A 56,955-nucleotide genomic window follows, 5' to 3' on the forward strand; every position below is an offset into this window, starting at 1 on the left:
GGGGCTTTACGCCATCCCGCGCCACAGCGAAGGCAGCTCGCGCATCAATGTCGGCGTGCTGCAGGCCGGCACCGGCCGTAACGTGATCGCCGATCGGGCGTTTATGAAGGTGGAGACGCGCGGCGCCACCAATGAGATCAACGCGTTTGTCTATCAACAGGCGCTGAACGCCATCGAAGGCGCCGCCAAAATGCACGGCGTCGCCTGCGATATCGCGCTGATGGGCGCGGCGCAGAGCAGCAAACCGACCCAACCGTGGGTGGATTACATCCGCCGCCAGGCGCAGCAGATAACCGAGCTGACCTCGGTGGTCGATCGCCGCGAACAGGCCGCCGGCTCAGAAGACGCCACCTACATGATGGAACGGGTGAAATCGCACGGCGGCCAGGCCTCATACGTCATTTTCGGCACCGAGCTGAGCGCCGGGCACCATAACGAGAAATTCGACTTCAACGAGCAGGTGATGGCGGTGGCGGTGAAAACGCTGGCGTCGCTGGCGCTGAACCTGCCGACATTCGGGAGCGGAGCATGAGCAACTCAGAACCGCAGGCCTTTATCGACGACTACATTGACCAACGCCAGTCCCGCTTCAGCGCGCTGAGCGACGCGATTTGGGACCACCCGGAAACGCGCTTTAACGAGACCTATTCCGCCACGTTGCTGGCCGATGCGCTGGAACAGGAAGACTTCTCGGTCGAACGCGGCGTGGGCGACATTGAGACGGCGTTTATCGCCAGCTACGGCAGCGGCCACCCGGTTATCGCGCTGCTGGGTGAGTACGACGCGCTGGCCGGGCTGAGCCAGCAGGCCGGTTGCGCCACGCCGCAGCCGCTGGTGGAAAACGGCAACGGCCATGGCTGCGGCCACAACCTGCTGGGCACCGCCGCGCTGGCGGGCGCCTTCGCCGCCAAGGCGTGGATGCAGCAGAACCGGCTGAGCGGCACCCTGCGCTTCTACGGCTGCCCCGGCGAAGAAGGCGGTTCCGGCAAGACCTTTATGGTGCGCGAAGGCCTGTTCGATGACGTCGACGCCGCACTCACCTGGCACCCCGAAGGCTTCAGCGGCATGTTCAATACCAGCACGCTGGCCAACATCCAGGCGGCGTTTCACTTCAAGGGCGTCGCCGCCCATGCCGCCAACTCGCCGCACCTGGGGCGCAGCGCGCTGGACGCGGTGACGCTGATGAATACCGGCGCCAACTTCCTGCGCGAACATATCGTGCAGGAAGCGCGGCTGCACTACGCGGTCACCAACACCGGCGGCAGCTCCCCCAACGTGGTGCAGGCCGATGCCGAGGTGTTGTACCTGATCCGCGCGCCGCAGCTCGATCAGGCGCAGGACATTTACCAGCGGGTGATCAACATCGCCAAGGGCGCAGCGCTGATGACTGACACCCAGATGGAGGTGCGCTTCGACAAGGCCTGCTCCAACTATGTGCCGAACCGCAGCCTGGAACGCGCGATGTATCAAAACCTGTGCGATTTCGGTCTGCCCGAGTACAGCGATGCCGAGCGCCGCTTCGCCGAGGAGATCCGTCAGACCCTGAGCCGAGACGACCTGCGCAACGCCAAACTCAATATTGCCCGCACCGGCGGCGCGGCCGGGCGCGAGTGGGTGCAGCAGTTGGGAGATAAGGTGCTGATGGACGAGGTCGCGCCTTATGTGGAATCCGACGACCTGCTGTACGGCTCTACCGACGTTGGCGACGTGAGCTGGGTGGCGCCGACCGCCCAATGCTTCAGTCCTTGTTTCGCACTCGGCACTCCGCTGCACACCTGGCAACTGGTGGCGCAGGGCCGTACCGCTATCGCCCATAAGGGCATGTGCCTGGCCGGCAAGGTGATGGCGGCGACCGCCATCGATCTGCTGAGCGACAGCGCCCTGCTGGCGCGCTGCCGCAGCGAGTTCGAGCGCCAGCGCGCCGAACAGCCGTACCGCTGCCCAATCCCGCAGGGGGTGCAACCATCGCCATTGGAATAGCATGAACAGACAGGGCCCGGACAACCGGGCCACTAAGTATAATTATAAATAAATCAAATAATAACAATCACACAACAGAGCAAACACAGAGGGTAAAATCATGAGTGAGGCCACAACGCCAATCAATAAAAGCCCCGGACGCGTTTTTTACTGGGTGGAACGCATCGGCAATAAGATCCCCAATCCGTTTTTACTGTTCGTCTATTTGATCCTGGTGCTTATGCTGGCCACCGCGCTGTTTTCCTGGCTCGATGTGGCGGTGAAAAATCCGGCCACCGGCGAGCTCATCAAGGTGAATAACCTGATGAGCGTGGCGGGCATGCAGTGGATATTTCCCAATATCATCCATAACTTCAGCAGCTTTGCGCCGCTGGGGGCTATTTTGGCGCTGGTGATAGGCGCCGGCCTGGCGGAAAAGGTCGGCCTGCTGCAGGCGCTGATGTACAAAATGGCCTCGCGCGTCAGCGCCCGCTACGCCAGCTATATGGTGCTGTTTATCGCCTTCTTCAGCCATATATCGTCGGACGCTGCGCTGGTGGTGATGCCGCCGCTCGGCGCGCTGATGTTTATCGCAGTGGGCCGCCACCCGATAGCCGGGCTGCTGGCGGCGATCGCCGGCGTCGCCTCCGGCTTTACCGCCAACCTGTTGATCGTCACCACCGACGTATTGCTTTCCGGCATCAGCACCGAAGCCACCAAAGCGGTGGACGGCGCGGTTCACGTCAGCGTGATCGACAACTGGTACTTTATGGCCACCTCCGTGATCGTGCTGACCATCGCCGGCGCGCTGCTCACCGACAAGTTTATCGAGCCCCGTCTGCCGAAGTGGCAAGGCGGCGCCGAAGACAAAATCGCAGCGCTGACCCCGCTGCAGAACCGGGGGCTGATGATGAGCGGCATCGCCGCGCTGGTGTTTATCGCCATCATCGCCGCTCTGGTGGTGCCGGAGGCCGCGCCGCTGCGTGACCCGAACACCGGTTCGGTGATCCCTTCCCCGTTCATCAAGGGTATTGTGCCGATCATCATCCTGTTCTTCTTCACCGTCGCCATTACCTATGGCGTCGTCACCAAACAGATCCGGCGGCCGGACGATATTCCCCACCACTTGCTCGATCCGATGAAAAGCATGGCGGGTTTCATCGTGATGGTGTTTCCACTGTCGCAGTTCGTGGCGTTCTTTAACTGGAGCAACATGGGCAAGTTTATGGCCGTCGGCCTGACCGATATGCTGGAAGCCGCCGGCATGAGCGGCGCACCGGCATTTCTCGGCCTGATGTTCCTCTCCGCCTTCCTGTGCATGTTCATTGCCAGCGGCTCGGCGATCTGGTCAATTTTGGCGCCGATCTTCGTGCCGATGTTTATGCTGCTCGGTTTCCACCCGGCGTTCGCCCAGATGATCTTCCGCATCGCCGACTCTGCGGTGCTGCCGCTGGCGCCGATGTCGCCGTTCCTGCCGCTGTTCCTCGGCTTCCTGCAGCGCTACCGCAAAGACGCGCAGCTCGGCACCTATTACGTGCTGATCCTGCCCTATCCTTTGGTGTTCTTCAGCGTGTGGATTTTGCTGCTGCTGGTCTGGTATGCGCTAGGCTTGCCAATCGGTCCCGGCGTCTATCCGAAGCTGGGCTAAACGCCCCGCTATCTCGCCCCGCGCCGGTTCGCGGGGCAGATCCCCTTCTCCCCAAGCCCAGCAGAAAGATTGATCTTCCTCACTGACCAAGCGGCTCTGAGGATTATTTCATTGCCTTGCTAAACCGGTTCTTCTATTTTAGCTCACCATCTGACAACGACAAAAACAGGGATTAAGCATGATGAATCGCGTATGGGTACTGGGCGACGCCGTGATCGACCTGGTGCCGGAAAATGCCAACGGTTATCTCAAATGCCCCGGCGGCGCGCCGGCGAACGTGGCGGTGGGTATCGCCCGCTTGGGCGGCGACAGCGCCTTTATCGGCCGGGTGGGGCAAGACAGCTTCGGCGCCTTTCTGCAGCAGGTGCTGAGCGATGAAGGGGTGGATATCGGCCATATGCGGCCGGATCCCGAACACCACACCTCCACGGTGGTGGTGGATCTCGATCTTCAGGGTGAGCGCTCATTCACGTTTATGGTGCAGCCCAGCGCCGATCTGTTTTTACAGCCCGACGATCTGCCGGCTTTCCAGCGGGGCGAATGGCTGCACCTCTGCTCCATCGCGCTGTCGCAGGAGCCCAGCCGCAGCGCGGCCTTTACGGCGATGGAACGCATGCGGGCAGTCGGCGGCCGGGTCAGTTTCGATCCCAACATCCGCGAAGAGGTCTGGCGCCAACCGGAAGCGCTGCGCCCCTGCCTGCAAAAGGCGCTGCTGCTGGCGGACGTGGTGAAACTGTCGCGCGAAGAGCTGGCTTTCATCAGCCATCTTGACGATCTGGAGAACGCCATGCGCTGGATGATGCAAACCTATCCGCTGCGCCTGCTGCTGGTGACGCTGGGCGGCGACGGCGTCTGCGTACACGACGGGCATCGTCTGCGCCATTTCCGCGCGCCGCCTGTCGTGCCGGTCGATACCACCGGCGCCGGCGACGCCTTCGTCGCCGGGCTGTTAGCGGCGCTGGCGCGCCTTCACGCATTGCCGCAGGAAGCGCAATGGCCGGCGGTTATCGCTCAGGCTCAGGCCTGCGGCGCGCTGGCCACCACCGCCAAGGGCGCCATGACCGCCCTGCCCCGCGCCGACGAGTTGGCTGCTTTCCTGCGTTGATCCCCTGCATCCACGGCGCCCCCCTGAGCGCCGTGGTCTTTTAACCCGCGATTTGCGTACTCGATCACAATAGCTGAATCGGGTTAGCAAACTTGATTGCCAGTCCGCTTCTCGATCGCTATCTTTCGCCATGAAAAACCGGTTTAGCAATTTAGCAAAAAATAATAACAACCCTTCCCGGATGATAGACGATGATGAAAAAACTCAGCTATTTGGCGATAACAACAGGGCTTTTCCTCTCCACGTCTGCCGCAGCGACCTCGGGCGGCGACAGTATCGAGGCGCGTCTCAACGCGCTGGAACAACGCCTGGCGCAGGCGGAACGGCGCGCCGCTCAGGCTGAAACCCGCGCCACGGCGGCGGAACGCCGGGCGCAACAGCTGGAACAGCGCACCGCCAGCACCGAAAGGCAAACCGCGCAGGTCGCGCAGCGCGCCGCCACGCTGGAAACGCAATCCTCTCCGACCAGCGCGCTGAAACTGAACGGTTTCAACGATCTGAAACTGTATGGCGACGTGGAGTTCAACCTGGACGGCGCCAGCCGCAGCGGCCAGCTGACGTCGTTGAAAGGCAGCGACCACAAGGACTGGAAACCCGGCAACAAAGAGCGCTGGGACATCAACGGCCGCATTCTGGTCGGGCTGGACGGCTACCGCCGCAATCCGGACGGTAACTTCTCCGGCTTCAGCGTCCAGCCGCTGGCGGACATGAGCGGCAAAATGAACCTGGACGACGCCGCTTTCTTCTTCGGCAATGAAAAGAACTGGCAAACCAAAATCGGCCGCTTCGAAGCCTACGACATGTTCCCGCTGAATCAGGACACCTTCATTCAATACTCCGGCAATACCGCCAACGACCTGTACGCCGACGGCTTCGGCTATATCTACATGATGAAAGAAGGCCGCGGCCGTAGCAGCAGCGGCGGCAACCTGATGCTGAGCAAATACGCCGGGGATGTCTATTTCGAACTGAACACGCTGGTGGAAGACGGCACCTCGCTGTTCCAGGACAACAGCTACCACGGCAATGCGCTGGAAAATAAGAAAAACGTCGCCTATTTGCGCCCGGTGATCGCCTGGAAGAAAGACGCCTTCAGCATCGCGGCGGCGATGGAAAGCAACGTGGTGAATAACGCCTACGGCTATCAGGACAGCCAGGGACGCTTCGTCGATCAATCCAAGCGCAACGGCTACGGCATGACCATGAGCTGGAACACCAACGCGGCCGATCCGGATAACGGCGTGGTGGCCAACCTGAGCGCCGCCTACCTGGATGCCACCGGCGAGCAAGACTTGACCGCCGGCGTCAACGTGCTGTGGCGACGCTTCGAACTGGGTTATATCTATGCGCACAACAATATCAAAGAGTTCAATACCGCCGGGATCGCCGCCGATATCCACAACCCGCTCAGCGAACCGGGCAACTACGACATCCACACCGTTCATGCGTCGTATCAGATACCTAACATTATGAATATGAAGAATTTCAACCTGTATTTAGGCGCCTATGTCTCGCTGCTGGAAGCCAACGCCGACAGCAAGATAGCCAACGGCGACAACGACCAGCGTTACGGCATGCGCGCCAGATTCAAGTATTTCTTCTGACATCGATTCACGGCGCTGCGCCGCAAACTGCGCAGCGGCATTTTTATTTAGCAAGGGGACAACATGGACATTACCGCAACCGCCAACGCGCTGTTGCCGCTGCTCGGCGGTAAAGAGAACATCGCCAGCGCCGCCCACTGCGCCACGCGCCTGCGCCTGGTGCTGGTGGACGACAGCAAGGTGGACAAAGAGGCCATCGGCAAACTGGACGGCGTTAAAGGCTGCTTCAGCAACGCCGGCCAGATCCAGGTGATCTTCGGCACCGGGCTGGTCAACAAGGTGCATGCGGAATTCATCAAGGCGGCGGGCGTCAGCGAATCCAGCAAGGCCGAAGCCGCCGATATCGCGGCGAAAAAGCTCAACCCGCTGCAGCGCATCGCCCGCCTGCTGTCGAACATCTTCGTGCCTATCATCCCGGCGATCGTCGCTTCCGGCCTGTTGATGGGGCTGCTCGGCATGGTGAAAACCTACGGCTGGGCCGATGCCAACAGCGCGTTGTTCATCATGTTGGATATGTTCAGCTCGGCGGCGTTCATTATTCTGCCGATTCTGATCGGCTTCACCGCCGCACGCGAATTCGGCGGCAATCCCTATCTGGGCGCCACGCTCGGCGGCATTTTGACGCATCCGGCGCTGACCAATGCCTGGGGCGTCGCCGGAGGGTTCCACACCATGAACTTCTTCGGTCTGGACATCGCCATGATCGGCTACCAGGGCACGGTATTCCCGGTGCTGCTGACGGTGTGGTTCATGAGCCTGTTGGAAAAACGGCTGCGCAAGGTGATCCCCAACGCGCTCGATCTGATCCTGACGCCGTTCCTGACGGTGGTGATCTCAGGCTTTGTCGCCCTGCTGTTTATCGGCCCCGCCGGCCGCGCGCTGGGCGATGGCATCTCCTTCGTGCTCAGCACGCTGATTGCTCATGCGGGGTGGCTAGCCGGGCTGCTGTTCGGCGGCCTCTATTCCGCTATCGTCATCACCGGCATCCACCACAGTTTCCACGCGGTAGAAGCCGGGCTGCTCGGCAACCCCAATATCGGCGTCAACTTCCTGCTGCCGATCTGGTCGATGGCCAACATCGCTCAAGGCGGCGCCTGCCTGGCGGTCTATTTCAAAACCCGCGACGCCAAAATCAAAGCCATTGCGGTGCCTTCGGCCTTTTCCGCCATGCTCGGCATCACCGAGGCGGCGCTGTTTGGCATCAACCTGCGCTTCGTGAAACCGTTTCTGGCGGCGCTGGCGGGCGGCGCGCTCGGCGGCGCCTGGGTGGTGGCCAACCATGTCGGCATGAACGCGGTCGGGCTGACGGCGATCCCCGGCATGGCGATCGTGCAGGCCAGTTCGCTGGTCAGCTATATCATCGGCCTGGCAATCGCGTTTGGCAGCGCCTTTGTCCTCTCCCTACTGCTGAAATACAACACGGACGCGCAATGATGGAAGAACTCAGCTTAATCAAACAGGCACTGCGGGCGGTCATGAACGGCCAGCCGCTCGCGCTGCGCGATCCGCACCGACCGGACTGGCATCTGGCGCCCAGCGTTGGCCTGCTGAACGATCCCAACGGCTTTATCCAGCACAACGGCGTTTATCATCTGTTTTATCAGTGGAATCCGCTGGGTTGCGATCATCGCAACAAATGCTGGGGACACTGGCAGTCGGCTGATTTGCTGCGTTGGGAGCACCAGCCAATCGCCCTGGCGCCCGGCGCCTGTTACGACAGCCACGGCTGTTACTCCGGCTCGGCGGTGGTGGCGGAAGGCAAAATCACGCTGATCTACACCGGCAACGTAAAATTCCCAGACGGCTCACGCACCGCTTACCAATGCCTGGCTCAGGAAAGCGAACGGGGCGAATATCGCAAACTCGGGCCGGTGCTGCCGCTGCCGGAGGGCTACAGCGGTCACGTACGCGATCCGAAAGTGTGGCGTCATCAAAATGGCTGGTACATGGTGCTCGGCGTGCGTGACCTGCAGGATCGCGGCAAGGTGCTGCTGTTTCGTTCCAGCGATCTGCGCGACTGGCAAGCGCTGGGAGAGATCGCCGGTTCCGGCCTGAACGGCTTAGAGGAATTCGGCTACATGTGGGAGTGCCCGGACCTGTTCTCGTTGGACGGCGACGAGGTGTTGATCTGCTGTCCGCAGGGGCTGACGCCGCAGCCGGAACGCTATCTCAACCGTTATCAGGCCGGTTATCTGCTCGGCAAGCTGGATTACCGGCAGGCGGCCTTCAGCCACGGCGAATTCCGCGAGCTGGACGCCGGCTTCGAGTTCTACGCGCCGCAGACGACGTTGGCGGAAGATGGCCGCCGCCTGCTGTTCGGCTGGATGGGCGTGCCCGAGCAAGATGAAGAAGCCCATCCGACGCGCCGTTACGGCTGGATCCACACCATGACCTGCCCGCGCGAACTGTCGCTGCGGCATGGCCGCCTCCACCAGCGCCCGGCGCGCGAGCTGCAACAGCTGCGCGGTGAGCGAGCAGGCTGGCAAGGCCGCGCCGATAACGCCCCCGCCTATGCGCTGGGGGCCGCGGAGCTGCAATTGACGCCGCAGGGCCCGTTCAACGCAACCTTTGGCGACGCGATGACGCTGAACTGGGACGGCGAAAGGCTGCGGCTGACGCGCGCTTCCCTGACCGACGGCCGGCCGGAGCACCGTTACTGGCGCGGCCCGGTCACGCATCTGCAACTGCTGTTCGATCGTTCCAGCGTGGAGATTTTCATCAACCACGGCGAGGCGGTGATGAGCGCACGCTACTTCCCGGCGGGTGAGCCGCAACTGCGGCTGTGCGGGAGCGCGCCGCTGGCGTTGGAATACTGGCCGCTGGCGCCATGCATGCTAGAATGACGCATCCTCCGATGACTTCAGATGGCGTCAGTGAAAAAAAATAAACGCATTACCATCAGTGACATCGCCACGCTGGCCGGGGTGTCGAAATCGACCGCCAGCCTGGTGCTGAACGGCCGCAGCAAGGAATACCGGGTGTCCGACGACACCCGCGATCGCATTCTGGCGCTGGCGCACGAACACCATTATCAGCCCAGCATCCACGCCCGCTCTTTGCGCTCCAACCGCAGCCACACGCTGGGGTTGGTAGTGCCGGAGATGACCAACTACGGTTTTGCGGTGATTTCGCGCGAGCTGGAAACGCTGTGCCGCGAAGCCGGCCTGCAGCTGTTGATCGCCTGCACCGATGAAAACCCGGCGCAGGAGATGATGGCGGTGAACAGTCTGGTGCAGCGGCAGGTGGACGGCTTGATTGTCGCCTCCAGCCAGCTAAACGACGCGGAATACCAGAAGATCAATGTCGGACTGCCGGTGGTGCAGATGGACCGTCTGATCGCCGGTTCCGAACTGCCGCTGGTGATCACCGATTCGGTCAACTCGACCGCCGACCTGGTGGAAACGGTCGCGCGCCAACATCCGGATGAGATCTATTTTCTCGGCGGGCAGCCGCGCATTTCGCCGACCCGCGATCGCCTGGCCGGCTTCCAGCTTGGCCTGGAGCGGGCCGGCGTAACGTGCAAACCGGAATGGATCATCAACGGCAACTATCACCCCAGCTCAGGTTACGAGATGTTCGCTCAGCTTTGCGCACAGCTGGGGCGGCCGCCCAAAGCGCTGTTTACCGCCGCCTGCGGCCTGTTGGAAGGGGTGTTGCGTTATCTGACTCAGCATCAGCTGATGGAGAGCGACATCCACCTGTGCAGCTTCGACGATCACTACCTGTTCGACTGCATGACGCTGAAGATCGATACGGTCGCACAGGACTGCCGGGCGCTGGCGCAACATAGCTTCGACCAAGTCACCGCACTGATCGACGAGCGGCCGCTGGAACAGAACGCGCTTTATCTGCCGGGCCGTATCCGCTGGCGCCATGCCGGTTCCCGGGCTTTGTTGGCCGAAGAGTGATCTCTCTGAATCAGTAAAAAAGGGCGCCGAAGCGCCCTTTTCTGTTTCATCAGCCCGCTATTTGGCGGCGCCTTCCATGCCCACCAGCCCCACTTTCAGGTAGCCGGCTTTACGCAGGGTGTCCATCACGCTCATCAGCGTTTCATAGTCCACGCTCTTGTCCGCCTGGAAGAAGATGGTGGTTTCTTTGTTCGCCTGGGTGCGTTGATCCAGCACCGAAGTCAGCTGATCGGCATTCACCGGCTGATCGCCGACGTAGAGCTGCTTGTCGGCCTTCACCGACAGGAACACCGGTTTTTCCGGCCGCGGCTGCGGCTTGGCGGAGGAGGCCGGCAGATCGACGCGGATATCTACCGTTGCCAGCGGCGCGGCCACCATAAAGATGATCAACAGCACCAACATGACGTCGATAAACGGCGTCACGTTGATTTCATGCAGTTCGCCGCTGTCGTCCAGATCTTCATTTAAGCGCATCGCCATGACTCACCCCGCCCGCAGTTGATGTGCGTGCTGTGAGCGCTTGGCTTCCGCCGTCGCGGCCAGATCCAAATCACGGCCCTGCAGCAGCAAGACCTGCGCCGCCACGTCGCCCACCTGCGCGCGGTGGCCGCTGATGACGCGGGCGAAGATGTTGTAGATAACGACGGCAGGGATCGCTGCGACCAGGCCCAGCGCGGTCGCCAGCAGCGCTTCCGCGATGCCCGGCGCCACAACCGCCAGGTTGGTGGTCTGCGAATGGGCGATGCCGATGAAGCTGTTCATGATGCCCCACACGGTGCCGAACAGACCGACGAACGGCGAGATGGCGCCGATGGTGGCCAAGAAACCGTTGCCGCGGCCCATGTTGCGGCTGTAGGCCGCCACGCGGCGCTCGAGACGGAAGCCGGTGCGCTCTTTGATGCCGTTGTTGTCGTTGGATTCCGCAGACAACTCCAGCTCATTTTGCGCGTCGTTCAGCAATACCGCGCTGACGCTCTCCGGACCGAAGTTTTGCGCCAGTTCGGAGGCTTCATCCAGCGAGCGCGCTTCGGCCAGCGCCAGCTGTTCGCGGCGCAGACGGCGCTTGGCGCGCAGCAGTTCACTGCCTTTGGAGAACAGAATGGTCCAGGTCACGATCGAGGCCAGCACCAGGCCGATCATTACCGCTTTCACCACCGCGTCGGCGTGCTGGTACATGCCCCAAACGGACAGGTCCATGCCGCGGGTTTCCGGTGGCTGGATCGTTGGCGCCGGGTTCACCGGCGTGATGCTCTCCGGCGCGGCGGCTGCAGCAGGTGCAGGCGCGGTGGTCGGCGCAACGCTTTCGGCAACGGCCGGATTGCTCGCTGGCGCGGCCTGCGCGCTGCCGGCCAGCCCTACGACCAGCACCATAGATGCCATCAGGCTGCGGCCGAAGGCCTTGCCCCACTGCGCCCGGCCCTGGCCGAACGATCCTTGATTTAAATTCTTGCCAGCCGTTTTCACGCTGTGCCTCCACCCATTACCGATCAAAATTAAGGAATAATTCAGCGTGCGATCATATCAAACCAACCGGGGATTGATAGTGGTTCTCATTATTATTTACCAAATAAACGAGAAAATTTTAGCCAGCATCGCCACAAAGCGCCAATCTGTGTCCGTTCACCGCCAAATGCCCCTTTTATAGGGTGATTTCGTTACTTTTCTTCCACAACGACGCAACAACGCCACGCTGCCGAACGGCGTCTTGACCGATGAATGGGCTTCTCTCTCGCACCACGGCAGAAGGATGAGGCGAGAAATGCACGCCCGACAGACAATTATAGCCGTTTCTATATCTGGAAGTTAAAACGTCTGGATGGCTATATTAACTCATGTTAACGTAAGGGCTATCGTAAACAGGCACGTGCAGAGCAACCAGAGGTGAGCCAGGTACCATGACGTCAAAACATATCGAAACCGCGCTGATCGGCGCCGGCCGCGGCAAACGCTACACCCAGGGCTCCGTCAATCCCGTCACGCAACGCGCCTCTTCTTTGGTCTTCGACTCCGTCGCTGCCAAAAAACACGCCACCGCGCAACGCGCCCACGGCGAGCTGTTTTACGGCCGACGCGGCACCCTGACCCACTTCGCCCTGCAGGATGCGATGGTGGAGCTGGAGGGCGGCGCCGGCTGCGTGCTGTACCCCTGCGGCGCGGCGGCGGTGGCCAATGCGATCCTGTCGTTCGTCGGCGCCGGCGATCACCTGCTGGTCACCGGCTCTGCGTACGAACCGACCCAGGATTTCTGCACCCATATCCTCGGCCGCATGAACGTCAGCACCACCTATTTCGATCCGCTGATCGGCGCAGACATCGCCAAACTGATCCAGCCCAATACCCGCGTGGTGTTCCTGGAGTCCCCCGGTTCCATCACCCTGGAAGTGCAGGACATTCCGGCGATGGTGCAGGCCATTCGCGCCGTGGCGCCGGACGTGGTGATCATGATCGACAACACCTGGGCGGCGGGCGTGCTGTTCAAGGCGCTGGATTTCGACATCGACATTTCTATTCAGGCCGGCACCAAATACCTGATCGGCCATTCTGATTACATGCTTGGTACCGCCGTCGCCAACGCGCGCTGTTGGGATCAACTGCGCGAGTACTCCTATCTGATGGGGCAGATGGTGGATGCCGACACCGCCTACATGGCGAGCCGCGGCCTGCGAACCCTGAGCGTGCGGCTGAAGCAGCACGAACGTAGCAGCATCGAGGTCGCCAACTGGCTGGCGGCGCGGCCGGAGGTGGCGACGGTCAATCATCCGGCCCTACCGAGCTGCAAGGGCCACGAGTTCTACCGCCGCGACTTCAGCGGCTGCAACGGGCTGTTCTCTTTCGTGCTGAAGGAACGGCTGGACGATACGCAGTTGGCCGCTTACCTGGATAACTTCAGCCACTTCAGCATGGCCTACTCCTGGGGCGGCTTCGAGTCGCTGATCCTGGCCAACCAGCCGGAAGAACTGGAAGCGATCCGCCCGGCGGGCGGCGTCGATTTTTCCGGCACGCTGGTGCGGTTGCATATCGGCCTGGAGAACGTCGAAGACCTGATCGCCGATCTGGCGGCCGGCTTCGATCGCCTCAACGGCGTGCGCTAAGGCGGATTCCGGTAATTTTCTTCGTCTCGTTTAATGTCGGCTTAAGCTATTAGCGGTACACTAACCGGGTAACTGTCAGATACGGTACCCGCCGCATCCTGGAGAACGTGACCCCGGGCGCAACCGGCATGCAACAGGACATAAAATGGATGTATTACGAGAGATTATTCATGCGCTTTGGCAGCAGGACTTTATCGCCCTCGCCGATCCAAGCGTAATTTGGGTGGTTTACGCCGTACTTTTCACCACTCTGTTTTTGGAAAACGGACTGCTGCCCGCCTCCTTCCTTCCCGGTGACAGCCTGCTGCTGCTGTCGGGCGCGCTGATCGCCAAAGGCGTGATGGGCTTTGCCCCCACTCTGTTGATTCTGACCGCCGCCGCCGGCCTCGGCTGCTGGCTGAGCTATATCCAGGGCCGCTGGCTGGGCCACACCGGCCTGGTGAAGAGCTGGCTGCTGCAACTGCCGGCACAGTACCACCAGCGCGCGCACAACCTGTTCAACCGCCACGGGCTGACGGCGCTGCTGATCGGCCGCTTCCTCGGTTTCGTGCGCACCCTGCTGCCGACCATGGCCGGCATTTCCGGGCTCAACAGCTCGCGCTTCCAGGTGTTCAACTGGCTGAGCGCGGCGATCTGGGTCTGCGCGCTGGTCGGCCTCGGCTACGCGTTCAGCCAAATCCCTCTGGTGAAACGCTACGAAAGCCAGGTGATGACCGGCCTGATGCTGCTGCCGCTGCTGCTGCTGTTTGTCGGCCTGCTGGGCGCCATGCTGGTGATCTGGCGTAAAAAACGCGCCGCCTCTTCCTGAATCGGGCGCGCTACAGCGCCTTCTCGACCAACGCCAGACTGGCAGGCAGTTTGCTCACCAGCGTATCCACCGCCAGCCGCACCTTCAGCGGCAGGTGAGGCGTGTGCGGCCACACCGCATGCGCTTCAAAGGCGGCGCCCGGCCGATCGCGCAGCAAGCGCACCAGCGCCCCGCTCAACAACTGCTCACGCACCAGCCAGCACGGCAGCCAGGCGATGCCGAAACCCGCCGTCGCCGCATCCGCAATGGCCTGCAGGTCGTCCATTTGCAGCCGGTTGTTCGGCATCACGTCCTGCGGCTTGCCGTCGCTATCCAATACCAGCCAGCTGCGCCGCGCGCCGGCGCGCATATAGGTCACCGCCTCATGCTGCGCCAGTTGCTCGATGCTGTGCGGTTCGCCGCACCGCTGCAGATAGGCCGGCGAGGCGCACAGCGTCATACGGTGATCGCCGATTCGGCGCGCCACCAAGCCGCTGCTGTTAGCCAGCGTACCGTTGCGGATCGCCATATCGAAGCCGTCCTCAATCAGATCCACCACCCGATCGCTGAACGACAGCTCCAGCTCCAGGCCAGGATGCTCGCGCGTCAGTTCGGTCAGCAGCGGCGCAATGCACATGCGGCCAAACAGCACCGGCATCGACACCCGCAGCCGGCCGCTGACCTGCCGCTTGCCCGACTCCAGCAGCGTTTCCGCGCTGCGGATCTCCTCCAGCGCCCGCAGGCAGCGCTCGTAGAACAGCGCACCGTCGTCGGTCAGGCTCTGGCTGCGCGTGGTGCGATGAAACAGCCGCACCCCCAGCCGCTGCTCCAACCGGGCGATCGTTTTCCCCACCGCCGAACGCGAAAGATGCAGCCGACTGGCCGCCACTGCAAAACTGCCCGCCTCCACGGCGGTAACGAATACCGAAATACCGCTCAACCGATCGCTCATGATTTGTCGCTCTGAAAGAAACAATCTGCGGAAATCTTATCGCCACTGGCGAACCTTCATCAACGATATTATCGGCAGGTCTGTTAATCGCTGACTTTGGAGAACATCATGACCAATACAATGCAACGCTGGACGATGAGCGCCCTGGGACGTGAGCACCTGCAGCTGAGCGCAAGCGCCATCCCACAGCCGGGTCCGCACGAAATCAGAGTGAAAGTGAAGGCTATCTCACTCAATTACCGTGACAAACTGATGATAGAAAGCGGTATGGGGCTCACGCTGCCGCAGCCGTTCACGCCCGCCTCGGACATGGCCGGCGAGGTCGATGCCATCGGCCCCGGCGTCAGCCGCTTTCAGCCCGGCGCGCGCGTCATTTCCACCTTCAGCCCCGGTTGGCTCGACGGCGAGCAAAAACCCTACGGCGATGCACGCCGGGTGCCTTACCACACCCTCGGCGGTTTTTATCAGGGCGTGCTGGCGGAATACGTGATTTTGCATGAAGACTGGCTGGTAGCGGCGCCAGCGTCGCTGGACGACGTCCAGGCCAGCACCCTGCCGTGCGCCGGGCTGACCGCCTGGTACGCACTGGTGGAGCAAGGCAGACTGCGCGCCGGCGACTCGGTATTGGTGCAAGGCACCGGCGGCGTAGCGCTGTTCGCGCTGCAGATCGCCAAAGCCCACGGCGCGGAGGTCTATGTCACCTCCGGCAGCGATGAAAAGCTGGCGCGAGCCCTGGCATTGGGCGCCAATCATGGCATCAACCGGCTGGACGGCGATTGGGTGGAGGCGATTTATGCGCTGACGCAGGATCGCGGCATCGACCATGTGATCGACACCGTCGGCGGCACCAACCTCGGCAACTCGGTGCGCGCCGTGGCGGTGGGAGGACGCATCTCGGTAATCGGCATCCTGGAAGGCAACGAGATTTCCGCTCCCGCCGGCCCACTGCTATTAAAATCCGCAGTGATTCAGGGCATCGGCGTCGGCCACCGCCGCGCGCTGGAAGACCTGGTGCGCGCCGTGGACGCCGTCAACCTGCAGCCGGTGATCGACCAGGTATACCGCTTCGATCAGCTGTCGCAGGCGTTGGATCACCTCGATCGCGGGCCATTCGGCAAGATCGTCTTAACCCCATAAACGCGGCTCAGCCCTCCAGCAGCAGCGGGTTGGCCTCGCGCAGCCGGGCGACTTCATCGCTCGGCGTCATGCCGAACAGCCGTTTGAACTCACGGCTGAACTGCGACGCGCTTTCGTAGCCGACGCGGATCGCCGCCGTGCTGGCCTTCAGACCGTCATGCACCATCAACAGGCGCGCCTTATGCAGCCGGTACGACTTCACGTACTGCAGCGGCGAAGTGTTGGTTACCGCCTTGAAGTTGTGATGGAACGCCGAGACGCTCATGTTGACCTCGCTGGCCAACTGCTCGACGTTGATGCTGTCGGCATACTGATGTTCGATACGCCGCAGCGCCTTGGCGATCTGGCTGAAGTGGGTATGGCGATTCACCAGCTCCTGCAGCGACGCGCCGCAGGCGCCGCGCAGCACATAATAGAGAATCTCCCGTACGATCTGCGGCCCCAGCACCCGGGCGTCGAGCGGATTGGCCATCACGTCCAGCAGACGCTCGGTGGCGCACAGCAACTCTTCCGTCATTTCCGCCAGGTTCACCCCGTTGCTCTCCGCCCGCGGTTGCATCAGGTAGTCGTCATCGCCGATGTCGATCAGCAAGTCCTGCAGCATTTGGGTATCGATATTGACCGCCAATCCAACCAGCGGCAGTTCCGGGCTGGCGAAGGTTTCGCATTCAAACGGCAGCGGCACCGTCATCAGCAGGTAGTTGCGCGGATCGTATTGGAACTTCTTATTGCCGCAATAACCGACCTTGTGGCCCTGAAAAACGATGACGATCCCCGGTTCATACATCACCGGCTGACGCGGGCTGTGGCGATCGACATACAAAATCTTCACCCGCGGCACCGGCGACGGCGTGTAGCCGTTGCCGCTGGCGATAGCCATCGCCTGGCGCGCCATGCGGCTGCGCAGCGCATCGATTTCAATCACGGAAACACCCTCTTACAGTCAGAACGATTCGGCATAAATCATAACTTAAAACTCGCCATTTCTACACTGACTTATAGGAATAGGCAAGAACCAAACAGAAATGTGCATTGTGCGTTGCCGCCCGGTTCCTGACAATACGGGCCAGACACCTTTGCGCCGCTTTGGCGCCCGCCTGACTGAAAGAGAGAAATCAACCATGCACAACTTCATTTTGCATACCCCAACCAAAATCCTGTTCGGCAAGGAGCAAATTGCCGAAGTGGCCAGCCAAATCCCGGCGGACGCGCGCATCCTGATCACCTACGGTGGCGGCAGCGTGAAGAAAAACGGCGTGCTGGATCAGGTGCATAGCGCGCTGGCCGGCCGCGACGTGCGGGAGTTCTCCGGCATCGAGCCGAACCCGACCTACGAAACGCTGATGAAAGCGGTCGAGGTGGTGAAAGCGGAAAACATCGATTTCCTGCTGGCGGTCGGTGGCGGTTCGGTGGTTGACGGCACCAAGTTCATCGCCGCCGCCGCCCGTTATACCGCCAGCAGCGACGCCTGGCACATTCTGCAGACCGTCGGCAGCCACATCGCCGACGCGGTGCCGATGGGCTGCGTGCTGACGCTGCCGGCCACCGGCTCCGAGTCCAACAGCGGCGCGGTGATCACCCGCAAAAGCAGCGGCGACAAGCAGCACTTCTTCTCACCGCTGGTGCAGCCGCGCTTCGCCGTGCTGGATCCGGTGGTGACCTACTCGCTGCCGCCGCGCCAGATCGCCAACGGCGTGGTCGACGCCTTCGTGCATACCCTGGAGCAGTATCTGACCTATCCGGTCGACGCCAAAGTGCAGGATCGCTTCGCCGAAGGCCTGCTGTTGACCCTGCTGGAAGACGGCCCGCGCGCGCTGGCCGAGCCGGAGAACTATGCGGTGCGCGCCAACGTGATGTGGAGCGCCACCATGGCGCTGAACGGCCTGATCGGCGCAGGCGTGCCGCAGGACTGGGCGACCCACATGCTGGGCCATGAGCTGACCGCCATGCACGATCTCGACCACGCGCAAACGCTGGCCATCGTGCTGCCGGCGCTGCTGCACGAGAAGAAAGCGCAGAAGCGCGAAAAACTGCTGCAGTACGCTGACCGCGTCTGGGGCCTGCGCGAAGGCAGCGAAGACAGCCGTATCGACGGCGCCATCGCCGCCACCCGCGCCTTCTTCGAGCAGATGGGCGTGCCGACCCGCATGGCGGATTATCAGCTCGACGGCAGCAGCATTCCGGCGCTGCTCGACAAGCTCCATCAGCACGGCATGACCGCCCTGGGGGAGCATCAGGACATCACCCTGGACGTCAGCCGCCGCATTTATGAAGCGGCGCGTTAATCGCAAAACGGCGATTTTTTGCTAGGCTTTAGTCTCCGCCAGCCATTTTTCGCCGCATCCTGCGCCCGGCCGATCACCGGGCGCAGTCGGGCGCTTCAGCGCCGCCGATCGTTTCGCACCACTCGTCTTACCGCTCATTCGCAGGGAGAGCGGGGAGAAAATAGCCCTCCCGCCACCGCTGAAATTAGGCTGGCAAACCCGGCAACCGCCCATTTTGCCAACTAGAATTTATCTATAGCCGTTTCGGCGCCGCAGGCGCCGCAATCCGTACACAAGGAGATGCGCATGACAACGCAACAACCCATCATCAAACTCCACGATGGTAATCTGATGCCGCAGTTGGGTCTCGGCGTTTGGCAGGCGAGTATTGAAGAGACCACCCGCGCGGTGAGCAAAGCGCTGGAGATCGGTTACCGCTCCATCGACACCGCCGCGATCTACAAGAACGAGGAAGGCGTCGGCGCCGCGCTGCAGTCCAGCTCGCTGCCGCGCAGCGACCTGTTCATCACCACCAAGCTGTGGAACGACGATCAGGGCGATCCGCTGGCGGCGCTGGAAACTAGCCTGGAAAAACTCAAGCTGGACTATGTGGATCTGTATCTTATCCACTGGCCGCGTCCGCAGCAGGATCAATACGTCTCCGCCTGGCGCGAACTGATCAAACTGCGCGAGCAAGGCCTGGTGAAAAGCATCGGCGTTTGCAACTTCCATACGCCGCACCTGCAGCGCCTGCTGGATGAAACCAACGTGGCGCCGGTCGTCAACCAGATAGAGCTGCACCCGCTGCTGCAACAGCGCCAGCTGCGCGCCTGGAACGCCACGCACCATATCGCCACCGAATCCTGGAGCCCGCTGGCGCAAGGCGGTGAAGGCGTGTTCGACCAGCCGCTGATCAAGGCGCTGGCCGAGAAATACGAGAAAACCCCGGCGCAGATTGTGGTGCGCTGGCACCTGGACAGCGGGCTTATCGTCATCCCGAAATCGGTCACGCCGTCGCGTATCCGCGAAAACTTCGAGGTATTTGATTTCAAACTCGATAAGGACGAGCTGGGCGAGATCGCCAAGCTGGATGTCGGCAACCGCCTGGGGCCGGATCCGGATACCCTTTAACCCCCTCAAGCCCTCTCCGGCCGGAGGGGGCTTTTCCTTCCCGCACATTGCTCCTTTGCGCCGCCTGACGTTATGATGACGACGCCGGAGGCTCCGGCCGCCGGTTCACGCCGTTAAAAAAACAGACAAGCACGGAGCACCATGAAATTCTCTTTCTCACACGGGTCACGGCTGGGCATGCTTTGCATCATGCTGGTGCTGGCGGGTTGCGCCGGCAAGAAACAGCGCGTCAGCTACGATCGCCACGCCTTCGACAGCGCCATCAAAGACGCCGCCAGCGAATACGGCGTGGACGCCAAGCTGATCACCGCCATGATCCAGGTGGAGTCCGGCTTCAATCCTTCCGCAGTGAGCAGATCCAATGCGATCGGCCTGATGCAGCTGAAAGCCGATACCGCCGGCTGCGATGCCTATCGCTACAAAGGCAAACGCGGCTGCCCGGACGACGATGACCTGCGGGATCCCGACACCAATATCGATCTTGGCGCCGCCTATCTGGCCACCTTGCAAAAACAACAGCTTAAAGGGATCGCCAATCCCGTCACGCTGCGCTACGCCACCATCATCGCCTACGTCAACGGCACCGGCGCGCTGCTGCGCACCTTCTCCAGCAACCGTCAGCAGGCGATCGCGATGATCAACAACCTGTCGCCGGAGGCCTTTAACTGGCACGTACGCAAATACCATCCCGCGCCGCAGGCGCCGCGCCATTTGATGAAAGTGGAAGCCGCCTACGAGCAGCTGTGACGCTCAAAAGTAAAAAGGAGAACCCGAGGGTTCTCCTTTTTGTTTACGCACGCGGTGCGGCCGTTACGGCTTGGCTTTGCGAATCGGTTTGCGCGGCGGCCGGTTGGACGGCGTGCGCTGCCGATTGATATCGGTATGTTTGGTCAGCGCCGGCCGGGTATGGCGCTGCAGGCGTTTCGCTTCGCGCTGCTCGTCGATGCTCGGCGCCGGCACCAGACAATCGCGGCGGCTGCCGATCAGGTGCTTCAGGCCCATCTCTTCCAGCGCGGCGCGGATCAGCGCCCAGTTGGCCGGATCGTGGTAACGCAGCAGCGCCTTATGCAGGCGGCGCTGGCGATCGCCGCGCGGCACCACCACGTCTTCGCTCTTGTACCCCACCTTGCTCAGCGGGTTTTTGCCGCTGTAATACATGGTGGTGGAGTTGGCCATCGGCGAAGGATAGAAGTTCTGCACCTGATCGAGGCGGAAACGGTTCTTCTTCAGCCACAGCGCCAGGTTCACCATGTCTTCATCACGGGTGCCCGGGTGCGACGAGATAAAGTATGGGATCAGGTACTGCTCTTTGCCCGCCAGCTTCGAATAGTGATCAAACAGCTGCTTGAAGCGATCGTAACTGCCCATGCCCGGTTTCATCATCTTCGACAACGGGCCTTCTTCGGTGTGCTCCGGCGCGATCTTCAGATAGCCGCCGACGTGGTGAGTCGCCAGTTCCTTGATATAGCGCGGATCTTCCACCGCCAGATCGTAACGTACCCCGGAAGCGATCAGGATCTTCTTGATGCCCTCCAGAGAACGCGCGCGGCGGTAAAGCTTGATGGTCGGCTCGTGGTTGGTATCCATGTAGGTGCAGATCTCCGGATACACGCACGAGGCGCGGCGGCAGGTCTGCTCAGCGCGCGGGTTGGTGCAACGCAGCATATACATGTTGGCGGTCGGGCCGCCCAGATCGGAGATCACACCGGTAAAGCCCGGCACCTTGTCACGGATCTCTTCGATTTCGCGAACGATCGAATCTTCCGAACGGCTCTGGATGATGCGCCCTTCGTGCTCGGTGATCGAACAGAACGAACAGCCGCCGTAGCAACCGCGCATGATGTTCACCGAGAAACGGATCATGTCATAGGCCGGAATGCGATCCTGGCCGTAGGACGGGTGCGGTACGCGTTGATAAGGCAGGGCGAAGACGCTGTCCATCTCCGGCGTGGTCAGCGGGATCGCCGGCGGGTTGATCCACACATAACGGTCACCGTGTTTCTGCATCAGCGCGCGGGCGCAGCCTGGGTTGGTTTCATGGTGCAAAATGCGCGAGGTGTGCGCATACAGCACCTTGTCGCCCTTCACTTTCTCGAAGGACGGCAGCAGCACGTAGGTCTTCTCCCACGGCTTCGGTTTGGCGGCGCGCACGGTGACAGGCTTGGCTTCCGGCTCTTTCGGCTTGGCGCCGTCGGCGCACGGCAGATCCTCGCCGTACGGGTTCGGGATAGGTTCGATGCGGCCCGGCTTGTCGAGGCGGGTGGAATCCACGCCGCTCCAACCCGGCAGCGCTTCTTTGCGCATCACCGCAGTATTGCGGATATCGTGGATATCGCCGATCTTCTCACCGGCGGCCAGACGGTGCGCCACTTCCACCAGCGGACGCTCGCCGTTGCCGTAGATCAGCATGTCGGCTTTGGAGTCCACCAGCACCGAGCGGCGCACGGTATCCGACCAGTAATCGTAGTGAGCGATGCGCCGCAGACTGGCTTCAATGCCGCCCAGCACGATCGGCACGTCTTTATAGGCTTCTTTGCAGCGCTGGCTGTAGACCAGGGTGGCGCGATCCGGCCGCTTGCCGCCGACGTTGCCGGCGGTATAGGCATCGTCGTGGCGCAGTTTGCGATCGGCGGTGTAGCGGTTGATCATCGAGTCCATGTTGCCGGCGGTGATGCCAAAGAACAGGTTCGGTTTCCCCAACCGCATGAAGTCTTCTTTATTGCTCCAGTCCGGCTGCGCGATGATGCCGACGCGAAAGCCCTGCGCTTCCAGCATGCGGCCGATGATCGCCATGCCGAAGCTTGGGTGATCGACATAGGCGTCGCCGCTGATGATGATCACGTCGCAGCTGTCCCAGCCCAGTTGATCCATCTCTGCCCGCGACATCGGTAAAAACGGCGCGGTGCCAAAACATTCGGCCCAATAAGGCTTATAGGAAAACAGTTCACGATCGGGTTGGATCAGGCTGGTGGTGCTCATTCTGCTGCTCTTTTTACAGGTTAATTAATCGCCGGGCGGCGATTATACGCACTAGCAGCAAAAAGAGCATGGTTATTTCGCTAACCGTTCACTTCGAATTCATAAACGTCGCTGCGGCACAAGATATCGCTGAACTCCAGCGCCTCACCCTGAGCGTTGCGGCTGGTTTGGATGATGTGCAACAACGGCGCGCCGCACGGCACGTTGAGCAGTTCGGCGACCTCGTCGCTGCAGGACACCGCCTTCAACAGAAAGTGTTTATCCTCCGGCACGATGCCGCGCGATTGCCATAACGCATACAGCGAGTGTTCCAGCTGCGCCGGTTCGGGCAAGAAGCGCGGTGGTATATAGGTGGTTTCCAGCGAGACCGGGCTGCCGTTCAGCAAGCGTAACCGCCGCAGTTTGATCACTTCATCCCCCTCCGCCAGCCCCAACGCCGCCGCGGCCTTGGCCGGCGCGCCGACTCGGGTGCGCAGCAACCATCGATTGCTGACGCGGCTGCCATGACGCAGCGCCTGAGCGGTAAACCCGCTGTCCTTATCGAGGGAATAGCCGATGCGCATCGCCACGCGGGTGCCAACGCCCTGCTGCCGCGAAATCAGCCCCTTCTCCTCCAGCAGCTTCATCGCCTTGCTTACGGTGACGCGCGACAGCGCCAAACCTTCCGCCATCTGCCGTTCCGGCGGCAGAAATGCCTCCGCCGCCAACACCTGCTGCCTGATCGCAGTTTCTATCGCCGTCGCCAGCTGAATATAACGCGGCGCTACCGCCCCCTGGGCCAGATGGCCACGCAGCCAGGCCATAAAATCCGTCATTCGCCCGCCCTCTTACCTATGCCATTTGTCTGGATTTCGTTTTTTATCCTATCGCCGATCCGGCGATAAGCCCCTCACCTTAACTAAAATATCGCTAATGTTTTCAGAGTGGCATCACAATTTTTGCCTAATGGACTTTCATTGGATCTAGATCGCGCGTAATCTGTGCTTATTGATGTTGATACATCAATCGCACCAACACCAGGGACCCACTTTAAAAACAATAAAAAACCCGCTGCCAGCCCTAAAGGATACCCTTGATGGCCGGTAGCGGGCCTATACTGTCAGCACAAACGGCCGAGAATAAGCAACGTAGCTAATGGATAGCCTGCTCACTGCTCATCGCCGCATCACAGGATCCCCTCGCGGTGGGCGAACCGGATCGATGTCGGCAAGTAGAAAGGTTCCCGCTTCGCCAAACCCCGCTGCAGACCCACTCTTTGACTACACTCATTGGCGCCGTGCGGCCGACGTGCCTCACCCTATAAGGCGGATACCGCCCTCATTTTGACAGACCCGGCGGCATCAGCCGCTACACACTGCGCGGAGTCGGCGTCTTCACCGACAACGGGATAGCCGGCCTCAACCGCGCCAACGGAATCGATTTTCAGTCAACTGCGGCGGCCCTCGCGGCCCTGCGCAACAGGGATCATTTGCTATGACCGATATCAATCGCAATGAAGCATGGAAGGTAGAAAGCACCGGTATCGACCGGGTGCCGGACGCGGAACAGACCGGTAAGCCCATCGAGCTGTTTTGGATCTGGTCGGCGGCCAATATCGGTATTCTCGGCGTGGTATACGGCGCCATCATCGTCGGCTTCGGCTTATCCTTTCTGCAATCGGTACTCGCCGCGCTGGTCGGCGTCGCCAGCTTCGTGCTGGTCGGCCTCACCAGCTTCGCCGGCAAGCGTGGGCGCACCTCTACGCTGACGCTCTCGCGGGTGATTTTCGGGCTGAAGGGCAACGTGGCGCCCACCCTGTTCAGTTGGATCAACCTGATGGGCTGGGAAGCGGTCAACGTGATCACCGGCACCCTGACGCTGGCGGCGCTGTTCGAGGCCTTCGGACTGGGAACCAGCCACCTGCTGACCGCGCTCAGCCTGCTGCTGTTCGGCGGGCTCACTGTCGTCGTCAGCCTGCTCGGGCAAAATACCGTGGTCTGGATGCAAAGCTGGTTCAGCCGCATCTTCGGCACCATGACGCTGATCGTGGTGCTCTATATCCTGTTCAATACCGAGTGGAGCCAGGTGCTGGCGCTGCCATCCGGCAGCTGGCTGACCGGTTTCCTGCCGGCGGTATCGGTGATCGCCGCCGGCACCGGCATCAGCTGGGCAATCGCCGGCGCCGATTACAGCCGCTATCAAAGCCCGAGCTCGTCGAGCAAAGGCATTTTCGCCGCGGTGATGGGCGGTGCCTGTTTGCCGCTAATGCTGCTGATGCTGGCCGGCATTCTGCTTTCCGTGCAGCTCCCCGATCTGGCCAGCGCCGCCAACCCCATCGCGCTGATAGGCTCGGTGCTGCCCGCCTGGATGGCCATCCCTTATCTGCTGGCCGCCACCGCCGGCATCGTCACCATCGCGGTGCTCAGCCTGTATTCCGCCAGCCTTAACCTGCTGACCATCGGCGTGCAGGTCAAACAGTGGCTGGCGGTATCGATCGACGCCGTGGTGGTGCTGGGCATCGCCCTGTATGTCCTGTTCATCTCCGGCGATTTCATGGGGCCGTTCATCTCCTTCCTGGTGTTCTGCGGGGTGTTCCTGGCGGCCTGGGAGGCGATTTTCCTGCTCGATTACCTGTGCCTGCGCCGCCGCCACGGGTATGATGGCAACGCTTTGTACGGCCTGCATGGCCAGAACCGCGGCGTGCGCAAAGCCCCGCTGTTCTGCTGGTTCCTCGGCGCCCTGTGCGGCCTGCTGGTCACCAAAACCGGTTTTATCGACGGCCCGCTGGCCAAAGGCTTGTTCGCCGACTCCAGCCTGGGGCTGTTTGTGTCGTTTGCGGTGAGTCTGATCGCTTACGGTCTGTACCTGACCCAACGCAGAGAACATCAATGAATGAGTGGGAAGCTGTAACACCTGTCCTGGTGATGGGGGGCGCGGTCGGCGATCTGGTGATGACGCTGCCCCGCCTGCCGACCAGCGGCGAAGATATCGAAGCCCAGCCGCAGGCGCGGCAAATCGGCGGCTGCGCGTTCAACGTAGCGCGCGCGCTGACGCGCCTTGAAGTTCCGGTGATCAACGGTATGCCGGTCGGCAACGGCGAATGGGGCGCGGCGATCGAAGCCGCCATGGGCGAACTGGGGCTGGAGGTGCTGTTGCGCCACGGCCAGATGGACAACGGCTGGTGCCTGGCGCTGGTGGAACCGGACGGCGAACGCACCTTTATCACGGTTTCCGGTTGCGAAAGCCAATGGAATAAAGCGCAGCTGGCGGCCCTGCCGCTGACGGAACACACGCTGATCTACGCCAGCGGCTACGAGCTGGCCGGCGAAAACGGCGAAGCGCTGCGCGAGTGGCTGACGCGCATGCCGTTCGACCAACCGCGCCTGATCGATCCCGGCCCGCGCATCGCCCAGCTCAGCGAAGATTTCTTCGCCATGCTCAGCGACAGCCATACCCTGCTGACGCTCAACCGCGACGAAGTGGCTACGCTGTGCGGCGCCGGCGACGCCGTGGAGGCCGCACAGCGCTATGCCGCCGCGCGTAATCTGACGCTGATTTGCCGCCTGGATCGCGACGGCGCATGGATCTGCGACGGCCGTACGCCGCCGCTGCACGTTCCGGCCTATCCGGTAGAGGTCGTTGACACCATCGGCGCGGGCGATGCCCACTGCGCCGGTTTGCTGGCGGGCCTGTCCGCCGGCTGGCCGCTGCCGCAGGCGGTCGATCTGGCCAACCGGGTCGCCGCTTGCGTGGTGGCCAGCCTCGGGGCCGCCAATCCGCCGGACCAGCAGCAGCTGCAGCAGCGCTTCCCGCAGGCCTGACGTTTCAGGGCGCAGCAAAGCCGCGCCCTCTGCCTCACTGCGCCGCCGCCGCGTTCTCCTGCGGCAGGTGGCGATAGTTGAAGCTCAACGCGAACACAATCCCCAGCACCAGCGTATACAGCGCAAACACCAGCCAGATGCTCTGCCAGTCTTTCACGCCGTCATGGCTGAAGAAGTCCACCACCTCACCGCTGGCGAGCGCCCCCAGATAGGCGCCCAAACCGTTCACCATGGTCATGAACAGCCCCTGCGCGCTGGCGCGGATGCGGTGATCGGCCTCCTTCTCGACGAAGATGGCGCCGGAGATATTAAAGAAGTCGAACGCACAGCCGTAGACAATCATCGACAGCAACAGCAGCACGAAACCAAAACCGACCGGCGTGCCGTACGCCAGGAACAGAAAGCGCAGCGTCCAGGCCGCCATGCTGATCAGCATCACCTGCTTGATGCCGTAACGGCGCAGGAAGAAGGGTATGGTGAGGATAAAGAACACTTCAGAGATCTGCGACAGCGACAGCAGCACCGCCGGATACCGGACGCTGAGGCTGTCCTGATACAGCGGATTGAGCGACAGATCGTGCAGGAACGGGTTGCCGAAGGTATTGGTTATCTGCAGCGCCGCCCCAAGCAACATGGCGAACAGGAAAAACAGCGCCATGCGCCGCTGGCGGAACAACACCAGCGCATCCAGCCCCAGCACGCTCACCCAGCTCTTCGACTCGGCCGCGCGGTTGGTCGGGCAACGCGGCAGCGTCAGCGAATAGGCGGACAGCAGCAGCGACGCCGCAGAAGCCAGATACAGCTGCAGATTGCTGAGCTCAATGCGGCTGAAACCGACCAGCCACATCGCCAGAATGAATCCCACGGTGCCGTACACCCGCACCGGCGGAAAATCCCTCACCGTGTCAAAACCGTGCTTTTCGAGGCAAAAATAGGAAATGGCGTTGGAGAGCGCGATGGTCGGCATATAGACCATGGCATTGAACAGCATCACCCAGAACATCAGCATCGGTTGCTCGACCTGCGCCGCGCAGTACAGCGCCAGCGCCCCGAGCAGGTGGCAAAGCGCATACAGATAGTTGGCCTTCATCCAACGGTCGGCGATGATGCCCGCCAGCCCCGGCATGATCAGCGCCGCGATGCCTTTGGCGCTGTAAACCATCCCCACCTGCATGCCGCTGAAATGCAGCGTGTTGATCATGTAGGAGCCCAGCGTCACCAGCCAGGCGCCCCAGATAAAGAACTGCAGGAAAATCATGACTTTTAATCGTGTTTTTATCGCCATCGCCATCACCTTGTTATTATGCTTTCAACGATGATTGGTGCGGCGGGCCCCCTGCAGCCCGCCGCCGGTTTGCTTACGGTGTCACAGCGTTTTGAACAGCTCGCGGATCAGGCGCATGAAATCGTCCGCCGCCAGCGCCGCGCAGCTGAGCGTTTGTTCGTGAGAAAGAGGCGTATCCGACAGCCCTTCGGCGTAGTTGGTCATCGCGGACACCACCAGCACCTTGAGACCGCAGTGCCGCGCCGTCAGGACCTCCGGCACGATCGACATCCCCACCACGTCGCAGCCGAGGGTCTGCATCATGCGGATCTCCGCCGGCGTTTCGAAGTTCGGCCCGGTGTAGGCGGCGAACACCCCTTCCGCCAGCGGGATGCCCGCGCTTTCGGCCACCGCCGCCAGCCGGGCGCGCAGATCGCGATCGTAGGCGTTCGCCAGGCTGAAGAAGCGCGGCCCGAAACGATCGTCGTTGGCGCCGACCAGCGGCGACTCCGGCATGAAATTGATGTGATCGGTAATGGCCACCAGGCTGCCCGGCGCCACCGAACGGCGCAGCGAACCGGCGGCGTTGGTCGCCAGCAGGAATTCGCAGCCCAGCAGTTTGAAGGTGCGCACTGCGGTGGTCATCACCTGCATGCCACGCCCTTCATAGAAATGACCGCGCCCTTTCATGCACAATACCGGCACGCCCTCCAGCTTGCCGGCGACCAGTTGCCCGGCGTGGCCGGCGACGCCGCTCACCGGGAAGCCCGGCAGCTCCGCGTAATCGAGGGTGACGGTTTCGGTCATCACCTCCGCCAGGGCGCCGAGCCCGGAGCCGAGAATCAAGGCCGCTTTCGGCTGGAAACCCGGCAGGCGTGCGCGGACGACATCGGCGCAGGTAAAAGCATCTTCTTGATTAAACATCGTATTCTCTCTTTCAGCGGGGGATAATAAGCCCCATAGTAGAGAGCGAGGCGCGGCCGAGACCAATACATTCTTGGCGGCCGATTTATTCCATTTACCTATAAGTTGAGCTGCGTCACAAGGAGGCGATACCCCGGATGAACCCGCCCCATGCCCTGCCCGATCCCGGCCGGATTAACTTCCGCCTGCTGCACTATTTCCGCGTGGTGGCGGAAGAGATGAACTTCACCCAGGCGGCGCGGCGGCTGAATATGTCACAGCCGCCGCTCAGCAAGCACATCAAGGAGCTGGAGAGCCAGCTCGGGGTGGTGCTGTTCAAACGCACTACCCGCTCCATGACGCTGACGCCGGCCGGCCGCACGCTGCTGCGCAACGTCGAGCGGCTGCTGGATCAGGCCGACAGCGCGCTGCACCAGGTGCAACAGATGGGGCGTGGCGAAGGCGGCCACATGGTGGTCGGCATGGTCGGCACCTCGGCCTGGGGCGGCCTGCTCGCGGCGCTGCGGCGGTTCAGCGAGCGGAGCGCCGGCGTCACCTGGTCGTTGAACGAGCTGACGCCCAGCCAGCAAATCGCCGCGCTGCAAAAACGGCATATCGATATCGGGGTATGGCGAGAGGCGCAGCAGCAGACGCTGCCGGGATTGAGCTGCCAACGGCTGGCAAGCGAGAGCATCGCCGTGGTGTTGCCGCTCGATCATCCGCTGGCGCAGCAGGAGAATATCCCGCTGGCGGCGCTGCAAAACGACAGCTTCATCGTGCTGCCGCCGCATGAGGCCAGCCTGGGGCTGTATCTGCACAATCTGTGTCTGCAGCAGGGATTTTTGCCGGACGTCGCTTATCAGGTCAACGAACCGCAAACTCTGCTGGCGCTGGTGGCGGAAGGCTGCGGCATCACGCTGCTGCCGGACAGCTACGGCCGCATCCCGTGGCCCGGCGTACGCTTTTGCTCGCTGCAACAGGCGCCGCCGGCGGATTTGTACGCGGTGTATCGCACCGACAGCGTCACGCCGGTGGTGCAGGCCTTCCTGGAAATGCTGCGGGCGCCGTAAGCGGCCCACAGCGCAGATTACATCGTCGGCTGCACCATCAGCTGGCCGGCGGTGCCGCGATCGGCCATCTCCAGCGTCTGGCTGTAATACAGGAACGGGAAGTGTTCGGAGGTAGGTTGGTTGAAATACACCAGCAGCTCGACGTCGCCATCGACCCAGACGGTGTCCTTCCAGCCGCGATCTTCCGCCATCGGCTGCGCGCCGTTGACGCGTTTGATCAGGAACTGCACACCCTGAATATGGAACGCCTGCGGCGTATCCGCGTGAATGTTCCAGCGTTCCCAGGTGCCTTGCTGCGCTTGTACGTCGATGCGGTTCATGTCCCAAATCGCGCCGTTGATGCCGACGCCGCCGTCGCCCAGGCGGAAATCGCGGGTGCGGCTGGCGCTGCCGTCCAACAGCTGATCCGCCAGCAGGCGCATCGGCAGGTTGTCGGTCACCAGCGGCAGCAGGCCGGTCGGGCGCAGCGTCAGCACCTGGGTGGACACCAGAATGCTCGACGGCTCGAACAGGCCGCGCAGGCGATCCATGATGCCCGCCGCTTCACCGGCGGTGATGGTCACCTCCTCGCCCTTCGACATGTCGATCAGCACTTCCCGGCGTTCGCCAGGCGCCAACGACAGCTGCTGCACCGCGACCGGCGCAGGCAGGAAGCCCTGATCGCTGGCAATCACGTTGAACGGCCGCCCGTCGCTGAGCTGCAGGGTATAGCGACGCGCGTTGGAGGCGTTAAGCAGGCGCAGACGCACCCAGCCGCGCGACACGTCGACATACGGGTTTTGCACGCCGTTGACCAACAGCGTATCGCCGACAAAACCGCCCTGCGACGGTGCATCGTATTGCGGTGTGCCGAAGTTATCGAAGCGTTTGTCCTGAATGATCAGCGGGAAATCGTCGACGCCGTAGTGGTTGGGCAGCGGCAGCGCTTTGCTGACGGCATCTTCCACCAACCACAGCCCGGCCAGCCCGTTGTAAACGTGCGGCGCCATACGGTTCGGCGTGTTGGCGTGGTACCAGCAGGTGGCCGCCGCCTGACGAATGGGCAGCACCGGCGACCAGTCGACGTTAGGCGACATCATGCGCGGCGCGCCGCCCATCAGCGTGCCAGGCACCTGCAGACCGCTGACGGTCATCGCTACCGGCTCCTGCAGGCGGTTGCTGTAGATCAGTTTGACGTCGTCACCGCTGTAAACCCGCACCGTCGGCCCCAGGTACATGCCGTTGATGCCCCACACCGCCGCTTTACGGTTATCCATAAACGCCCAATGGGCGCGCTGCAAGGTCAGGAACAGCGGCTGACCGCGGCGAGACTCCAGCAGCGGGGGAATGGGTAACGGGGTCTGCGTTCCGCTCGCCTCAGCCCTCAGCGGCACGGCGCCCGCGCACAGCGCCAGGCCCGATGCCTGTAAAAACTGACGTCGACTGAGTGACATATTTTCTCCATGAAAAGCAATAACTAAACCGTGTGCAAAACCCAAACGCCCGCCAATCAAGATTAGCAGGCGTTCAGGCGTTAACGGCGCTGAACGCCAATTAAAATCCTATTCTTTGAAGCCGGTAGACTCTTATTTTTTGGCGGCGTTGCGCTGGGCGACTTCGGCGTCCAATTCGGCGATTTTCGCCTCCATCAGCTCGCGGCAATGGGCCGCCAGCTCACGCACGTTTTCTTTGCCGTATTTGCTGGTATCCACCGGCGCCAACATCTCGACGATCACATGACCGTTATTCCAGCGATTAAGATTTATATTACCGCTGGTGGTCGATACGCAGATCGGCACAATCGGCACGCCGGCGGCGATAGCCGCGTGGAACGCGCCGGTTTTAAACGGCATCAGCCCACGACCGCGGCTGCGGGTCCCTTCCGGGAACATCCAGATCGAAATGTCTTTCTTTTTGAACTGCTCCGCCACCTGGGCGATGGTGCCGTGCGCCTTGGCGCGATTATCACGATCTATCAGCAGATTACCGGTCAGCCAATACAGCGGGCCGAAAAACGGGATCCACACCAGACTTTTTTTACCGACGGTCACGGTGCGCGGCTGCACGATATTGGAGGCCGTCACCATGTCGTAGTTATTTTGGTGGTTGGCGATATAGATGCAGTTGCCATTGTTGGCCGCATCGGCCGGCACGCGGGTTTCAACCTTGATGCCGAACAGCGTCGACAGGCGGCCGAAAAGATGGCCGAAGGTCGCCACATGGCGAGGGTTGCGCGGGCTGAACAAGCAATAAACAGAACCGAAAATACACACCAGAATACAGAAAAGAGTGGCGAGAACGGCACGCAAAATCAATAACATAACAACCTCATTAGCACACTGCCAACGCAGTTTACTTCGCTGCGCAGATTCCTTTACTCATTATTTGCCGGCCAGGCGGTAAGCACGCCGATGTCGCCTGCATTTCTCGCTATTTTCCTGCCAGGCGGCAGTACGCACAATAATTTTATGCGCAGAAATGTTAACTATTTGGAAAATAAACGCCAGCAAAAATAAATAAGGCGGCCACAGCTCGCTGCGACCGCCCGTTAACGCCGGCGCCAACGCTTACTCTTCGCTGTCGCCGCCCGACGCCCGCACCGGCGCATCCACTTCCACGCGATCGATGCGCTGCAGGCCGCGCGGCAGCTGGGTGCCCTTACGGCCGCGCTCCGCACGGAACTTCTGCAGATCTTCCGGACGCAGCGTCAGCTTGCGTTTGCCGACATGCAGCGTGACGGAGGCCTGCGGCGGCAGCACGAACAGCCAGGCCAGCTTGTCTTCACCGGCTGCGGCCTGCGCCGCCGGAATGGAGACGATCTTGTTGCCCTTACCCTTCGACAGCTGCGGCAGATCGGCGACCGGGAACATCAGCATGCGCCCGGCGGCGGTGATCGACAGCAGCATATCGTCTGCGCCGTGGATCTCCATCGGCGGCAGCGCTCTGGCGTTGTCCGGCAGCGTGATCATCACCTTGCCGGCGCGGTTGCGCGCCACCAGATCGTTGAAGGTACAAACGAAACCGTAACCGGCGTCGGACGCCATCAGCAGTTTTTGATCGTCGGCCGCCATCAGCACCTGCTCAATGGTGGCGCCCGGCGGCGGCGTCAGCTTGCCGGTCAGCGGCTCGCCCTGCCCGCGCGCCGAAGGCAACGTCATCGGATCGAGCGCATAGCTGCGCCCGGTAGAATCGATGAACACCACCGGCTGGTTGCTCTTGCCGCGCGCCGCGCCGCGGAAGCTGTCGCCGGCCTTGTAGCTCAACCCTGCCGGATCGATGTCGTGGCCCTTGGCGCTGCGCACCCAGCCCATTTCCGACAGCACGATGGTCACCGGCTCGGACGGCACGAAATCGTGTTCGCTCATCGCCTTGGCTTCCGCACGCTCGGTCAGCGGCGAACGGCGATCGTCGCCGTAGGTTTGCGCGTCGGCCTGGATCTCTTTCTTAATCAGCGTATTCAGCTTGCGCTCGGACGCCAGCAGCGCCTGAAGTTGATCGCGCTCTTTCGCCAGCTCGTCCTGCTCACCGCGGATCTTGACCTCTTCCAGCTTGGCCAGGTGACGCAGTTTCAGCTCGAGGATCGCTTCCGCCTGGGTATCGGAGATGCCGAAACGCTGCATCAGCACCGGCTTCGGCTCATCCTCGCTGCGGATGATGTGGATCACCTCGTCGATATTGAGGAACGCCACCAGCAAACCTTCGAGGATATGCAAACGCTTGAGCACCTTCTCGAGGCGGTAGTTCAGGCGGCGGCGCACCGTATCGCGACGATAGGCCAGCCATTCGGTGAGGATCTCCACCAGCCCTTTGACCTGCGGGCGGTTGTCCAGACCGATCATGTTCATGTTGATGCGGTAGCTGCGTTCCAGATCGGTGGTGGCGAACAGGTGATTCATCACCTGCTCCAGATCGATGCGGTTGGAACGCGGCACGATCACCAGACGCGTCGGGTTTTCGTGATCGGATTCATCGCGCAGATCCTCGACCATCGGCAGCTTCTTGGCGCGCATCTGGCTGGCGATCTGCTCGAGCACCTTGGCGCCGGAGACCTGATGCGGCAAGGCGGTAATCACCGCGCTGCCGTCCTCTTTCTTCCACACGGCGCGCATGCGCACCGAGCCGCGGCCGCTCTGGTAAATTTTGCGAATTTCATCGCGCGGGGTGATGATCTCGGCTTCGGTCGGGAAGTCCGGCCCCTGCACGAACTCGAGCAGGTCATCGAGCGAGGCGCCCGGCTTGTCGAGCAGCGCCACCGCCGCAGCGGCGACTTCGCGCACGTTGTGCGGCGGAATGTCGGTCGCCATGCCGACCGCGATGCCGGTGGTGCCATTCAGCAGGATGTTCGGCAGACGCGCCGGCAGCATCTTCGGCTCTTGCAGCGTGCCGTCAAAGTTCGGGATCCAGTCAACCGTGCCCTGGCCCAGTTCGGCCAGCAAGACCTCAGCGTATTTGGACAGGCGCGATTCGGTATAACGCATCGCCGCGAACGACTTGGGATCGTCCGGCGCGCCCCAGTTCCCCTGGCCGTCCACCAGCGGATAGCGATACGAGAACGGCTGCGCCATCAGCACCATGGCTTCATAACACGCGCTGTCGCCGTGCGGGTGATACTTACCCAGCACGTCGCCCACGGTGCGGGCGGATTTCTTGAATTTGGCGCTGTTGGTCAGCCCCAGCTCAGACATGGCGTAGATGATGCGGCGTTGTACCGGCTTCAAACCGTCGCCAATGTACGGCAACGCCCGATCCATGATGACGTACATGGAATAGTTCAGATAGGCGTTTTCAGTGAATGTGTGCAGCGGTAAACGCTCTACACCGTCATGAGTCAGATCACTCATTACTCAATTATCCTCAGACCGTGGCTTGGCAATCCCTTGGACGACAAAAGGCATCGCTTGTCGATTCTGCCCGCGATAGTAACCCATCTGCGGGGTAGCTGTCACAGTTGGCGCAAGGATCGCCGGCGACGGCCGATTGCGCGATGCGGTTTATGCAAAATTTCGCTACCTGGCGGCCTCTTTATTGACTGGCAGTCAACACTGTTGTGCGCTGGATCGCATTTTTACTTGCCTGACTCACGATTACACTCGTCACCAGCGAGATGGTTTCCGCCTTTTCCGCGGGAAGCATGCCATATCTTAACACTGACGGGAGCCGCGAAAGATGAGCAATATCCTGATTATCAACGCTAAAAAACAATTCGGCCATTCCAACGGCGAACTCAACCAAACCCTGAGCGACGTGGCGGAAAGCTTCCTGCGCGATCTGCAGCACGATGTGCAGGTCACCGTGGTCGACGACGGCTATGACATCGAAGCCGAAGTACAGAAATACCTGTGGGCCGACGCGGTCATCTATCAGATGCCGGGCTGGTGGATGGGCGAACCTTGGATCCTGAAAAAATACATCGATGAAGTGTTCACCGCCGGTCACGGCAGCCTGTATGCCAACGACGGGCGCTCTCGTTCTGACGAAAGCAAAAAATATGGCTCCGGCGGCCTGATCCAGGGCAAAAAATACCTGCTGAGCCTGACCTGGAACGCCCCGATGGAGGCTTTCACCGATCCCGATCAGTTCTTCCACGGCGTCGGCGTCGACGGCGTTTACCTGCACTTCCACAAGGCCAACCAGTTCCTGGGAATGGAAGCGCTGCCGACCTTTATCTGCAATAACGTGATAAAACAACCGGATATCGAAGCGGACATCGCACGTTATCGCGAGCATTTGGCGAAAATTTTTGCTTAACTGACGCAGAACATTCTCATCAACGAGGCAGACATGATCACCGTAATCGCAGAAATCAAAGTGAAACCCGGCCACCGCGCCACCGTACTGCAAGCCATTGAAAAACTGGTGCCGCTGGTGCTGGCGGAAGACGGCTGCGGCGAATATACGCCGATGGTCGACAGCAATACCCAGGCCCCCTGGCAGAAACGGTCGCCGGATTCGGTGTTCATGCTGGAGAAATGGGAAAGCATGGCGCATCTGGAAAAACACCTGGCCATTGAGCACATGCTCAAACACCGCGAGACCATCAAGGACAGCGTGCTGGACACCGAGATCTACATCCTGGAAAACGCCCTGTAAGCTCCGCCTTATAACGTCTGCGCGTCGATGTGCGCGCTGACGTAGTCAAGAAAACAGGTGATGCGCGCCGCCAATTGCGTATTGCGGTAATACACCGCGTTGATCGGCTGGCGCACGTCCAGCGTCTCCTGCTCCAGCAACGTCACCAACTTGCCGGCTTCCCGATCGCGACGGGTCATAAAGTCTGCCAGCTGTACGATCCCCTCGCCCTGCAGCGCCAATTGCCGCAGCGTTTCACCGCTGGACGCAGAGATCGTCGGCGTGATGGCGAAATGCGGCGCCTGGCGATAGCGCAATGGCCACTGGTTCAGCGACTCCGGCTGGGTAAAACCGAGCAGACAATGCCGATGCAACTCCTCCACGCTCTGCGGCGTGCCGTGCTGCTGCAGATAAGCCGGGCTGGCGAGGATGCGCAGCCGGCTGGCTCCCAGCGCGCGCGCATGAATGGTCGAATCACGCAACGCCCCGATGCGAATGGCGATATCCGTGCGTTTTTCCAGCAGATCGATAATCAGGTTGTCGGTGTTCAGCTCGAGCGAAATTTGCGGATAACGTTCTCTGAATCCCGCCACCAGCGGCACGATGACGTGCTCCATAAAAGGTGCGGCCGCATTGATCCGCAGCCGCCCGGCGGGCATTTGCCGGCGCACCGCCATTTGCTCTTCGGCATTTTCCACCGAGCTGATGATCGTACGCGCATGGTTCAGGAAGCTCAGCCCCTCTTCGGTCAGCTCCAAACGACGCGTCGTGCGGCGCATCAGGGTGGTATCGAGCTTATTCTCCAGGCGGCTGAGCGCGCGGCTGATGCCGGATGTTGTCTGGCCGAGCCGATCGGCGGCGGCGGTGATAGAACCGCTGTCGACCACCGAGGTGAACGCCAGCAATTCTTCGAGCGTGATCTTCATGCATTCCGGCCCAGGTTATCGGGCGCCGCATGAACGCCCTGCGGGAAAGCCGGCCCGGCGTTTCGCCGGGCCAGGGTCAGGCTCAGACCGCCAATTCGGCCATGTCGCCCTTGTCTTGCAGCCAGTTGCGGCGATCTTCCGAGCGCTTCTTGGCCAACAGCATGTCCATCACCGCCAGCGTCTGATCGACGTCATCCTCCGCCACCGTCAGTTGCACCAGACGGCGGGTGTTCGGATCGAGGGTGGTTTCGCGCAGCTGCAGCGGGTTCATCTCGCCCAGCCCTTTAAAGCGCTGCACGTTCGGCTTGCCCTTCTTGCGCTTCAGCTGTTCCAGCACGCCGGCTTTCTCTTCTTCATCCAGCGCGTAGAACACTTCTTTACCGAGATCGATGCGATACAGCGGCGGCATGGCGACATAGACGTGGCCGCCTTTCACCAGCGAACGGAAGTGGCGCACGAACAGCGCGCACAGCAGCGTGGCGATATGCAGGCCGTCGGAGTCCGCATCCGCCAGGATGCAGATTTTGCCGTAGCGCAATTGGCTGAGATCTTCGCTGTCCGGATCGATACCGATCGCCACGGAAATGTCGTGCACTTCCTGCGAGGCCAGCACTTCGTCCGAGGAGACTTCCCAGGTATTCAGGATCTTGCCCTTCAGCGGCATGATCGCCTGATATTCACGATCGCGCGCCTGCTTGGCCGACCCGCCCGCCGAATCCCCTTCCACCAGGAACAGTTCGGTCATGGCCAGATCCTGCGAGGTGCAGTCCGCCAGCTTGCCCGGCAGCGCCGGCCCGCTGGTCAGCTTCTTGCGCACCACTTTCTTGGCTGCGCGCAGACGGCGCTGGGCGCTTGAGATCGCCAGCTCGGCCAGCTGTTCCGCCGCCTGAACGTTCTGGTTCAGCCACAGGCTGAAGGCGTCTTTCACCACACCGGAAACGAAGGCCGCGCACTGACGCGAGGAGAGACGCTCTTTGGTCTGCCCGGCGAACTGCGGATCCTGCATCTTCACCGACAGCACGTAGGCGCAGCGATCCCAGATATCCTCCGCCGACAGCTTCACGCCGCGCGGCAGAATATTGCGGAATTCGCAGAACTCACGCATCGCGTCCAGCAGCCCCTGACGCAGGCCGTTGACGTGAGTGCCGCCCTGCATGGTCGGGATCAGGTTGACGTAGCTTTCGGTCAGCAGCTCGCCGCCTTCCGGCAGCCACAGCAGCGCCCAGTCCACCGCTTCGGTGTCACCGGCGAAGTTGCCGACGAACGGCGCTTCCGGCAGGGTGATCAGGCCGTTAACCGCTTCCATCAGGTAGTCGGTCAGGCCGTCCTGGTAGCACCAGCGCTGCTCGGTGTTGTTCACCTTATCGATGAAATAGATCTCGACGCCGGGGCACAGCACCGCTTTGGCCTTCAGCAGGTGAGTCAGGCGCGATACCGAGAAACGCGGGCTGTCGAAGAACTGTTCGTCGGGCCAGAAGTGCACGCTGGTGCCGGTGTTGCGTTTGCCGCAGGTGCCGGTCACCGTCAGATCTTGCACTTTGTCGCCGTTTTCGAAGGCGATGCTGTAAACGTTGCCGTCGCGGCGCACGTTGACTTCCACCCGCTTCGACAGGGCGTTGACCACCGAGATGCCCACGCCGTGCAGGCCGCCGGAGAACTGGTAGTTTTTATTCGAGAATTTACCGCCGGCGTGCAGCCGACACAGGATCAACTCAACCGCCGGCACGCCCTCTTCCGGGTGGATGTCCACCGGCATGCCGCGGCCGTCGTCGATCACTTCCAGCGACTGATCGGCGTGCAGGATCACGTCGATGCGCTTGGCGTGGCCGGCCAACGCTTCGTCGACGCTGTTATCGATCACCTCTTGGCCGAGGTGGTTTGGGCGCGTCGTGTCGGTATACATGCCGGGACGACGGCGCACTGGTTCTAGACCGCTGAGTACTTCAATGGCATCAGCGTTATAGCTGGATTGAGTCATCGTTGATTATTTTTTCGTGGTTAAAGGGAGGTGCCGGAACGGCCCGTCAGACCGCGTTTAGCCCTAAAAAATCCACAATCTGGGGGAAGTAGTGCTCGAAACCGACGAAGGCGTGGTTTCCACCCGACTCCACCGTTTGCCGACACGCGGTGTAATACGCCACTGCCTGGCCGTAATCGAGAATTTCATCGCCCGTTTGCTGCAGCAGCCAGATTAAATCCGGCGACTCCAAAGGATCGATCTGCATCACTTTCAGATCGTAAACGTGCCGAGACTCTAACACATATTGCTGGCCGGTGTAGGGGTTCTCGTTGGCGCCGAGGTAGTCGACCAGCAGCTCAAACGGCTTGACCGCCGGGTTGACCACCACCGCCGGCAGGGAAAAACACTGCGACAGCCAGGTGGCGTAATAGCCGCCCAGCGATGAGCCAACCAGCCCGAGCGTTTGCCCGGCGCGTTCCAGCACCAGATTTTCCAGCATCTCGGCGGCCTCCGCCGGAAAGGCCGGCAGCTGCGGCACCAGCATCTCGATATCGGGATGGTGTTCGGCCAGCCAGGCCTTGAAGGCCACCGCCTTGGCAGACTGCGGCGAGCTGTTGAAACCGTGCAGGTAGAGCAGTGTCGAAGGCATCAGTATCCATCCGAGTCCATATCGGGGCGGAAATCGTCGTTTTCCAGTCGGAACACCTGCGTCTCGACGCGGCCGTCCGGCAGCAGATCGAGGTAGCGCCAGCCGGGGGAAACGTCATCGATGGTGAAGTTCGTGCAGTGCGGCTTGAATTGCACGCAGGTAGACGGCGTCGCCAACAGACGCCGCCCCTGCCATTCCAGATCCAGATCCTGGTGAATGTGCCCGCACACCACGGTATTCACTTTCGGATAACGCAGCAGGATCGCGCCCAGCATATGCGGGTTGCGCAGGCTGTGCTGATCGAGCCAGGTACAGCCGGAAGGCAGCGGATGATGGTGCAGCAGCAACAGCGTATAGCGCTCGGGGTGAGCCTGCAGGCAGCGCTCCATCCACTCCAGCTGGTATTCGCTCAATTCGCCGTGCGGCACGCCGAACACCTGGCTGTCCAGCATCAGCACTTGCCAGTTATCGCCCAGCAGCACCTGTTTGGAAGGCGCGATGCCCGCGGCGGCCAATGCGTCGACCATCGCCGGTTGAAAATCGTGGTTGCCCGGCAGCCACACGCAGGGGGCCGGCAGTTGCGCGATGCCGGCGGCGAAGTGGCGGTACGCCTCTTGCGAATGATCCTGCGCCAAATCTCCCGTGGCGACGATCAAATCGACGTCGCGGCGCTGCGCCTGGATGGCGTCCAGCACCGCGTGATAGCTGCGATAGGTATTGATGCCGAGCAACGTCTCGTGTTCGCCGGCAAAAAGGTGGGTATCTGTTATTTGTAGAATCCTGACCGCGGCCCCACTCGCCACGGGCAGTTTAAACAGGCTTTCCAAATGGTGTCCTTTGTTATTTCAGTCTGTCTAACAAACCGGAACCGCCATCGCTCCATGCGCCAAACAGTAGCGCAGCCAATCAGCAAGAAACTGGTTAATTTGATGCTTTTCGTCGCGTTGATGCAACTTTTTATTAGGGTAATCATAACGCGCTTTAAAGCGGTAGATCTGCTGACTGGAACACACTTCCGCAACCATGGCGTCATGGTACAACCGCACCGTCATCGCGGGCAGGCTCCAGTAGCTGACCGCCGGAAAGATCTGCTCGATCTCCACCAGCGACGTGTAACGCGTGGACTCAACAATGGTCAAACGATAGCCGGCGCCGTTCACCTGATAAGTCACCGTTTCGCCCGCTTCGTCGTTGCGCGGCAGCAAGCGGCGCAATTGCGCGAAGTTGGTTTCGCACAATCTCATCATTTCGGGGAAATCAGGGGTATAGCGCTGTTTCATTAGTTGGCCCACTCTTTTCTCAACGATTCATGGTGCAACGCCAGCCATTGCAATGCAATCACTGATGCGGCGTTATCGATCGCGCCTTCCTCAACCCAGCGGTAAGCCTGTTCGCGGCTGACCACATGAACGCGGATATCTTCATGTTCTTCCGCCAGGCCGTGGATGCCCTCGGCGGTGCCGGCGTCCACTTCGCCGACCATGATCGACAAACGTTCGCTGGTGCCGCCGGGGCTGGCCAGATAGCTCAGCACCGGTTTGCAGCGCCCGACCACCACGCCGGCCTCTTCCTGCGCTTCGCGGCGGCACACGTCCTCAACGCTTTCACCGGTTTCGATCATACCCGCCACCATTTCCAGCAGCCAGGGCGAATTAGTGGTATCGACCGCGGCGATGCGCAGTTGTTCAATCAGCACAACCTCGTCGCGCACCGGATCGTAGGGCAGCAGCACCGCCGCATGGCCGCGCTCGAAAATTTCACGCGTGATTTCAGGGCTCATTTCGCCATTGAACAACCGATGGCGAAACCGGTATAAATTGAGTGAAAAAAAACCACGGTACAGCGTCTCGCGTGCAATAATTTCTACATCTTTTTTATCGAAAGTAACGGGCGACGGCTGCGAACGGTTCATGCGCGAATTCTCCTGCTTGAGTATGCCGATAAAATAAACGGTTTTGATGACAGAAACAGCGGGACTCTCCGCCGCGGCTTTATGTTAGTCTGTTTTTCGCCGCCGGATGCGGCACGTTTGTGCGCTCGCAGGTAATAGCGGGAAACAATCCGGATTGTCAGCCATAATATCAGCTGCAGTCGGCCCGGGCAGTACGCCAAGGTAAATGGGCGGTCTGAAAGGTAAAAGTTACGTGAGATGGCACATTCAGCCACCTGATGCGTACCTCAGACTCTGCTAGAATCGGCAACTATTTCGTCTATCGTCAGCGCTAACATAGCAATATTGCTGCACAACAAGGAATGCAAATGAAGAAACTGCTCCCCCTTCTTATCGGACTGAGCCTGGGCGGCTTCAGTGCAATGAGCCAGGCAGAGAACCTGCTGCAGGTCTACAAACAGGCCAGGGAAAGTAACCCGGATCTGCGCAAAAGTGCAGCTGACCGCGACGCCGCATTCGAAAAGATCAATGAAGCGCGCAGCCCGTTGCTGCCGCAGCTCGGTTTAACCGCAGGTTACGATTACACCAACGGCTATCGTGACAGCAATGGCGTTAACAGCAACGTGACCAGCGGTTCGTTGGCGCTGACGCAAACCATCTTCGACATGTCGAAATGGCGCCAGCTGACGCTGCAGGAAAAGACCGCCGGCATCTCCGACGTTACCTTCCAGACAGCGGAACAGCAGCTTATTCTCAACACGGCGACCGCTTACTTCAACGTGCTGAAAGCGATCGATACGCTGTCCTATACCCAGGCGCAGAAAGACGCGGTATACCGCACGCTGGATCAAACCACCCAGCGCTTCAACGTGGGCCTGGTGGCGATCACCGACGTGCAGAACGCCCGCTCGAACTACGACACCGTGCTGGCGGCGGAAGTCTCCGCCCGCAACGATCTGGACAACGCGCTGGAAACGCTGCGTCAGGTCACCGGCACCTTCTACCCGGAGCTGGCCTCGCTGAACACCGATCGCTTCAGCACCCAGCGCCCGGAAGCGGTGAACAACTTGCTGAAAGAAGCGGAAGCGCGCAACCTGAGCCTGTTGTCCGCCCGTCTGAGCCAGGATCTGGCGCGCGAGCAAATCCGCGCAGCCCAAACCGGCTATATGCCGACGATTGACGTCAGCGCGTCAACCGGCATCAGCAATACCAAATACAACGGCTCCAACACCGGTGGCGCGAATGCCGCACGCTACAGCGACTCCGATGCGGGCCAAAATAAGGTCGGCATCAGCTTCAACCTGCCGCTGTACAGCGGCGGCGCGACCAATTCGCAGGTCAAACAAGCGCAGTACGGCTTCGTCGGCGCCAGCGAGCAGTTGGAAAGCTCACACCGCAGCGTGGTGCAGACCGTTCGTTCGTCGTTCAACAACGTTAACGCTTCGATCAGCAGCATCAACGCCTACAAACAGGCGGTGATCTCCGCGCAAAGCTCCCTGGACGCGATGGAAGCCGGTTATCAGGTCGGTACCCGCACCATCGTCGACGTGCTGGACGCCACCACCACGCTGTATAACGCCAAACGTCAGCTGTCCGACGCGCGTTATACCTATCTGATCAACCAACTGAACATCAAGTCGGCACTCGGCACGCTGAACCAGAACGATCTGCTGCTGTTGAACGGCGCGTTGGGCAAACCGGTATCGACCGCGCCTGACGCCGTCGCGCCGCAGAATCGCGCGCAGGACGCCTATGCAGACGGCTATCAGGACAATGCGCCGATGCAACAGACCGCGGCGCCGGTACCGGCGGCCACTCGCGCATCCGCGCCGGCCGTTACCACCAGCCAACCGGCTCGCAACAGCGGCAACCCATTCCGCAACTGATGCGCGCACGCGGATAAACACGGGGTTCGGCCTGCGCCGCGCCCCGTTTTTTTTGCCTCGATTTCACCACTTCTGCCCGCCGCCTCACAGCCGCCGCCGCGTCAGGTGGTATCATCGTCACTCTCGTTTTCGCAGTCTGGATGAGGTTCGATGGACAACGATTCACGCTGGCAGCGTCTGATTAACGACGGCGAATTGCCGCCGCCGCTGCGCCCGGCACAGGCGGTTTACGCCTCCTGGCTGCGCTGCCGCAGCCTGATGCAGCCCGATGTCTGGCAAGCGCCGCACCGCGCGCAGGGCGCCACCTTCGAATCGATTTGCCGCCGCAAGAACGATCTGCTGACGCTCGGCCAGGCGGCGCTGGAAGACGCCTGCGAATACATGGAGCCGCGTCGCTGTCTGTTGATGATCCTCGACGAGAGCGGCTGCATGCTGTGGCGCTGCGGCGACGCCCAAACCTGGGAGCATCTGCAGCAACTGGGATTCGCCCCCGGCGCCTACTGGGCCGAGGGGCAGATCGGCACCAATGCCCCGGCGCTGGCGGCGGCGGAAGGCCACCCGGTACGAGTGAGCGGTGAAGAGCACGTGCGCCGGGCGCTGCACGGTTGGTCTTTCTGCGCAACGCCGGTCTACGACAACAGCGGCCGCCAGCGCGGCTCGATCGCGCTGGGCTGCCTGCTGGCCGACTGCGCCGCCGGCGATCTGTCGCTGACGCTGGCCATCGCCCGCGAAATAGGCAATTCACTGAACGCCGACGGCCTGCTGGCGGAATCCAACCGCCATCTGAACCAGCTTTACGGCCTGCTGGACGGCGTGGACGACGGCGTGATGGCCTGGGATCATCGCGGCTACCTGCAATACATCAACCAGCGCGCCGCCGGCCTGCTAAAGCTGGACGAGCAGCAGAGCCAGGGCAAACCGCTGGCGCAGTTGCTGACGCTGCCCGCTCTGCTCAAGCGCGCCATCGCCGATCGGCAGCCGCTGCAACACGTCGAAGTCACCTTCGAAAGCCAGCGGCAGTTTATCGCCGCCTTGCTGACGCTAAAGCCGATTTTCGACGGCGATCGCTGCAGTTTCATCGCCCTGCTGCACCCGCTCGAGCGGCTGCGCCAGTATGTCAGCAGCCAGTTGGGGCGCGTCAGCCACAGCTTCGAGCAAATGCCCTCCGCCTCGTTGGAGATGCGGCGGCTGATCCGTTATGGCCAGCAGGCGGCCAAAGGCCAGCATCCGATCCTGCTGCGCGGGGAGGAAGGCGTCGGCAAAGAGTTACTCAGCCAGGCCATCCACAACGCCGGTGAACGCGCCGCCGGGCCGTATATCGCCCTCAACTGTCAACTGCTGCCGCAGGCGCAGGGGCTGCGTGAGCTGCTGGGCAGCGACGCCAGCGAAGAAGAGGCGGGCCAGCTCAGCAAATTCGAATTGGCCAACGGCGGTACGCTGTACCTCGAACAGATCGAATACCTGCCGGCGGAGATGCAGTCGGCGTTGCTGCAGGTGCTGAAAACCGGCGTGGTGATCCGCCTCAATTCCAGCCGGGTGATCCCGGTCGATGTGCGGGTGATCGCCGGCAGCGCCGCCGATCTGCCGCTGTTGGTGCAGCAAAACCGCTTCCGCCGCCAGCTGTTTTACAGCCTGCAGGCGTTCGAGATCCAGATCCCGCCGCTGCGCCAGCGGCTGAGCGATATTCCGCTGCTGGTCAAACACCATTTGCGCACGCTGGAGCAGCATTTCCAGTGTCGCTTTCGGGTGGATGACGAAGTGATGGCCCAGCTGGCGCTCTACCTGTGGCCGGGCAACGATTTGGAGCTGAAAGGAGTGGTGGAGCGCGCGGCGATGATCTGCCACGGCCACCACATCCAGCTGGCGGATCTGCCGGCGCACCTGCTCGGCCAGCCGTCGCTGCTGGAAAGCGATCCGCAGCCCGGCGCACCGCTGTTGACGCTGACGGACATGGAACGCCAGGCGATCCTGCGCGCAGCGACCGTCAGCCGCGGCCAGGTGACGGAGATGGCGCAGCTGCTGGGCATCGGCCGCACCACGCTGTGGCGGAAGATCAAACAGCACGGGATCGACATCCGCCAGTTCAAACTGCGCGCTTAGTGGCTGAGCTGCAATACCCCGCGCGCGGCGTCCAGCATCGCCTTCTGCCCGCTGCGGGTTTTACTCAGGCAATCCTGCATGCCGACCACCATCGGAATGCCCATCGCCTTCGCCAGAATGGCGCTGTGCGACAGGGCATTGCCGCCGCTCAGGCAGATGCCGAGCACCAACCGGCGGTCGAGCATCACCACCTCTGAGGGCATCAGCTCATCCATCACCAGTATCGACGGTTCTGCCAGCGCGATGGCCGGCAGCGCCTGCCCCTCTAGATGGCACAGCGTGCGGCGCAGCATGTCGCGCACGTCCAGTTCGCGCGCCCGCATGTAGTCGTCATCCAGCTCGCGGTACTCTTCGGCGATCGCCTCCAGCACCTGCCGCCAGGCCTGCTCGGCGCTGCACAGCTGTTGCGCGATGCGGGTGTAGGCCGCCTGCTGCAGATCCGGATCGTCCAGCAGCATGCTGTGGGCGCCGAAGATCGCCGCCTGCGGCTTGCCGATCAGCGTGCCGGTGCGTTCCGCCAGCCGGTTCAGATCGCTCAGCGTGTGCTGCAGCGCCTCCCGCAGGCGTTGCTGTTCGCCCAATACCTCGTCCGCGCCGATGCGCCGATCGGACGTGGGTGGCCAGAAGCTGTAGGCCTGGAACACCGGCCCGCTGGTGACGCTTTCCGCCACCGGAATACCGTGCAGCGAAGGCTGCTGCCGCTCGGAGACCGTCTCGCCAAAATGCTGCTCCGCCAGCGTTTTGAACGCCGCCAGCGCCTCGTCCGCCTGCGCGCCGTCGGCGATCAAACGGATGGTGTCGCCGTGACGCACCTGCAGCAGCGCCAGCTGATTGAGGCTGCGCGGATCGACGCACTGCCCCTGCTTTTCCAGCACCAGCTCGGCCTTGAACGGCGCCAGCGTCTCGACCAGCCGCGCCGCCGGGCGCGCATGCAACCCGTGCGGGTTCTGCACCGTCCAGGTTGCGCTTTTGCCCTGCGCCAGCGGCAAGGCCACGCTTTTCGCCGTAGGTGAAGCCTCGCCCAGCTGTGCTTGTTTGGCCTGCAGCGCCCCCTGCGCCTCCGCTACCACCTGCTCCAGTGAGGCGCCGGAGTTGGCGGCAACCACCGCCGCCAGCGTGCCTTCAACCAGCGGCGCCGCACACAGCCGCACTTTGGCGGCCAGATCCGGATCCAGCAGATCGAGCGCGGTTTCGGCACTGAGCAGCGCGCTGCCCAGATCCATCAGCACCAGAATGCCATCGCCGTCGGCGACCGCTTCGATCGCCTCCATCACTTTGACCGCATCGGTACCGATCGGGTGCTCCTCGTCATCCACGCCCGCCGCCAGCGCCAACTTGCAGCCGTCGCCGCGCATCATCTGCTGCGCCAGTTGCTCAACGCCGCGCGCCAGCAACGCACTGTGCGACACCACCACGATATTAATCATCTCGCCTCCTGCTAACTGCCGGCGACTTCGGCCAGCGTTTTCATCATCAGCATCACCGAAGTGGCGCCGGGATCCTGGTGGCCGATGCTGCGCTCGCCCAGGTAACTGGCCCGCCCCTTGCGCGCCGGCATGGTGATGGTGCTCTCCACCGCCCGCTCGGCGCTGTCGGCGGCGCGCTGCAGCGCCTCCGCAACGCTCAGGTTTTGCTGCGCGGACTGGCCAAGGCTTTCCACCACCGGCCACCAGACGTCGCACATGGTCTTGTCGCCCGGCTCCGCCTTACCGCGCATCACCACGCCTTCCACCCCCTCTTGCATCATCTGATGCAGCTCCGCCAGATCCAGGCTCTGCTTGGCGTTCGCCGCCTGCGCCGCGCGGATGAAGAAGGTGCCGAACAGCGGACCGCTGGCCCCCCCCACGCTCGACAGCAGCGTCATGCCGGTGTTTTTCAGGATAAAGCCGATATCCTTGTCCGCCACCGACGGCAGCTTTTCCACCACCTTGTTGAAACCGCGATTCATGTTCAAACCGTGGTCGGCATCACCGATCTCGGTGTCCAACTGGGTCAGAAAATCACGCTCCCGGCTGAACACCTCGCCGCAACGCATCAGCCAATCGACAACCTGTTGTTTGGTCAACGCCATGATTCCTCCTCAGCAACCCCAACGCAGCGCAGGCGTTTTCACCGGCGCATCCCACAAGGACAACAGCTCGTCGTCCACGTTCAACAACGTGATGGATACCCCCTGCATATCCAGCGAGGTGCAATAAGACCCCACCAGGTTGCGTTCAATGATGATGCCCGCCTCGGCGCAGCGCTCCGCCAGCCGATGGTACACGCCATACAACTCAGACAATGGCGTGGCGCCCAGATTGTTGACCAGCGCGATCACCCGATCGCCGCGCGTCAGCGGCTGCTTGGTCTGCATCTCGTCGCGCCACTCGCCCTGCTGACGATCCCAGACGCGGATCGCGCGCTGATAGTGGCCGTGGTCGATCAACGTATGGAACATGTCGTCCACCGCCGCGTTGAGCGTGGTGAACGGGCGGCGCGCAATGCCTGGCTCGCCGTGAATGCCGACGCCGAACTCCATTTCGTTCTCCGCCAGGGTGAACGACGGCTTGCCGGCGGCCGGCACGGTACAGGCGCCCAACGCAATGCCGATTGAATGCCCGTGGTTGTTGATGCGATGCCCCAGCGTCACCACGCTGTCCAGATCGTCGCCGCGCGCCGCGGCGGCGCCCAACAGTTTCTCCATCAGCACGGTGTTGGCCACCCCACGCCGCCCGGCGGTAAACAGACTGTCTTTGACCGCCACGTCGTCATCCACCAGCACCGTCGCCACCGCGACGCCGCTGTCGTGCAGCAGCTCGGTGGCGGTTTCGAAGTTGAGCACGTCGCCGGTGTAGTTCTTGATCAGCAGCAGCACCCCGGCGCCGCCGTCGATCGCCTGACCGCACTCGTACATTTTATCCGGCGTCGGCGAGGTGAAAATCTCGCCCGGACAGGCGCCGTCGAGCATCCCTTCACCGACGAAGCCGCAGTGCATCGGCTCATGGCCGCTGCCGCCGCCGGACAGGATCGCCACTTTGCCCGCCACCGGCGCGTCGGCGCGGGTCACGAACACCGGATCCGCGTGCACCAGCAGCTCGGGATGAGCCTCCGCCAGCCCCTGCAACTGCTCTTCCAACACCGACTCGATCTGATTAATCAGTTTTTTCACGATGGTTTCCTCTGTAAGAACAGGGGCGCGGCGCACCGCGCCCCGACGGTATCAATGACGCTGCAACCAGGCGGCGCCCAGCCTATCCGCCGTCAGGATCGCCGCCTGCACGCCCGCAGGGGTGACCTTGAACGGCATGTTGTGAATGGTTTCACCCGCGGCGCAGCTGGCCTCGGCCACCGCCATCATCTTCGCCGTCGCATCGCCGGTGACGCCCATCTGCGCCAGCGTGATCGGCAAGCCGATGTCATGACAAAACGCCAGCACGGTTTCAATCTGCGCCATCGGGCTGTTCTGCAGCACCAGTTGCGCCAGGGTGCCGAACGCCACTTTCTCGCCGTGATACAGGTGGTGACACTCCTCCAGCACGGTGAAACCGTTGTGAATGGCATGCGCCGCCGCCAGCCCGCTGCTCTCGAAGCCGATGCCGCTCAGATACGTATTGGCCTCAATGATGCGTTCCACCGCTTCCGTCACCACGCCGGCCTCGACCGCCAGTTTGGCTTTTACCCCTTCGGCCAGCAGCGTGTCGTAGCACAGCCGCGCCAGACTGAGCGCCGCCAGCGTCGATTTGCCGCCGGCCATGCTGGTGGCCTGCGCGTCGAAGCAGGCCTGAGCTTCGAAATAGGTGGAGAGCGCGTCGCCCATGCCGGCTACCAGCAGGCGCACCGGCGCTTTGGCGATGATGGCGCTGTCCATCACTACCATGTCCGGGTTGCGCGGGTAGATCAGGTATTCAGCAAATTCGCCCTGTTCGGTGTAGATAACCGACAGCGCGCTGGTCGGCGCATCGGTGGAGGCGATGGTGGGAATGAGCACCACCGGCAGCCGTTGGTAGTGGGCGACGGCCTTGGCGGTGTCGAGCGTCTTGCCGCCGCCGACGCCGATCACCCCGCGGCAGCCGTGGGTCTGCAGCTCGCGGCCAAGGCGGTCTATCTCTTTACGGCAGCACTCGCCGTTGAAGCGGGCCGCATGATGTTTCACGCCGTGCTGCTGCAGGCTGCCCATCAGGGTGTCGCCCGCCAGCTGCATCACAAAGTCGTCAGCGATCACGAAATAATGGTCGGCGAGGGATTTGGCGTATTCGCCGACGGCGGCCAGCGCATTGGCGCCCTGAATGTATTTGCCTGGTGACTGGATGATTCTCAACATAACCGGATCCTTGTAGGGAGTTGGCGATGGTAACGTTCAGATATCAGGTGATGACGCGCCGGCTTCGCCGCCGGCTTGTTGTTGTGCTTCGACTATGAGCGCCTGCCGCCCGCCTGGCGAGCCACGCGATTTTTGTTCCATTATGGAACATCATCATAGCGACAACGTTTCATGATGAAACGCTAACGCGCGTTTTTTCGCCGCGAAAGCGAACTGGCGCACACCCCAACGTATAACTGCGTAAAGAGTGGATTCTGCGGGCGTTTCAGCTTTAATTTTGACCATGTTTCCCCTATCCTTAGCGCCACTACTGGGAAAGGGCGAAAACAGCCCGCATGATGGGATTGATAACGATGAAACGGACAAAAAACATCAACCAAGAGACGTTCCGCAAATCCTGGCGCAGCTACCGTGTCGCGCCCGTGGCTTTGGCGATCAGCGCCGTCTTTATGCTGGCCGGCTGCGAGAAGAGCGATGAAACGGTCTCCCTATATCAGAATGCCGATGACTGTTCGCGCGCCAATCCTTCGATGAGCGAGCAGTGCACCACCGCCTACAACAATGCCCTGAAAGAAGCCGCGAAAACCGCGCCGAAATACGCCACCCGCGAAGACTGCGTCGCCGAGTTCGGCGAAGCGCAGTGTACCCAGGCTCCGGCACAGGCCGGCATGGCGGCGGAATCACAAAGCAGCGGCAGCTTCTGGATGCCGCTGATGGCGGGCTACATGATGGGCCGCCTGATGGGCGGTTCCGGCTTCGCGCAGCAGCCGCTGTTCACCTCCAAAAATGCCGCCAGCCCAGCGAACGGCAAGTTTGTCGACGCCAGCGGCAAGAGCTACGGCCCGGCCACCGCCGGCGGCCGCACCATGACGGTGCCGAAAACCGCCATGGCGCCGAAGCCTGCGGTCACCAATACCGTTACCCGCGGTGGCTTCGGCGAGACCGTGGCCAAGCAGACCAGCATGCAGCGCAGCAGCGCCACCTCCAACTCCGGCTCTCGCAGCATGGGCGGTTGATGCATGAAACGTATTGCCATTACCGAGCGCCCGAACTGGCGTGAAAAAGCGACCGAGTTCGGTTTTCGTTTCCACACCATGTACGGCGAGCCGTACTGGTGTGAAGACGCCTATTACCAGTTCACGCTGGCGCAGATTGAAGAGATCGAAAGCGCCACCGCCGAGCTGCATCAGATGTGCCTGCAGGTGGTGGAGAAAGTGGTCGGCAGCGACGAGCTGATGGCCAAGTTCTGCATCCCGAAACACACCAGGGAGTTCGTGCGCAGCTCCTGGCGCACCAACCAGCCGTCGCTGTATTCGCGTCTCGATCTGGCCTACGACGGCGTCAACCCGCCGAAGCTGCTGGAGAACAACGCCGACACGCCGACCTCGCTGTATGAAGCGGCCTTCTTCCAGTGGCTGTGGCTGGAAGATCAGATCAATGCCGGCAAGCTGGATCCGCAATCGGATCAGTACAACAGCCTGCAGGAGAAGCTGATCGAGCGTTTCGCCGAGCTGAAAGCGCATCACGGCTTCGGCCTGTTGCATCTGGCCTGCTGCCAGGACAGCGAAGAAGATCGCGGCACGGTGCAATATCTGCAGGACTGCGCGCAGGAAGCCGGTCTGCCGACCGAGTTCCTGTTCATGGAAGAGATTGGCCTTGGCGAGAAAGGTCAATTCACCGATCTGCAGGATCAGGTGATCGGTAACCTGTTCAAGCTCTATCCGTGGGAATTCATGCTGCGCGAGATGTTCTCCACCAAGCTGGAAGACGCCGGCGTGCGCTGGCTGGAGCCGGCCTGGAAAAGCATCATCTCCAACAAGGCGCTGCTGCCGCTGCTGTGGGAAATGTTCCCGAACCACCCTAACCTGCTGCCGGCTTATTTCGCGCAAGACGATCATCCGCCGATGGATCATTACGTCACCAAACCGCTGTTCTCGCGCGAAGGCGCCAATATCCAGATCGTCGAAAACGGTCAGGAAGTGGCGCGCGTCGATGGGCCGTACGGCGAAGAAGGCATGATCGTGCAGCAGTTCCATCCGCTGCCGAAGTTCGAAGACAGCTACACGCTGATCGGCAGCTGGCTGGTGAACGATCAACCTTGCGGCATCGGCCTGCGCGAAGATCGCGAACTGATCACGCAGGATCTGTCGCGCTTCTATCCGCACACCATCCTCGGCTGATCGCACCACTGAAGGTAAAAACGCCAGTCTCTGACTGGCGTTTTTTCTTTAGCCCACCTGCACCGACAGCATGCTAAGCGCCCCCATTTCGATACCGTCGATCGGCACGCTGATGGCCTCTTTTCCATCCCAGCCGCCGAGCACATACAGCAACGGCAGATAGTGTTCCGGCGTCGGATTCGACAGCGCCGCCCCCTCATGGCGCATGAAATCCACCAGCGGATGGTTATCGCCCCGATAACGCAGGTTATCCCGGACAAAGTTATTGAATGATTCCGCCCACGGGTAGGCGCTGGTATCGCCCTGCCATTTCACCATGCGCAGGTTGTGCACCACGTTGCCGCTGGCGACGATCATCACGCCCTCGTCCCGCAGCGCGGCGAGTTTGCGGCCCAGCTCATAGTGATAGGCCGCCGGCTGCGTGCCGTCGACGCTGAGCTGCACCACCGGAATGTCAGCATCGGGATACATCTTGATCAGGACACCCCAGGTGCCGTGATCCAATCCCCACTCGCCGAGATCCGCCGTTACCGGCACCGGCGCCAGAATTTGCTGCAGCTGCGCGGCCAGCGCGGGAGAGCCCGGCGCCGGATAGCGGGTATCAAACAGCGCCTGCGGGAACCCGCCAAAGTCGTGAATGGTTTTGGGTTTTTCCATCGCGGTGACCGCAGTGCCGCGGGTATACCAATGCGCGGAAACCGCCACGATCGCCTTAGGGCGCAGCAATGACTCACCCAACGCACGCCATGCCCGGGTGTAACGGTTGTCTTCCAGCACGTTCATCGGGCTACCGTGGCCAAGAAACAGTGCCGGCATACGAGAGGTGTTCATAGAGGGATCCTTAGTTCAAATTGTGCTATGCCGCTACATTACGCGCTTTGCCGCACCAACACAGCCGGATAACCGTGATGAAGATATTCAATAAATTTGAATTAAAAGTAGAGAAATACGCCGGTCCGCAGAAAGATAAAAAAATCATATATTTCAATAAATTAATAATATCAGTGAATAGCATGACATTACTGCCACACAGATCCAATTTGTGAACAATTTATGTATTTTTTGTTAACAGAATCTATACACTCCTCCTCTGCCGACGGGAGCAGGCAACGCCGTCGCGCGATGGGAATTACGTCTCACCAAGGAGGAATTCATGTTCAGACTCACACTGGCAACCCGCCTGGCGCTTTCCATGTTCTTACTCGCCGGCTGGACGGCAACCACCGGCGCGGCGGACAACGCGCAGCTGACGCAGCGCGAAGATCCTTACTTCCTTCAGGCGCAAGCTCAGCTGCAACAGCGGCTGAAGCAAACGCCAAACACCAACCGCGCCAAAAACGTCATTCTGGTGGTCGGCGACGGCATGGGGTTTTCCACCGTGACCGCCGCTCGCATTTTTGAAGGGCAGCAGCGCGGCGTGGATGGCGAATCCAACGTGCTGGCTTGGGAGGCCTTCCCCTATTTGGCGGCGGCCAAAACCTACTCCGCCGACGCCCAAATCACCGACTCTGCGCCCAGCGCGGTGGCGATGACCACCGGCGTCAAAACCATCAACGATCTGATGGGCCTCAACCATACGGCTACCCTCAACAACTGCGAGGATCAGCAAACCAAGGCCGTCACCACGCTGTGGGAGATGGCCGCAACGCTCGGCATGTCCACCGGCGCCGTGACGACCGCCACCATTACCCACGCCACGCCGGGCGCCACCTATGCCCATATCGCCAATCGCGACTGGGAGTCTGACGCCAAAATGCCGGCGGACGCCCTGGCCGCAGGCTGCCGCGACATCGCGCGCCAGCTGGTGGAAATGAAGTACGGCAACGGCCTGAACGTGGCGATGGGGGGCGGGCGCGCCAACTTCCTGCCCGACAGCGTGAGCGATCCGGAATATCCCGGCAAGAAAGGCGCCAGAAAGGACGGCCGCGACCTGACGCAGGCCTGGCTGCAACGCTACGGCGAGCGCGGGCAATACGTCTGGAATCAGGCGCAGTTCGACAAAATCGAACCGGGCAACGTCGACCATCTGCTGGCTCTGTTCGAACCGTCGCACATGAACTTCGAGCACGACCGGCGGCAAGACGCGGCGGGAGAACCCTCACTGGCGGAAATGACCGGCAAGGCCATCGATATTCTGTCCAGGAATCCTGAGGGCTACCTGCTGTTAGTCGAGGGCGGACGCATCGATCACGGCAGCCATAACGGCAATGCCTACCGCACGCTGAGCGACGCGGTCGCGCTGAACGAAGCGGTGAAAACCATCATCGATAAGGTCAATCTGGACGACACGCTGGTGATCGTGACCGGCGATCACAGCCACACGCTGACCATCGCCGGCTATGCCAAGCGCGGCAATCCTATCCTCGGCATTTCCGTCGGCGTCGACGGCAAACCGCGGCTGGGCAGCGACGGCAAGCCCTACACCACCGTCGGCTTCGCCAACGGCCCCGGCGGCACAATCCCGCTGACCGAGCGCCCGGCATTAACCATGGAACAGGCCACCGCGCCCGACTTTATTCAGCCGGCGCTGGTGCCGCTGAAAAGCGAGACGCACGGCGGGGAAGATCTCGGCATCTACGCCATCGGCCCCTGGGCCCATCTGTTCCAGGGCACGGTGGAGGAGAACTACACCTTCCATGTGATGAATTATGCCAGCCGCATCGGCGAACGCCTGTCAAAACGCTAGCCACAAAAAAAGCCGCTTTACGCGGCTTTTTTATCGTTGAAAGCGGCCGGCGATCAGCTGGCTTTTTTCTCGTGCGCCTGGCGGTAGGCCACCAGATCTTCGATGGTCAGCACCACCATGTCGTGCTGTTTGGCGAAGGTAATCACTTCCGGCGCATGCGCCATGCTGCCATCGTCGTTGGTCAGTTCACACAGCACGCCGGCGGGTTTGAAACCGGCCATGGAAACCAGATCGATGGTCGCTTCGGTGTGGCCGCGGCGGCTCAGCACGCCGCCCGGCTGCGCGCGCAGCGGGAACACGTGGCCCGGACGGTTCAGGTCGCTCGGCTTGGCGCTATCTGCCACCGCCGCACGGATGGTGGTCAGGCGATCGGAAGCGGAAACCCCGGTGGTCACGCCCTGCGCCGCTTCGATGGTCACGGTGAAGGCGGTCTGGAACTGGCTGGAGTTGTTGGTCACCATCATCGGCAGCTCAAGCTGCTGACGGCGTTCTTCGGTGATGCACAGGCACACGATGCCGCTGCCGTGGCGAATAGTCAGCGCCATCTGCTCAACGGTCATGGTTTCCGCGGCGAAGATCATGTCACCTTCGTTTTCACGGTTTTCATCATCGAGCACCATTACGCCGCGCCCGTTGCGCAGTGCGTCGATCGCGCGTTCAACGCGTTCTGTTGGCGTGCCGAAGTCTGAAAGTAGCGTCTGATTCATGGTAAAAAACCTCATTAAAAATTATGGATTACCAGAACCAGGGCGATCTTGAGGAGTAGCTAGCAATAGCTAAAAAAATAACGCAAGCGGGCGCATGCCCGGCAGATACCGTTACTCTCTCCCATCCGGACTATAACCGTCGGCCCCGGAATTACACCGGATCTGCTGACCTCTAACCGGCCTTTACAGGCTGGCTGAGCGCTCGCGGGCTTTCACCGTAGAAGGTGATTTACCGCCGGTGGGGACTTTCACCCCGCCCTGAGAATAAGCAAGATGACTATAACGCTAATGGGTAGACAGGGCAATTGGCAAAAGCACAATTCGGCCACGTACGGCGAATGCGCTTAATGGTTTATCCGGCGGGCAACTCGCATTACACTAAGCGGCAGCTATTAAACTCTGAAAGGGATACGCCATGATTGACCCGAAAAAAATCGAACAAATCGCACGCCAGGTTCATGAGTCCATGCCTAAAGGCGTTCGTGAATTCGGGGAAGACGTTGAGAAAAAAATCCGTCAGGTGCTGCAGTCGCAGCTGACCCGTCTGGATTTGGTTAACCGCGAAGAGTTCGACGTGCAGACTCAGGTGCTGTTGCGCACCCGCGAGAAGCTGGCGCTGTTGGAGCAGCGCATGGCCGAGCTGGAAAGCAAGCTGAGCGCGGCGCCGGCCGCCAAGCAGGAAGACGAATAATTCCCGCCAAGGGCGCGCACCGCGCGCCCTTGTTCTTTAGGTTGTCCGGCGTTAGCCGCGCCCGTCTTTGATCGCTTTGATGATGTTGGTGGTCGACAGGCCGTCTTCAAAGTTCAGCACTTTGACATCGCCGCCGTTGGCCCACACTTCCGCACTGCCGGCAATCTCTTCCGGCTTGTAATCGCCGCCTTTCACCAGCAGATCCGGCAAGATGTCGGCGATCAAGCGCTGCGGCGTGTCCTCCTCGAACGGCACCACCCAATCCACCGCTTCCAGCGCGCCCAGCACGATCATGCGGTTCTCCAGCGCGTTGACCGGGCGTTTCTCCCCTTTCAGACGCTTGGTCGAGGCGTCGCTGTTCACCGCCACGATCAGGCGATCGCCCAGCTTGCGGGCGTTGGCCAGATAGGAGACGTGGCCGGCATGCAGAATGTCGAAGATGCCGTTGGTCATCACCACTTTCTCACCGCGCTGACGCGCCTGCGCCACGGCGTTTTTCAACTGTGCTTCGGTCATCACGCCAAAGCCGGTTTCGGCGCGGCCGCGCACCGCGTTTTCCAGCTCGATCGGCGACACGGTAGACGTACCGAGCTTGCCCACCACCACGCCGGCGGCGGCGTTAGCCAGGAAGCAGGACTCTTCCAGCGAATTGCCGGCGGCCAGCGAGGCGGCCAATACGCCGATCACGGTGTCGCCGGCGCCGGTCACATCAAACACTTCCTGCGCCTGGGTCGGCAAGTGCAGTGGCTCAACGCCAGGCTGCAGCAGCGTCATGCCGTGTTCGGAGCGGGTAACCAGCAGCGCCGACAGCTCGAAATCCGCCACCAGCTTCATGCCGCGTTCCACCAGTTCTGCTTCATCCTTACAGTGGCCCACCACCGCTTCGAACTCGGACAGGTTCGGCGTCAGCAGCGTCGCGCCGCGATAGCGCTCGAAATCGGATCCTTTCGGATCGATCAACACCGGCACCTTGGCGGCGCGCGCCAGTTGGATCATGCCCTGCACCTGGCTGAGCGCGCCCTTGGCGTAATCGGACAGCACCAGCGCGCCGATCTGCGGCAGCGCCTGCTGAATGCGCTCCAGCATCGGCTGCGGATCGACGTTGGAGAAGCCTTCTTCGAAGTCGAGACGGATCAGCTGCTGGTTGCGCGACAGCACGCGCAGCTTGGTGATGGTCGGATGGGTCGGCACCGAGACGAAGTCGCAGCGCACGTTGACTTCATTCAGCTTGGCGCTCAGCGCCCGCGCCGCATCGTCGATGCCGGTCAGGCCCACCAGACGGGAAGTGGCGCCCAGCGAAGCGATGTTCATCGCCACGTTAGCCG

The 56,955-nt window shown here is 61.5% G+C and carries 49 protein-coding genes and 1 riboswitch (2 of these 50 running past the window's edge); of the genes, 25 read left to right on the forward strand and 24 right to left on the reverse strand.

The features are described from left to right. The 8 genes from ACJ8OK_RS18445 to ACJ8OK_RS18480 all read left to right on the forward strand — a co-directional run. Positions 1-532, forward strand: partial view of a M20 family metallo-hydrolase gene (locus ACJ8OK_RS18445; protein WP_442530801.1) — the 3' portion only. Its footprint begins 785 nt before the window's first position; the window shows 532 of its 1,317 coding nt (coding positions 786-1,317); its start codon lies beyond the left edge, outside the window; its stop codon occupies positions 530-532. After that, a complete protein-coding gene (locus ACJ8OK_RS18450) occupies positions 529-1,980 on the forward strand; it encodes a M20 family metallopeptidase (RefSeq protein WP_082997323.1) in 1,452 nt (483 codons plus the stop codon). The genes ACJ8OK_RS18445 and ACJ8OK_RS18450 overlap by 4 nt, the downstream gene beginning before the upstream one ends. Positions 1,981-2,080: 100 nt before the next feature. After that, positions 2,081-3,607, forward strand: a complete 1,527-nt coding sequence (gene abgT / locus ACJ8OK_RS18455) for a p-aminobenzoyl-glutamate transporter (protein ID WP_004937321.1) — start codon at positions 2,081-2,083, stop codon at positions 3,605-3,607. A gap of 178 nt (positions 3,608-3,785) precedes the next feature. Then, positions 3,786-4,712, forward strand: a complete 927-nt coding sequence (locus ACJ8OK_RS18460) for an aminoimidazole riboside kinase (RefSeq protein WP_015379064.1) — start codon at positions 3,786-3,788, stop codon at positions 4,710-4,712. A 194-nt stretch (positions 4,713-4,906) separates the two neighbouring features. After that, positions 4,907-6,316, forward strand: coding sequence for a carbohydrate porin (locus tag ACJ8OK_RS18465; protein ID WP_031300222.1), 1,410 nt, complete (start codon positions 4,907-4,909; stop codon positions 6,314-6,316). Between the two features lie 63 nt (positions 6,317-6,379). Then, positions 6,380-7,750: a sucrose-specific PTS transporter subunit IIBC gene (locus ACJ8OK_RS18470; RefSeq protein WP_015379066.1), complete on the forward strand. Its 1,371-nt coding sequence runs from the start codon at positions 6,380-6,382 to the stop codon at positions 7,748-7,750. Further along, positions 7,750-9,159, forward strand: coding sequence for a sucrose-6-phosphate hydrolase (locus tag ACJ8OK_RS18475; RefSeq protein WP_033633577.1), 1,410 nt, complete (start codon positions 7,750-7,752; stop codon positions 9,157-9,159). The genes ACJ8OK_RS18470 and ACJ8OK_RS18475 overlap by 1 nt, the downstream gene beginning before the upstream one ends. Before the next feature lie 21 nt (positions 9,160-9,180). Then, positions 9,181-10,224 (forward strand): LacI family DNA-binding transcriptional regulator, encoded by a 1,044-nt coding sequence (locus tag ACJ8OK_RS18480; RefSeq protein ID WP_033632076.1) that lies wholly within the window; start codon positions 9,181-9,183, stop codon positions 10,222-10,224. A 57-nt stretch (positions 10,225-10,281) separates the two neighbouring features. Here ACJ8OK_RS18480 and exbD read toward each other — a convergent pair whose 3' ends face one another. Continuing rightward, complete coding sequence (gene exbD, locus ACJ8OK_RS18485; protein ID WP_004937307.1) at positions 10,282-10,704, reverse strand: TonB system transport protein ExbD; 423 nt, start codon at positions 10,702-10,704, stop codon at positions 10,282-10,284. Positions 10,705-10,707: 3 nt separating this feature from the next. Beyond that, positions 10,708-11,688: a tol-pal system-associated acyl-CoA thioesterase gene (gene exbB / locus ACJ8OK_RS18490; protein ID WP_004937304.1), complete on the reverse strand. Its 981-nt coding sequence runs from the start codon at positions 11,686-11,688 to the stop codon at positions 10,708-10,710. Positions 11,689-12,119: 431 nt separating this feature from the next. On the opposite strand from exbB, the gene metC reads away from it, so the two are divergent. Next, positions 12,120-13,316 carry a cystathionine beta-lyase gene (gene metC, locus ACJ8OK_RS18495; RefSeq protein WP_033632075.1) on the forward strand — a complete coding sequence of 399 codons (1,197 nt, stop codon included), beginning with the start codon at positions 12,120-12,122 and terminating at the stop codon, positions 13,314-13,316. 145 nt (positions 13,317-13,461) lie between these two features. Then, on the forward strand, positions 13,462-14,124 hold the full coding sequence (locus ACJ8OK_RS18500) for a DedA family protein (protein ID WP_004937300.1): 663 nt from the start codon (positions 13,462-13,464) through the stop codon (positions 14,122-14,124). 10 nt (positions 14,125-14,134) lie between these two features. On the opposite strand, the gene ACJ8OK_RS18505 is transcribed toward ACJ8OK_RS18500, so the two are convergent. After that, positions 14,135-15,055 (reverse strand): LysR family transcriptional regulator, encoded by a 921-nt coding sequence (locus ACJ8OK_RS18505; RefSeq protein WP_033632074.1) that lies wholly within the window; start codon positions 15,053-15,055, stop codon positions 14,135-14,137. Positions 15,056-15,163: 108 nt separating this feature from the next. On the opposite strand from ACJ8OK_RS18505, the gene ACJ8OK_RS18510 reads away from it, so the two are divergent. Next, positions 15,164-16,192 (forward strand): zinc-dependent alcohol dehydrogenase family protein, encoded by a 1,029-nt coding sequence (locus tag ACJ8OK_RS18510; protein ID WP_082997322.1) that lies wholly within the window; start codon positions 15,164-15,166, stop codon positions 16,190-16,192. A 7-nt stretch (positions 16,193-16,199) separates the two neighbouring features. On the opposite strand, the gene ACJ8OK_RS18515 is transcribed toward ACJ8OK_RS18510, so the two are convergent. Further along, complete coding sequence (locus tag ACJ8OK_RS18515) at positions 16,200-17,087, reverse strand: AraC family transcriptional regulator (RefSeq protein WP_156866316.1); 888 nt, start codon at positions 17,085-17,087, stop codon at positions 16,200-16,202. A 226-nt stretch (positions 17,088-17,313) separates the two neighbouring features. On the opposite strand from ACJ8OK_RS18515, the gene yqhD reads away from it, so the two are divergent. From yqhD to ACJ8OK_RS18530, 3 genes are all read left to right on the forward strand, one after another. Further along, entirely contained in the window at positions 17,314-18,477 is a 1,164-nt protein-coding gene (gene yqhD / locus ACJ8OK_RS18520) for an alcohol dehydrogenase (protein ID WP_015379073.1), read from the forward strand. A 285-nt stretch (positions 18,478-18,762) separates the two neighbouring features. Beyond that, positions 18,763-19,587 carry a 2,5-didehydrogluconate reductase DkgA gene (dkgA, locus tag ACJ8OK_RS18525; RefSeq protein ID WP_004937289.1) on the forward strand — a complete coding sequence of 275 codons (825 nt, stop codon included), beginning with the start codon at positions 18,763-18,765 and terminating at the stop codon, positions 19,585-19,587. Positions 19,588-19,728: 141 nt separating this feature from the next. Further along, the gene (locus ACJ8OK_RS18530) at positions 19,729-20,334 is read left to right on the forward strand and encodes a transglycosylase SLT domain-containing protein (RefSeq protein ID WP_004937286.1); all 606 of its coding nucleotides are present in this window, start codon (positions 19,729-19,731) and stop codon (positions 20,332-20,334) included. A 63-nt stretch (positions 20,335-20,397) separates the two neighbouring features. On the opposite strand, the gene ACJ8OK_RS18535 is transcribed toward ACJ8OK_RS18530, so the two are convergent. Together ACJ8OK_RS18535 and ACJ8OK_RS18540 are read right to left on the reverse strand one after the other, a co-directional pair. After that, on the reverse strand, positions 20,398-22,566 hold the full coding sequence (locus ACJ8OK_RS18535) for a YgiQ family radical SAM protein (RefSeq protein WP_004937285.1): 2,169 nt from the start codon (positions 22,564-22,566) through the stop codon (positions 20,398-20,400). Between the two features lie 80 nt (positions 22,567-22,646). Beyond that, positions 22,647-23,381 carry a GntR family transcriptional regulator gene (locus tag ACJ8OK_RS18540; RefSeq protein WP_004937283.1) on the reverse strand — a complete coding sequence of 245 codons (735 nt, stop codon included), beginning with the start codon at positions 23,379-23,381 and terminating at the stop codon, positions 22,647-22,649. 658 nt (positions 23,382-24,039) lie between these two features. Here ACJ8OK_RS18540 and ACJ8OK_RS18545 point away from each other — a divergent pair. Together ACJ8OK_RS18545 and ACJ8OK_RS18550 are read left to right on the forward strand one after the other, a co-directional pair. Next, positions 24,040-25,437, forward strand: coding sequence for a purine-cytosine permease family protein (locus tag ACJ8OK_RS18545; protein ID WP_004937281.1), 1,398 nt, complete (start codon positions 24,040-24,042; stop codon positions 25,435-25,437). Then, positions 25,434-26,366: a PfkB family carbohydrate kinase gene (locus tag ACJ8OK_RS18550; protein WP_442530803.1), complete on the forward strand. Its 933-nt coding sequence runs from the start codon at positions 25,434-25,436 to the stop codon at positions 26,364-26,366. The genes ACJ8OK_RS18545 and ACJ8OK_RS18550 overlap by 4 nt, the downstream gene beginning before the upstream one ends. Positions 26,367-26,400: 34 nt before the next feature. On the opposite strand, the gene ACJ8OK_RS18555 is transcribed toward ACJ8OK_RS18550, so the two are convergent. Both ACJ8OK_RS18555 and xapA read right to left on the reverse strand, forming a co-directional pair. Continuing rightward, positions 26,401-27,651: a nucleoside permease gene (locus ACJ8OK_RS18555; protein WP_015379077.1), complete on the reverse strand. Its 1,251-nt coding sequence runs from the start codon at positions 27,649-27,651 to the stop codon at positions 26,401-26,403. Between the two features lie 81 nt (positions 27,652-27,732). Further along, entirely contained in the window at positions 27,733-28,554 is an 822-nt protein-coding gene (xapA, locus tag ACJ8OK_RS18560; RefSeq protein ID WP_004937273.1) for a xanthosine phosphorylase, read from the reverse strand. 137 nt (positions 28,555-28,691) lie between these two features. Here xapA and ACJ8OK_RS18565 point away from each other — a divergent pair, with 137 nt between their 5' ends. Then, positions 28,692-29,603 carry a LysR family transcriptional regulator gene (locus tag ACJ8OK_RS18565; protein ID WP_060560325.1) on the forward strand — a complete coding sequence of 304 codons (912 nt, stop codon included), beginning with the start codon at positions 28,692-28,694 and terminating at the stop codon, positions 29,601-29,603. Between the two features lie 17 nt (positions 29,604-29,620). Here the strand turns inward: ACJ8OK_RS18565 and ftsP are convergent, their stop codons facing one another. The 3 genes from ftsP to parC form a co-directional block, all read right to left on the reverse strand. Next, on the reverse strand, positions 29,621-31,036 hold the full coding sequence (gene ftsP / locus ACJ8OK_RS18570) for a cell division protein FtsP (RefSeq protein WP_004937270.1): 1,416 nt from the start codon (positions 31,034-31,036) through the stop codon (positions 29,621-29,623). A 132-nt stretch (positions 31,037-31,168) separates the two neighbouring features. Next, positions 31,169-31,903: a 1-acylglycerol-3-phosphate O-acyltransferase gene (locus tag ACJ8OK_RS18575; RefSeq protein ID WP_004937266.1), complete on the reverse strand. Its 735-nt coding sequence runs from the start codon at positions 31,901-31,903 to the stop codon at positions 31,169-31,171. A gap of 246 nt (positions 31,904-32,149) precedes the next feature. Next, on the reverse strand, positions 32,150-34,423 hold the full coding sequence (parC, locus tag ACJ8OK_RS18580; protein WP_015379079.1) for a DNA topoisomerase IV subunit A: 2,274 nt from the start codon (positions 34,421-34,423) through the stop codon (positions 32,150-32,152). A gap of 325 nt (positions 34,424-34,748) precedes the next feature. On the opposite strand from parC, the gene ACJ8OK_RS18585 reads away from it, so the two are divergent. Continuing rightward, positions 34,749-35,330 (forward strand): NAD(P)H-dependent oxidoreductase, encoded by a 582-nt coding sequence (locus tag ACJ8OK_RS18585; RefSeq protein ID WP_049189070.1) that lies wholly within the window; start codon positions 34,749-34,751, stop codon positions 35,328-35,330. Between the two features lie 33 nt (positions 35,331-35,363). Further along, on the forward strand, positions 35,364-35,672 hold the full coding sequence (locus ACJ8OK_RS18590; protein WP_004937258.1) for a putative quinol monooxygenase: 309 nt from the start codon (positions 35,364-35,366) through the stop codon (positions 35,670-35,672). 8 nt (positions 35,673-35,680) lie between these two features. Here the strand turns inward: ACJ8OK_RS18590 and ACJ8OK_RS18595 are convergent, their stop codons facing one another. From ACJ8OK_RS18595 to nudF, 6 genes are all read right to left on the reverse strand, one after another. After that, the gene (locus tag ACJ8OK_RS18595) at positions 35,681-36,577 is read right to left on the reverse strand and encodes a LysR substrate-binding domain-containing protein (protein WP_015379080.1); all 897 of its coding nucleotides are present in this window, start codon (positions 36,575-36,577) and stop codon (positions 35,681-35,683) included. An 82-nt stretch (positions 36,578-36,659) separates the two neighbouring features. After that, complete coding sequence (parE, locus tag ACJ8OK_RS18600) at positions 36,660-38,555, reverse strand: DNA topoisomerase IV subunit B (RefSeq protein ID WP_004937254.1); 1,896 nt, start codon at positions 38,553-38,555, stop codon at positions 36,660-36,662. A 46-nt stretch (positions 38,556-38,601) separates the two neighbouring features. Beyond that, on the reverse strand, positions 38,602-39,186 hold the full coding sequence (yqiA, locus tag ACJ8OK_RS18605; protein ID WP_015379081.1) for an esterase YqiA: 585 nt from the start codon (positions 39,184-39,186) through the stop codon (positions 38,602-38,604). After that, complete coding sequence (gene cpdA / locus ACJ8OK_RS18610; protein WP_004937250.1) at positions 39,186-40,013, reverse strand: 3',5'-cyclic-AMP phosphodiesterase; 828 nt, start codon at positions 40,011-40,013, stop codon at positions 39,186-39,188. Before cpdA ends, yqiA begins: the two co-directional genes overlap by 1 nt. Positions 40,014-40,040: 27 nt before the next feature. Beyond that, the gene (locus ACJ8OK_RS18615) at positions 40,041-40,466 is read right to left on the reverse strand and encodes a DUF1249 family protein (protein ID WP_004937244.1); all 426 of its coding nucleotides are present in this window, start codon (positions 40,464-40,466) and stop codon (positions 40,041-40,043) included. Then, entirely contained in the window at positions 40,466-41,098 is a 633-nt protein-coding gene (gene nudF, locus ACJ8OK_RS18620; RefSeq protein WP_442530807.1) for an ADP-ribose diphosphatase, read from the reverse strand. Before nudF ends, ACJ8OK_RS18615 begins: the two co-directional genes overlap by 1 nt. A 347-nt stretch (positions 41,099-41,445) precedes the next feature. Here nudF and hasF point away from each other — a divergent pair, with 347 nt between their 5' ends. Then, positions 41,446-42,963 (forward strand): multidrug efflux transporter outer membrane subunit HasF, encoded by a 1,518-nt coding sequence (gene hasF / locus ACJ8OK_RS18625; protein ID WP_004937240.1) that lies wholly within the window; start codon positions 41,446-41,448, stop codon positions 42,961-42,963. Between the two features lie 150 nt (positions 42,964-43,113). Next, entirely contained in the window at positions 43,114-45,063 is a 1,950-nt protein-coding gene (dhaR, locus tag ACJ8OK_RS18630; protein WP_442530809.1) for a dihydroxyacetone kinase operon transcriptional regulator DhaR, read from the forward strand. Here the strand turns inward: dhaR and dhaM are convergent. The 4 genes from dhaM to ACJ8OK_RS18650 are packed head-to-tail and all read right to left on the reverse strand — an operon-like array spanning position 45,060 to position 49,366. After that, a complete protein-coding gene (gene dhaM / locus ACJ8OK_RS18635) occupies positions 45,060-46,490 on the reverse strand; it encodes a dihydroxyacetone kinase phosphoryl donor subunit DhaM (protein ID WP_442530810.1) in 1,431 nt (476 codons plus the stop codon). The genes dhaR and dhaM overlap by 4 nt on opposite strands. An 11-nt stretch (positions 46,491-46,501) precedes the next feature. Continuing rightward, positions 46,502-47,134, reverse strand: coding sequence for a dihydroxyacetone kinase subunit DhaL (gene dhaL, locus ACJ8OK_RS18640; protein ID WP_442530812.1), 633 nt, complete (start codon positions 47,132-47,134; stop codon positions 46,502-46,504). A 9-nt stretch (positions 47,135-47,143) separates the two neighbouring features. Beyond that, positions 47,144-48,214 (reverse strand): dihydroxyacetone kinase subunit DhaK, encoded by a 1,071-nt coding sequence (gene dhaK, locus ACJ8OK_RS18645; RefSeq protein ID WP_044030427.1) that lies wholly within the window; start codon positions 48,212-48,214, stop codon positions 47,144-47,146. A gap of 51 nt (positions 48,215-48,265) precedes the next feature. Continuing rightward, a complete protein-coding gene (locus ACJ8OK_RS18650) occupies positions 48,266-49,366 on the reverse strand; it encodes a glycerol dehydrogenase (protein WP_060560331.1) in 1,101 nt (366 codons plus the stop codon). A gap of 353 nt (positions 49,367-49,719) precedes the next feature. Between ACJ8OK_RS18650 and ACJ8OK_RS18655 the strand changes: the two genes are divergently transcribed. Together ACJ8OK_RS18655 and ACJ8OK_RS18660 are read left to right on the forward strand one after the other, a co-directional pair. Next, positions 49,720-50,382: a DUF1190 family protein gene (locus ACJ8OK_RS18655; RefSeq protein WP_004937226.1), complete on the forward strand. Its 663-nt coding sequence runs from the start codon at positions 49,720-49,722 to the stop codon at positions 50,380-50,382. A gap of 3 nt (positions 50,383-50,385) precedes the next feature. After that, positions 50,386-51,546 carry a glutathionylspermidine synthase family protein gene (locus tag ACJ8OK_RS18660; protein ID WP_442530814.1) on the forward strand — a complete coding sequence of 387 codons (1,161 nt, stop codon included), beginning with the start codon at positions 50,386-50,388 and terminating at the stop codon, positions 51,544-51,546. 48 nt (positions 51,547-51,594) lie between these two features. Here the strand turns inward: ACJ8OK_RS18660 and ygiD are convergent, their stop codons facing one another. Beyond that, positions 51,595-52,377, reverse strand: coding sequence for a 4,5-DOPA dioxygenase extradiol (ygiD, locus tag ACJ8OK_RS18665; RefSeq protein WP_442530815.1), 783 nt, complete (start codon positions 52,375-52,377; stop codon positions 51,595-51,597). A gap of 322 nt (positions 52,378-52,699) precedes the next feature. On the opposite strand from ygiD, the gene ACJ8OK_RS18670 reads away from it, so the two are divergent. Then, the gene (locus ACJ8OK_RS18670; protein WP_060560333.1) at positions 52,700-54,232 is read left to right on the forward strand and encodes an alkaline phosphatase; all 1,533 of its coding nucleotides are present in this window, start codon (positions 52,700-52,702) and stop codon (positions 54,230-54,232) included. Between the two features lie 53 nt (positions 54,233-54,285). Here ACJ8OK_RS18670 and ribB read toward each other — a convergent pair whose 3' ends face one another. After that, complete coding sequence (gene ribB, locus ACJ8OK_RS18675; protein ID WP_004937218.1) at positions 54,286-54,939, reverse strand: 3,4-dihydroxy-2-butanone-4-phosphate synthase; 654 nt, start codon at positions 54,937-54,939, stop codon at positions 54,286-54,288. 109 nt (positions 54,940-55,048) lie between these two features. Continuing rightward, positions 55,049-55,209, reverse strand: a riboswitch (FMN riboswitch). Between the two features lie 145 nt (positions 55,210-55,354). On the opposite strand from ribB, the gene ubiK reads away from it, so the two are divergent. Then, on the forward strand, positions 55,355-55,630 hold the full coding sequence (gene ubiK, locus ACJ8OK_RS18680; RefSeq protein WP_004937216.1) for a ubiquinone biosynthesis accessory factor UbiK: 276 nt from the start codon (positions 55,355-55,357) through the stop codon (positions 55,628-55,630). A gap of 51 nt (positions 55,631-55,681) precedes the next feature. Here the strand turns inward: ubiK and hldE are convergent, their stop codons facing one another. Then, a protein-coding gene (hldE, locus tag ACJ8OK_RS18685; protein WP_004937214.1) for a bifunctional D-glycero-beta-D-manno-heptose-7-phosphate kinase/D-glycero-beta-D-manno-heptose 1-phosphate adenylyltransferase HldE crosses the window boundary here: on the reverse strand, positions 55,682-56,955 show its 3' portion. Its footprint extends 157 nt past the window's final position; the window shows 1,274 of its 1,431 coding nt (coding positions 158-1,431); its start codon lies beyond the right edge, outside the window; its stop codon occupies positions 55,682-55,684.

The sequence above is a fragment of the Serratia sp. CY71090 genome (assembly GCF_052166845.1).
GTDB lineage: Bacteria > Pseudomonadota > Gammaproteobacteria > Enterobacterales > Enterobacteriaceae > Serratia > Serratia nematodiphila.

What these genes read in the sequence shown, in the direction of transcription:
- ACJ8OK_RS18450 (WP_082997323.1), top strand. Translation starts at nt 529, where the DNA reads ATGAGCAACTCAGAACCGCAGGCCTTTATCGACGACTACATTGACCAA.
- abgT (WP_004937321.1), top strand. Translation starts at nt 2,081, where the DNA reads ATGAGTGAGGCCACAACGCCAATCAATAAAAGCCCCGGACGCGTTTTT.
- ACJ8OK_RS18460 (WP_015379064.1), top strand. Translation starts at nt 3,786, where the DNA reads ATGATGAATCGCGTATGGGTACTGGGCGACGCCGTGATCGACCTGGTG.
- ACJ8OK_RS18465 (WP_031300222.1), top strand. Translation starts at nt 4,907, where the DNA reads ATGAAAAAACTCAGCTATTTGGCGATAACAACAGGGCTTTTCCTCTCC.
- ACJ8OK_RS18470 (WP_015379066.1), top strand. Translation starts at nt 6,380, where the DNA reads ATGGACATTACCGCAACCGCCAACGCGCTGTTGCCGCTGCTCGGCGGT.
- ACJ8OK_RS18475 (WP_033633577.1), top strand. Translation starts at nt 7,750, where the DNA reads ATGGAAGAACTCAGCTTAATCAAACAGGCACTGCGGGCGGTCATGAAC.
- ACJ8OK_RS18480 (WP_033632076.1), top strand. Translation starts at nt 9,181, where the DNA reads ATGGCGTCAGTGAAAAAAAATAAACGCATTACCATCAGTGACATCGCC.
- exbD (WP_004937307.1), bottom strand. Translation starts at nt 10,704, where the DNA reads ATGGCGATGCGCTTAAATGAAGATCTGGACGACAGCGGCGAACTGCAT.
- metC (WP_033632075.1), top strand. Translation starts at nt 12,120, where the DNA reads ATGACGTCAAAACATATCGAAACCGCGCTGATCGGCGCCGGCCGCGGC.
- ACJ8OK_RS18500 (WP_004937300.1), top strand. Translation starts at nt 13,462, where the DNA reads ATGGATGTATTACGAGAGATTATTCATGCGCTTTGGCAGCAGGACTTT.
- ACJ8OK_RS18505 (WP_033632074.1), bottom strand. Translation starts at nt 15,055, where the DNA reads ATGAGCGATCGGTTGAGCGGTATTTCGGTATTCGTTACCGCCGTGGAG.
- ACJ8OK_RS18510 (WP_082997322.1), top strand. Translation starts at nt 15,164, where the DNA reads ATGACCAATACAATGCAACGCTGGACGATGAGCGCCCTGGGACGTGAG.
- ACJ8OK_RS18515 (WP_156866316.1), bottom strand. Translation starts at nt 17,087, where the DNA reads ATGGCGCGCCAGGCGATGGCTATCGCCAGCGGCAACGGCTACACGCCG.
- yqhD (WP_015379073.1), top strand. Translation starts at nt 17,314, where the DNA reads ATGCACAACTTCATTTTGCATACCCCAACCAAAATCCTGTTCGGCAAG.
- dkgA (WP_004937289.1), top strand. Translation starts at nt 18,763, where the DNA reads ATGACAACGCAACAACCCATCATCAAACTCCACGATGGTAATCTGATG.
- ACJ8OK_RS18530 (WP_004937286.1), top strand. Translation starts at nt 19,729, where the DNA reads ATGAAATTCTCTTTCTCACACGGGTCACGGCTGGGCATGCTTTGCATC.
- ACJ8OK_RS18535 (WP_004937285.1), bottom strand. Translation starts at nt 22,566, where the DNA reads ATGAGCACCACCAGCCTGATCCAACCCGATCGTGAACTGTTTTCCTAT.
- ACJ8OK_RS18540 (WP_004937283.1), bottom strand. Translation starts at nt 23,381, where the DNA reads ATGACGGATTTTATGGCCTGGCTGCGTGGCCATCTGGCCCAGGGGGCG.
- ACJ8OK_RS18545 (WP_004937281.1), top strand. Translation starts at nt 24,040, where the DNA reads ATGACCGATATCAATCGCAATGAAGCATGGAAGGTAGAAAGCACCGGT.
- ACJ8OK_RS18550 (WP_442530803.1), top strand. Translation starts at nt 25,434, where the DNA reads ATGAATGAGTGGGAAGCTGTAACACCTGTCCTGGTGATGGGGGGCGCG.
- ACJ8OK_RS18555 (WP_015379077.1), bottom strand. Translation starts at nt 27,651, where the DNA reads ATGGCGATAAAAACACGATTAAAAGTCATGATTTTCCTGCAGTTCTTT.
- xapA (WP_004937273.1), bottom strand. Translation starts at nt 28,554, where the DNA reads ATGTTTAATCAAGAAGATGCTTTTACCTGCGCCGATGTCGTCCGCGCA.
- ACJ8OK_RS18565 (WP_060560325.1), top strand. Translation starts at nt 28,692, where the DNA reads ATGAACCCGCCCCATGCCCTGCCCGATCCCGGCCGGATTAACTTCCGC.
- ftsP (WP_004937270.1), bottom strand. Translation starts at nt 31,036, where the DNA reads ATGTCACTCAGTCGACGTCAGTTTTTACAGGCATCGGGCCTGGCGCTG.
- ACJ8OK_RS18575 (WP_004937266.1), bottom strand. Translation starts at nt 31,903, where the DNA reads ATGTTATTGATTTTGCGTGCCGTTCTCGCCACTCTTTTCTGTATTCTG.
- parC (WP_015379079.1), bottom strand. Translation starts at nt 34,423, where the DNA reads ATGAGTGATCTGACTCATGACGGTGTAGAGCGTTTACCGCTGCACACA.
- ACJ8OK_RS18585 (WP_049189070.1), top strand. Translation starts at nt 34,749, where the DNA reads ATGAGCAATATCCTGATTATCAACGCTAAAAAACAATTCGGCCATTCC.
- ACJ8OK_RS18590 (WP_004937258.1), top strand. Translation starts at nt 35,364, where the DNA reads ATGATCACCGTAATCGCAGAAATCAAAGTGAAACCCGGCCACCGCGCC.
- ACJ8OK_RS18595 (WP_015379080.1), bottom strand. Translation starts at nt 36,577, where the DNA reads ATGAAGATCACGCTCGAAGAATTGCTGGCGTTCACCTCGGTGGTCGAC.
- parE (WP_004937254.1), bottom strand. Translation starts at nt 38,555, where the DNA reads ATGACTCAATCCAGCTATAACGCTGATGCCATTGAAGTACTCAGCGGT.
- yqiA (WP_015379081.1), bottom strand. Translation starts at nt 39,186, where the DNA reads ATGCCTTCGACACTGCTCTACCTGCACGGTTTCAACAGCTCGCCGCAG.
- ACJ8OK_RS18615 (WP_004937244.1), bottom strand. Translation starts at nt 40,466, where the DNA reads ATGAAACAGCGCTATACCCCTGATTTCCCCGAAATGATGAGATTGTGC.
- nudF (WP_442530807.1), bottom strand. Translation starts at nt 41,098, where the DNA reads ATGAACCGTTCGCAGCCGTCGCCCGTTACTTTCGATAAAAAAGATGTA.
- hasF (WP_004937240.1), top strand. Translation starts at nt 41,446, where the DNA reads ATGAAGAAACTGCTCCCCCTTCTTATCGGACTGAGCCTGGGCGGCTTC.
- dhaR (WP_442530809.1), top strand. Translation starts at nt 43,114, where the DNA reads ATGGACAACGATTCACGCTGGCAGCGTCTGATTAACGACGGCGAATTG.
- dhaM (WP_442530810.1), bottom strand. Translation starts at nt 46,490, where the DNA reads ATGATTAATATCGTGGTGGTGTCGCACAGTGCGTTGCTGGCGCGCGGC.
- dhaL (WP_442530812.1), bottom strand. Translation starts at nt 47,134, where the DNA reads ATGGCGTTGACCAAACAACAGGTTGTCGATTGGCTGATGCGTTGCGGC.
- ACJ8OK_RS18650 (WP_060560331.1), bottom strand. Translation starts at nt 49,366, where the DNA reads ATGTTGAGAATCATCCAGTCACCAGGCAAATACATTCAGGGCGCCAAT.
- ACJ8OK_RS18655 (WP_004937226.1), top strand. Translation starts at nt 49,720, where the DNA reads ATGAAACGGACAAAAAACATCAACCAAGAGACGTTCCGCAAATCCTGG.
- ACJ8OK_RS18660 (WP_442530814.1), top strand. Translation starts at nt 50,386, where the DNA reads ATGAAACGTATTGCCATTACCGAGCGCCCGAACTGGCGTGAAAAAGCG.
- ygiD (WP_442530815.1), bottom strand. Translation starts at nt 52,377, where the DNA reads ATGAACACCTCTCGTATGCCGGCACTGTTTCTTGGCCACGGTAGCCCG.
- ACJ8OK_RS18670 (WP_060560333.1), top strand. Translation starts at nt 52,700, where the DNA reads ATGTTCAGACTCACACTGGCAACCCGCCTGGCGCTTTCCATGTTCTTA.
- ribB (WP_004937218.1), bottom strand. Translation starts at nt 54,939, where the DNA reads ATGAATCAGACGCTACTTTCAGACTTCGGCACGCCAACAGAACGCGTT.
- ubiK (WP_004937216.1), top strand. Translation starts at nt 55,355, where the DNA reads ATGATTGACCCGAAAAAAATCGAACAAATCGCACGCCAGGTTCATGAG.